This is a genomic window from Cytobacillus sp. SAFR-174 (assembly GCF_051964675.1).
In the GTDB taxonomy this organism is placed as follows: domain Bacteria; phylum Bacillota; class Bacilli; order Bacillales; family Cytobacillaceae; genus Cytobacillus.
Map to the genome: position 1 here is coordinate 1 of NZ_JBQCMZ010000019.1, position 57,671 is coordinate 57,671.

The window sequence follows — 57,671 nt, forward strand, 5'->3', positions numbered from 1 at the left end:
CCCCATTCAATATAGGAATCATCTTCTAGCTGCTTAACCTCTTTTTTTATATTGTCCTTGAAATAGGTGCCAGTTTATTCTGCTCTTTCTTATTTTTTATCTTCACTCTGCTGAACAGCTTCAATGTATGCTTTTTTTGAATTTTCAATATGTATTTTGGTCAAGTATTCGGCCATTTCCATTTCTTTATTGACAATGGCTTCCATGATTTTTAAATGCTCCTCCATAGACTGCTTTGCCCTGCCGGGATTTTTATGCCCGATTTTGGCAAACGCGCGAATGTAATCGGATAATCCGCTGAGCATCTCGTAAAGCTTAACATTTTTTGCGGAGCTATATAGGAGATGATTAAGCTCCCTATGTAATTCAGCAGCATCCTCTTCAGGATTGTTCAGAAATTCCTTTACCTTATTTATGCTGCCTTTGAACTTGCTTTCCATTTCATCATCCAGCTTTTGGACGGCCAATTTTGCTGCCAGTACTTCAAGTGATGATAAAATAGTAAACACTTCGATAATTTCCTTTTCGGATATATCGGCAACGATAACGCCTTTTCTTGGGACTGTCTTTACAAACCCTTGTGATTCCAGGCGGAACAGCGCTTCGCGAATAGGTGTCCTGCTGATATTTAACCGCTCAGCGAGTTCCCGTTCAACCAGCCGGTCTCCCGCTTTAAATTCCCCGTCCAAAATAAGATCCTTAATATGCAGATAAACCCTCTCACGTATCGAGATCAGATTATCTTCCGTCCAGTTATTAACCATTCCTTTCCCTCTTTCTCTCTTTAGTATCCTTACTGCCCATTATAACTTACCTGTCAGAGTAACAGCAATTTTTTGGCTGATTTACAAGGAGTTCTACTTATAAAATGTTTACGGCACATTCAATTTTTCAATCTCTCCTCTGGAAGTCCGATCATTAGCGGCTACACGCGAAATAATTTCCGCTATGATTTCAGCCAGTTTTAAAACCATATATAATCTCGTGCTATTTAAGGAATGTACAGGTGTTAATGGATCCAGTGTATTTACAATTGCCTTCAAATGATAATCACCCACACTTGGCAAAACCCGATTCACTGCATTTCCCGGAATAAACGATCCTTCTCTTATTAAAATATAACCGATTTGCCGTTCGTCCCCGAGGCAGGCGTCTATGCCAAATATAAAAGGATCATGATGCGTTTCCTTGATTTCTTTAAGAACCTTTTTGATATTTAATGCATGAACAGGCTCCTTTAGAGTCCCATATACCGGATACGGAATGTTCTTTTCTTTGAGGATCTTTCCTGTAAGTGGCCCAAGAGAGTCTCCAGTTGAGCGGTCCGACCCGATGCACAAAATAACGATTTCTCTGGAAGTACTGTGAAAAATCTGTTCCAACTTCAATACCATCTTTTCAATTTCCGCCTCTTCCGTTGTTTCTTTAATGGAAATATAGCTTGCTGCATCAACGATTTTATTGGTCTTTTTACTTGATGAAAATGGCCACAAATTTGTCCCTCCTTTCCGGCATATTTTTTTATATTTTAACCCTCTTTATTTTTATTGATAATCATTCTTAGTGCAAACCAGGAAAACAGCAGTTGAAAGTTTATTTATACACTATATATTTACTACCCTGACCTTCGGCGGCATATCCGCGGAATTTTAATTTTGTTCCTTCAATCATACATGAAGTACAAGCTGATATTCATCTCAAATATGCTTAAAAATAACTATTTCGACTTTCGAAAAAGATGTTATAATACTATTTATAAAATTTTTACAGAAATGAAGGCGAGTTCGTTTGAAAAAGAGATTATGGCTTATTTATGGAATGCTGACTTTGGCTACTGCAACATGGGGCAGTGCATTTATTGCCGGCAAGTTTGCTGTTCAAAGCTTTGAACCTGCAACTGTTGCTTTTTTGAGGTTTTTGGGAGCTGCTATCCTGCTTTATCCGCTCATGTGGATTATGGAGAAAGATCGGAAACGACCAAATTTAAGGGATCATGGACTGTTTGCTCTCTTGGGCCTGACAGGAATTGCGCTGTATAATATTTGTTTCTTTCTGGCCACAAAGCACGCACCCGTGATTAAAAGCTCATTATTTATTGCATCAAACCCAGTTCTTATCGTCCTTTTATCAGGACTATTCCTTAAAGAAAAAATAACCAAAAACCATATCATTGGAATGGCCGTTGCTTTGACAGGTGTAGTGTTTATTATTACAGATGGCCATTTGCTCACTCTTTTCCAATATGGCTTTGAACCGATTGATTTCGTATTGCTTGGCGCTGTCGTAAGCTGGGCCATTTATAGCGTTGTGGGGAAAGTGGTACTGAAAAAATTCAGCTCAGTGGAATCGACCACATATGCAGTTGCCTATGGGACCTTATTTCTTTTGCCATTTGCTTCTGCTGAAACAACGTGGATGGATCTTCAGCAAGCCAGATTGACGACTTGGGCTGCTATCGCTCATATGAGTATCTTTGTTACCGTGGTTTCGTTTGTCATGTATTATAACGGAATTAAAGAGGTCGGAGCGGCCAAGGCTTCCATTTTTATAAATGTGATGCCTGTGTCTGCTGTTATAATGGCTACAGTCTTTTTGGGTGAAACATTTACCCTTGCGCATGGAATAGGTGCAGCCTTTGTTCTTACGGGTGTATATATAGGAACAAATGCGAAAATGTTCCAAAGAAAAATGAATAAACGAACCATTAAGAATAAGACTGCATAGAACCTATGCAGTCTTAGATTTGGGGTTTTATTCTACTCATGATCATAATAGCTTTTTTGTTTTTGTATAAATGAACGGGCGAGTTCAATTGCTTTTTGAGCCTCGCCTTTTTCTGAGTAAAAGTGGAAAAGCTTTTTCTCATAATGGTCGATTAAAATGCCGTAGCCGATTTTTTTAAAATAAGGCAATGCTGTTCCCTCAATAAATTGATAGTATAGCTTTTCTTCTCTTTTTAATAAATGAAGATGGAGCTGAAAATTAATCCAGGTATATGAATCTGTATCTTTGGCTCTCTCCATTCCTTCTTCAGCCAATTTTATTAACGCATTACGGGACTGAAGTTTTCCTTTATAGCAGGTATGTATATATCCATCCAGAGCAGTTAAATAGTGAGGGGCGTTTTCGGCGGTAAGCTTTAGTGCTTTTTCATAGAGACCGGCAGATTCCCGATATTTTTTCCTGCGAAAATATTCAAATGCCAGATTATGATAAAGCTTGGATTTTCGATCACCAGAATTACATGCATCACAAAGCTTAATTAACTGCTCATATTTTTCCTTTGTTTCGTTAAAGTCATGAAGCTCCTTCGCATTCAGCTGAACAATAAGCAGCATTTCCGTATCGATAACGCGAAGAATATTTAAGGTTCTTTGAAAATAGTGAAGCGCCTTTTTTCCATAATAATAGGCTGTAATATTTGAATGGATGGAATGATGAGCAATCGCTAAATGGTAATAGTATTCATCGTAGCTATACTGATCTCTGTCAATGGAAGCTAAACTGCTGATACAGTCACGGTATTGACCTGTTAGAAAGTAATAAATGCCCTGAATATGCTTCAGCAAATTAGCATCATGAGGTGACAAGGCAGCTGAAGCTTTTTTAAGATCTGAGATTAATTCCGATGCCGAAATCAAATCACTCACAGATAAATAGTATCTGGCTGACAGAAGGCGATATAAAGTCTGAAAGTCAGGCATATGAATCAGTTTTTCAGCCTGGAGTTCTTTTTTTATATGCTCAGATTCCTGCAACCGCTGCATGATCATACTCTCATGCCATTCATCCAGCCTTTTGGCAAGCTGATGATATCGAGTTATTTCCTCCTCGGGATCAATGCCCAGCCTCCTGGCCAGGAGATGTGTAATTTCTCCGGAGTATTCGGTAATTCCCCGTTCGATTTTACTTAAATGAGTAACGGAACAGATTCCTTCCCCCAGCTGGCCCTGTGTCAGTCCTGCTTTCTCCCGGTAAAACTTAATAATTTTCCCAATGATCATGCTGCACCTCAGTATAAAGTTTCTATTATTATAGTGAAATTGCCAGGCATTTTCTATAGGATAATAGAAACAAGCAGGAGAACTTGTCTCCTGCCTGCTGTTTTATGATTATTTTTCTTTCGGCTCCAATCCAATCATCTTTAAGAAATCAGCAAGCCCTTTCTTTCCAATCCTGTCTTTCGGCTGATTTCCTTTTCCTGCTAATGTGCCTTTCGTTAAGAAATTCTTTTCAATCCATCTGACATCTGTTTCATCGACCACCCCATCCTGATTAATATCGAGATGGGGATTCTCAGGGTCTTTTTTGCCATAATGTTCAACAGCTTCTTTCAGGTCACGTATATCGATTACCTGATCCTGGGTAACATCCCCTGCAAGATTATCTTCAGGGTTAATTCTTACATATAGACCGTGATACTTTCCATCTTTCTCGATGCCGGCAGAAACATTTTGAAATTCTGTCAAGTGGCCAGGAACCTCTACATAAACCGTATAGGCCTCTTTTGCTGGCACAATGACATCAAACAGCCCCCTGCTATCCATAGTTCCTTCGTAAATTTTTCCATCTGCCGCTTTGGCAAAAACCTTTGTTTTAAGCTTGGTAAAATCGTATTTGCTGTCAACCCAGCCTCCGGAATTTAAGAAAGCTTCCGGTGCTATATTGCCTGAAATACGTGAGTGAGTTGATACAAGTTCAAAATGGTTTAAGCTGTAAGCCGGAATAGTTATGGCTTCTGACTGACCTTGCTTATGATAAGAAAGTTCCTTTAAGCCAAAGGATGCAAATCTTGCGTAGCTGGTGTCGTCCACCATTTTAAAAGTAACATCAAGGAATGGCATGTCTCCGCTGATCCCTTCAAAGTCTTCTTTTAAAAGGGCTGCTCCTACTTTTACACCAGAACCCGTGACAACTGATTCATCTATTTTTATTTCTATGCCATTTTGATCTGCAAACTTCTTAAGCACAGGATTTGCTTTAACCTCCTGCAGCTCAAAATAGTCAAGAAGCGGCTGAATTTCATAAGAACCTGAAATAAAGTTCTCCACATTATTTAAATCAAGTGTCATGGTTATTTCGTCATTCAGCTTCACCCTGCTTTTATTAAATCGACTGGCTGCATGTTCAGTGCCTTCCTTCATAAACACATACCGGGGAGATTTAAACATATTGGCTGCTGTTGCCATATCCCATGGAAATAGCCTTAACTGGTAATGAGTCGTTGCATATTCTTCCGGAAGCACACCGAACTTCGTAGCGCCATCGTCATCCAGCGGCAGGAATCCGCTGATAAATGGTATTTCACTTTCATAATAAGCAGCCTTATTGGTTTTTTGGGTATAATCCATTCCTTTTGATTGCAACAGGTCAACTGTTTTGTCGGTCACCTTTCCATGAACCCAGAATGCATGGTGGCCATCTTCAGTTGTTAACATGCTATCATTTATTTCAATCACTCCCGGTTCAATGTCGAGATCCACTTCCGGCGGTGTATTGTCTACAATGCCTACACTCTCATGATGATAGGTCTTTCCCTCTGCATCCCGGCTGATTAAATCAAGGACATATTCACCTTCCGGCAGCTTTTGCATGTAATCAGCAATCGGCTGTTTCTTATTCCCTGTGAATGGATAAACAAGTCCTCTGTGGCCAAAGTATATGAGATATTCTTTATCAGGCATGGCCGCACTGGCATCATAGCTTCCTACAATTCCAACAGCTTTGTCTGTTTTTGCATTTTTTACAATTAAATCGAATGTCTCCATTGGGCTTTTAAATTTAAAGACAAAGTGCGTACCAGGCGAATAGTATTGGTGCATTGGTGTGTCAGTCGTAATAGACGGCTGGAGCGGTTCTGCAAAATCGATGCCTTTATCCGTCACCCGGATCGCAAATGGAATTTGATAGCCTTCTTTTGGATTATCCTGATTCACCACATGGATATATCCTTCATAACGCCCGATTTCAGCTGTTTTCGGGATTGTAATCGCTGCCTTTAATTGTTCCGTTTTTCCCGCTCCTATTGTAACCGATTCTGGTACGTTAACTTTAATATTATTTTTTACCCCATCCTGCACACCGTTCCGAGCTGAATGATATTCAACTTTTATGTCATAGGATTGGTCCTGGCTGCCTTTGTTTATCACTTGTAGTGTACGGCTATCATTTATATCAGCACTGTCCCTATAGTGGTTTCCATAGCTGATGGAACCCGTGATTTCATCAGCCTCCACGTACTCACCGTTTTCAATATGCTCTGTTTTATCGAGCACTTTAATTGAAACGTTCGAGTGAACGGCCTGATAGGCATCCACACGGCCGGCGCCAATTTCATACACGGAGTAATCCTTCTTTAAATCATCCGACGTATTCATTAGTGCTGTTTTTACATCGAATGGATCAAGATTCGGATTATCCTGAAGCATGAGTGCCGCCACGCCAGCAATATGAGGAGTGGCCATGGACGTACCATTCAGGCGTGCATACGCAGATGTGTAATCCTGGCCATCTTCTGGATGGTTCATAAACTCCGGATAGGTGGAGAAAATGGAAACACCTGGTGCCACGAGGTCAGGCTTTATATCGTAGTTGCTATTCACAGGGCCTCTTGAACTGAAATCGGCAAGAGTGTCTCCTTCCGTCTTAACCTCTAACAACTGGTCAAATGCTAAGGAAGCTTCCGGGATGCCTTTTAAATACTCACCATCCGCCTTTGAAAGCTGGAATGTCGGAATATACTTGGTGCTCTCACCTACGAAGGCTGGAATTTCGCCCTCCGTATTATTAAAAATAATAACAGCTGCTGCACCGGCATTTTTGGCATTTTTCACTTTTTCCTCAAATGTCAGCTCTCCGCGTTCAATGAGGGCAATTTTCCCTGCAAGATCTTCCCCAGTGAAGTCTTGCGGAGTGCCCAGGCCAGTAAACAAAATTGGATAAGATTTCCCTTCTAGTGTTTTTAAATCATCCGTGAAGTTTTTGGCTAATAATTTCATAGATTCGAAAACCTTCCCAGCTGCACTAGCTTTAAAGACTGGAATGGAAATGGAGGCATCACTTGCTCCTACCGTAATTCCGAATGCACTCGTACCAGGTGCACCAAGCGTTTTTTCATTTGGTCCCGCATTTCCTGCTGCTACAACGGAAACGACTCCGGAAAGCATAGCGTTATTAATTGCAACCGAAGTAGGATATAAAGGATCGTTTACGCTCGCTCCAAGTGATAGATTGATTACATCCATGCCATCTTCTACTGCTTTATCAATACCGGCCAGCACCCCGTCTGTGGTGCCGGATCCATATGGTCCCAGAACCCGGTAGGCATACAGATCAACATCAGGTGCTACTCCCCTGACAGCATAGTCGACTGCATTTTCTTTTTGGGCAGCAATGGTACCTGATACATGCGTACCGTGAGAAGTATAGTAGGCGGCCCCTCTGTAATCATATTCAGGCTGAGTGGATGTTTCCCAATCATTGAAAGTTGCTTCCATTGGATCAGCATCATTATTGATAAAGTCCCAGCCTTTGACAGTGCCTGGTTCAACGGTTTTAGGGTCTTGTCCATTTTCTGTACGGTACCCTTTGTAAGAACCTGTTAAGTCAGGGTGTGTATAATCAATCCCTGTATCCAGTACTCCGACCTTGATGCCCTTCCCGGTAATCCCCTCGTCATGAAGCTTATTTACTCCGATTTGCGGAATGCTGTCTGCCATCTTCGGCTTCACTTTGGATTCCTTTACTGAAGGGAGATCCAGCTGGACTTGGGCATTGCTCCAGATTCTTTTTACAGCACCTGATTGCAGGAGTTCTTCAACAGCTATACCCGGCAGTGTCATGGAAACACCATTGAAAGCATTCTTGTATTCGCGTTTTACTTCAATTTTACTTGCGTCATACAGTAAACTGCCTTTCTTAGATTTCAGCTTGCTAACATGGGTTTTGAATTCATTGTGGGATTTGTCAACTTTTTCTTTAGCTGCTTGAAGAGAAGTTTTTTTACCTTTTAAAGCTTCTTTCTTTAGCTCTACCTTTGCAGGAGACTGGTTAAATTCAACAATGACTTCGACCAGCTCTGGAGTGGATGTATTTACTTCAGGAGAAATAACAAATCCAGGTCCTACCTCTAGCTGTTCTAAAGCATCCCTTTGTTCTTTAGAGAGGCTGCTTAAAATTTTTTCCGCTTCGTCCACCTTGATTTCCGGCTTCTGAGCAAGCACATTAAATGGTATGGAAGCAGTGAATAATAAACTTGCAGCCAGTGCACCTTTCAATAAATTATTGCGTGACTTCATTTTTTTCCTCCTGCTCTTTAATTAGTAGAAAAGTAAGAATACTTACTATTTTCATCTTAAAGGGTGAGAGATGTGGCAGTAAATTGGGGTAATAAAAGAGGGACATTACTACTGATTTTTTTATATTCAACTGGAAATTATCTCAAAAATAGGATAATGAGCCTCTTGATAGACAGGAGAAGAAGATAAATCAGGGAGAATGGGAAATTTATTACCCCAAATTGAGCGATAGGGAGATTCTTTTGTGGGAAACTATTAATTTATAGCATTAAGACGAAGTTTCTTTTCCATTCTTCTCTTTCTGTCGTCATGTGTTGATTCATGGCGACCATTTCCCTCGCATCCTTGCCGTTTTCGTCTTCATAAATACTCCATGGCAACCACTTCCTTTCACCATTGCACTATTCAAGGAATCTTGCAATTAATCATTTTACGAAATAACACAAAATAGGACACTCCCTCTTTAGAAGTGTCCAATCTGCATAGCTATTATTTCGAAGCCACACTGCCCTGGAAAACACGTTTTAACGCATCTGCCGCCTGCTCAATGGACTTTCTTCCCTGCTCCAGTACACCCGGCATCCAGAAGAATCCATGGATCATGCCGTCATATCGTTTGGCTTCAACCGGGACTCCGGCTTCTTTCAGGCGTTCCGCATATGCTTCACCCTCATCGCGCAGCGGGTCAAATTCTCCCGTTAACACCAATGCAGGCGGCAGTCCGCTTAAGTCTTTTGCCTGCAGCGGAGACGCATATGGATTTTTTCCATCCTCCTCATTCCGCAAATAATGATTCCAGAACCACTCCATGCTGTCTTTCGTTAACAGGTAGCCGTCTGCATTTTCAGTATAGGATTCTGTTGCATAAGAATGGATAGTTACCGGATAGATCAGCATCTGATAGGCAATCGAGATTTCGCGCTTGTCTCTAGCCATGAGAGCCACAACGGCTGCAAGGTTTCCGCCGGCACTGTCGCCGCCAACGGCAATGCGGTTTGGATCCACTCCTATGGATGCTGCATTTTCAGCTACCCACTTGGCTGCGGCGTACGAATCTTCCGCAGCAGCAGGAAATTTATGCTCTGGTGCAAGTCTGTAATCCACCGAAACGACCACGCAATTCGCCAAATTCGTTAATAATCTGCAAGGAACATCAACTGTCTCCAGGTCACCAATTACCCAGCCGCCGCCATGATAGTATACTAGCGCAGGAAATGGACCTTCTCCTTTAGGAGTATATATTCGGACAGGGATTTCTCCCCCAGGTCCCGCAATTTTTTTATTTTCAATCTTCCCTACTTCCTCCGGCTCTCCAGCCAGAGCGCTGAAATCTGTGGTAAGGCGGGCTTCCTCCGGTGATAGCTGACTCATCGGCGGAGCTCCTGCTGACTCCATCTGTTCCAATAAAAATTTTGCCTGCGGATCTAATGCCATAGTTATTTTCCCCCTATTAATATATTTATTGACAGGGCAGAATTAATTTCCGCCCAATCTATACCCATTAATTAACAGCAGTTTTTTCAGGTGCTGTCAGGATAAAACCTTCGTAGCCTTTTTCGGCAACTTCATCACAAATCTTCCGGTAGGTTCCTACACCGCCAAGATAGATTTGAAAGCCGCGGGCTTTTCCTTCAATATTGGCACCCATGTACCAGGAATCTGTTTTGGTAAACAAAGTCTGATCGGCAATTTCACGGCAGTGCTTGCTCCATGTATTTTCCGACTCTTCTTTGACTTCAATGACAGCCTGATTTTGTTCCCGCATATAGCTGATGCAATCAAATACCCACTCCACATGCTGCTCAATTGAAACCATCATATTGCTTAATACGGACGGACTCTCAGGTCCAGTCAGCATGAACATATTCGGGAATCCTGCTGTGCCGAGGCCAAGATAGGTTCGGGTTTGTGAGCCGCCTGCCCATTTTTCTTTCAGGGAGACGCCGTTTTTCCCGCGAATATCCATCTTAAACAGCGGTCCAGTCATCGCATCAAATCCTGTGGCAAACACAATCATGTCAAGCTCATATTCTTCATCCTCAGTCTTAACACCTGTTTCGGTAATCTCCTGAATCGGTGCCTTTTTTACATCCACCAGCGATACGTTATCCCGGTTATATGTCTCAAAATAATCTGTATCTATGATGGTGCGTTTAGTAGCATAATAGAACCTCGGAAGAAGTTTTTCCGCAACTGCAGGATTTTTGACTGTTTCGCGGATTTTTGAGCGAATGAATTCAGCCACAATCTCATTCGCTTCAGGTGAGATGGACAAGTCATTATATGCGTAAGATAACTTAAGAAGTCCTCCTTCTTTCCAGGCTTCCTCGAAAACTTTTTGCCTTTCTTCAGGAGTTTCGTCAAAAACGGAAACATTTCTTGGCTCCTCCGGTATGCCGGTTATGGAATGGCGCATTTTTTCTCTGATATCCCCATAATTTTTCCGTATATTATTCAGATGTTCAGGATCATTCGGCGTATTCCTGGCCGGGCTGCTGTATTGCGGTGTTCGCTGGAATACCGTCAAATGCCCGGCTTCTTTTGCAATAACAGGAATTGCCTGGATGCCGCTGGACCCTGTGCCAATGATGCCTACCCGTTTCCCTGTGAAATCCACTCCTTCATGCGGCCAGTGCCCCGTATGATGCCATTCGCCTTTAAAGTTTTCCAGACCTTTAAATTTAGGTACATTGGACGCTGACAAGCACCCTACAGCTGTAATAAAATATTGTGCAGAAACCTTTTCACCATTATTTAATTGTACGTCCCACCTATTTTTCTGTTCATCAAATTGTGCGGACTGCACCCTTGTATTGAATTGCACATCACGCCGCAGATCAAATTTATCTGCTACATAGTTTATGTAGCTTAATATTTCAGGCTGTTCGGCGTATTTTGCCGACCAGCTCCATTCTTTCAATAGTTCCTCAGAAAAAGTGTAATTATAATAGATGCTTTCAACATCGCACCTTGCGCCTGGATACCGATTCCAATACCATGTCCCGCCGACATTATCGCCTGCTTCAAATACCCGGGTGGTAAAACCGGCCTCCCGCAAACGATGCAGCATATACAATCCAGAAAAACCAGCCCCTACGACAACAGCATCAAAATCCGTGAGAGAGTTCGATTTTTGAAATGATGACATACTTTCTTCCTCCTCATGATATCAATTTGATTGAAAGCGATTACATTTTCCTTTTGAAAAAAATCCTCCTCTCCAGTACTTATAATTTTTTACTATAACTAAAGCTTACTATCATTCATTTGTATTGAATATTCATAATTTTCTATATATAATATCCCTATAAGGAAGGTGTTAATATGGCAATAGAATCTACCATTTTGGATAATATCCAGAATTTAGAAGATGTAGAGAGTCATGAGGAGAAACTGTATAAAATTCTAGAGGTTTATATGAACAATTTTCCTGTTAAAAACGCCTTTTTATTCCGGTATTCTCCTCTAGGGTTTATTGGAGAAGGAATCATCGCTATTACATGCCACGGTTTAATCCATATCAGAGACATCAGGGATGATATTCGGTCATTGCCGCTCATATACTCCGCCCTCTATGAAAGAAAAGCTAAATATTGTTCGGGGATCGAATACCTCAAGCAAATAAACATCAAATACATAACTACTTCCAATGTCAACTCCTTCCTTGCTACCCCCATTTGCTTTGGTGCAGTCCCTATCGGCTATATTTGCACAAACGAATTTGACGAACAGGGAATAATTTCTGATCAGCAGCTTTCTTCTTATACACAATTTGGTCAGCATATAGGAAAAACTCTTGAAAAAACGGAAGGAAAAGAAGATGCCCGGCTATTAAGCAGAAGAGAAATGGAGGTCATGAAGAGGATTTCCTGGGGAGAAAGCATAAAGGAAATGGCCGATTCCATGGTTATCAGTGAAGTCACCATCAACCAGTATATTAAAACAGCTATCAGGAAACTCGGAGCTCAAAACCGCACACAGGCAATTGCGGAGATGTTTCGGAGAGGGATGATTTCATAATTTACACATGTTCCTTCGCAACACCAATAAGGCCCCTTCCTTAATGAGAGGAGCCTCTTTTGGCTGTTTATTTCTCCATCATTAATTTCAAAATCAGCTCATCCGTATGACGGGTGCCTTCATTTCCTAATTGACAGAAACTCTCGATACTTTTTTCAACATCATCATGAATAAATCCATCGGTTGATTTGATTTCCTGATTGTTGAGTGCAAGAAGGGCAGACTGCACAGCCACATTGGAACAGGTAGATACTTTCATGGCACAGCCTGCTTTTGCTCCGTCGCAGATCATTCCGGAAACATTCCCGATTGTGTTCTGAATGGCTGCCTTAATTTGCCCAAGCTGTCCATCCAGCAAATATACGATGGCAGCACTTGCCCCCATTCCTGCTGCTGTCACACCGCATAAAGCAGAAAGCCGGCCAAATTTGGATTTAATATGAATGGTTATCAGATGACTTAGTGCCACTGCCCGAATCATTTTTTCATTTGTAACCTTAAGTTTTTCAGCAGCTGCAACAACTGGAAGAGTGACTGCAATTCCCTGGTTGCCGCTTCCGGTGTTTGCCATAACAGGCAGTGTGGAGCCTGCCATTCTCGCATCTGACCCAGCTGCAGCCAAAGACATTGCAGCAGTGGCAATATCATCCGACAAAATCCCCATTTCCACATTCCTTTTTAGCGTTTTCCCTACCTTTAGGCCGTATTCACCTGATAGGCCTTCCATTCCAATGATCCGATTGAGCTCAATACTCTTTTTTACAAGTGATAAGGAACTGATTTCCGCATTAAGCACCCATTCATATATTTCGTCAATTGTGAGTGCAATTAATTCATCTTCTTCAGATTGGATTCCTATATTTTCACATCCGCCCTCGTAGATAACTTCTCCATCAACCTCAATTAAAGTAATATTGCTGTGGTTATCAGAGATTACGACTTTGGAAGTGTGGATATCAGTTTTTAATACAGTTTCGATATAAAGCCTTTTCGGTGTCTCCGCCTGCAGGGAAGTTACTTTTCCTTCTTCAATAAGTTTAAGAGCCAACAGCTCATCTTCAGGCCCTACTCCCTCTAATACTTCCAGCTTCCTTGCAGGGTCCCCTGCCACAGCGCCAATTGCCGCTGCGAAATCAAGACCATAAGAACCCATGCCCGGAATTCCGACTGATTTAGCATTTTTGATGATGTTTCCGCTCGCTTTTAAGCATAGCTCTTTTATTTCCCCTTTAGCATGGCTCTTTGCAGTTGCTGCAGCGAGTGCAATCGCAACAGGTTCCGTACATCCAAGGGCAACCACTAATTCTTTTTCCAGAATTCTTAAGATTTTATGCTTCTCCATTTTTCATACCCCTAATTGTTTAAAGTAAAAGAATAAACTTTAACTATTATAATCCAAATAGTGATAAATTAAGAGAAGCAATATTTCCTCCCACCATGAAACTCTTCGTATTCATTAAACCAGGAACAGCTCTGTCTGTTTAATCTTTGCTGAATAATGAACACAGATTCTTCAATGTATATAATCTACCCGTCACAATAAACAGGCTGTTATAGTTTCTTTGTACAAATTCATCAATAATGGTTAGTCCTTTTACAAACCGGTCCACCAAATAATTTGTGTACTTTGGATCACAGACGAAACGATTGATCCTGATCAGCTCATCTGCGAGTATATGAAAATTAAAGTCTTCAGCAATCAGTTTGATTTGTTTTAATTTGCCGGTATCCATATAGAAGATATTTTTTTCGAGGTTTTTATTCAGGAATGCCAGAAAGTCATTAATATTTTCAGCGAGCAAAGTTGCTTTTTGCATTTCATGTTTCACAATCATACCCTCCTTTTTTCTGTTTAAGAAGAATTTATGAAAGAGAGCAGGATCTTACTACAGCAAAAGACCAGGAATCAGAAGTTCCCGGACTTTTACGATTACTTTATTTTAAACCATTGTTCAGCATTACAGTTCAGTCTATCGTTTCTCCAGCATGTCCTTAAGCGGATCCAGGCAGCTCTTTTTCTCTTTGACCCAAACCTCACAGCCCTCAAATGGATTGGCTGTGCCCAAATAAAGATTGCCATTTTCAGAGACAAACAGATTCCGGCATCCATAATTTTCCGGATTATTAAGTCCGTTGATCGTTACCGGAAACCAGTGAATGCCATCTGGGGACTTCCACAGGCTAAACCCAAATGTCAAGCGGGTTGTCGGAGAAATTAAGGCAAAAAACAGGTCAGATATGCATTCGATCGGCAGACAACTCAACAGCGGACTTTCACCCCATAGGCTTTTCAGGACTTCCGGCAAAAGCGGCGGAACAAGGTCTGTCCAGTCCCAGGTGCCCAGATAAAGCCAGCCATTATATTCTTTCAGCTGCCAGCAGTAGCCATTCGCAATATTGCCAAAACCGGATGGAAGACCGCTAATAGCAGTGCCCCTCGTACCGGTTTCAGGGTTCGAAGGTTCAACAGGCTTGCTTCCAATAACCAGTTCCCATTGATCATTCTGATCGATTCGGATTAAATCAAAGCCCTTGGGAGTTACAAGCCGATCATTCGGATCAAGGCTGAAGATGCCAAAATAGACAGCTGTCCCAAGGTATAAATAGCCCTTATAGATTTCGAGGCTTAACGGCACCTCATTCCTCGCATCGCCTGCTCCTTTGTCAACAACCTTTACCCACCTGTCTGCCCCAGGATTTTCATCCTCGGATCGCCATAATTGGAATCCTTCCGGAAGGGCTGTCCCAATATACAATCTATTATTGAAGCTCGACATAATAATTCCATTACCCTGTGGATTTTTTTCCGGATCCCCTGACAGATCAATTTGCTCCCATCCATTTTGTTCGGGATCTTCGCTCACATAGAGCAAGGTATTTGAAACCTGAAGCTCGTTTCCTGGAAGCGCGGCCAAGTATAGTTTATTGTTATGAACCACCATGGTTCTCGTCGACCCGCCCTGCAATAAGCTTGGAAGGGCACGCCACCCTTCTTCATCTGTATATTTCAAAACAAGCAGGTTTGGGCTAAAAGTAGCACATCCGGCATATAAAGCCTCTTCGCCAGAAGGTGATTTATAGGTAATCATAAATCGGAAGCCAACAATTCCAAGAGAAGGTTCTTTAAAAACCTGCTCCCATTCCCCGCTGCCATCCTTTTTATAACGCCAGATTTCACCGCTAAAGTCAGGATTCTTTGGAGTCAATTCCTCAGGCACTTCGATATCGCCAAAAATAGCTCCGCTCGAAAGGACCGAGAAGACTATATTACGGCCTGTCCCAACATAAAGATACTCTCCAAACTCGGCAACAGACCATGCGTAATTGTTCTGCATGGCATTGTCTTTACTGGTACAATCAAATCCGTTAACCGGGGTAATCTTCTTAAAGCCAGATACATTTAACCCCATTGTTTCTGCACCTCTTTTCGCTTTTTAATAGAATATGCGAAAATTTGAAAAACGCAGGGGCTTATGATATAGACAAGGGCGGATTTGCCGGGAAATAGAGGAATGCCCTAATAAGATTTTTTTTCCTCTATTGTCAGGAGACTTTATGGGAAAAATCTTAATGGAACAGGGAAGTACATCCAGTTACGATTATTTTATTCTTCTTTTTATAAATGTAATGAAAGACAGCAGGAAGGGCAAAAGAATCGCCAGCGGCAAATGGATGAATAACGGCACAAACTTCAGTCCTATCTCCAGATGCTGTGAAAGATTTTCTGCATATGCGTATGACAGCAGAAGAATGATCACTAGGATAGATACCGTCACAACCGATGGTTTAACCTTTGCCATGCTGGATTTTGCAAGATTCATTCCAGCGAAGGTAAAAATGGCAATTTTAAAATAACCGCCGAAGATAATGATAATTACCGCAAAGATGTCCAGCCGTTTAATGAAATCAAAAAGTGTTACCCGCTCAATGGCTTCTATCACAGGAAAAGTAAAGTTCTTCGCTAATTCCAGGTGAAGTACTCCAATGGTTAGGAATGAAAAAAGAGATAATAATAGCGTGAAAAAGATAATAATAAAGCTTCCCTTTTTGGATACCGCTGATCTGTGCTCACGTTTCAAATAAGGGAAAATCATAAGGAAAGCGATGAGCTCTCCGTACGGAAAGGTGACCATCGTTGGCACAATACTGGCTATTTTCTTTACATCAACCTCAAAGATAGGATCAATGTATTCCCAGTGAAAAATTCCGCTAATGAGAATCCAGAATGGAATCAGGAATAGAAACAGCACGGTTACACTGCCTATAATGACGGCAGAGCGCATAAAGGCCTCCAGCCCCTTTATGTAGGTATAGGCAACAACGAGGAAAATGGATAGTTTTACAATCAGCGGTTTCATGGTATAAAGCAGCGTACTATTGATGAACATGGTAAAATCCGTTAAAACGCGGGATGCGAGGTAAGCAAAGTAAAGGACATACACGAGTGAAACTGCCGATCCAAGGAATTTCCCAAGATTCCTTTTCAAAATCATGGAAAGGTTCATATAATCGTTATGTTGCCACAGATAAACATACATTTGAAAAATAAGGAGCCCGATAGTCCCTGCTGTAAGAATGACAATCCAGGCGGCCTTTTCAGCCGATAGATTTAAACCAAAAATAACGGAACTTCCAATCAGGAATAGCAGCATAGCGAACATTGATTCAATGATTCCAATGATTGGTTTGTTCTCCATGTTATCCGCCTCCCTTCTTGTAATGACCGATATTTTGTACTTTTATATTCGTTTTAAGCTCAATTTCCGCATTTTTAATAGGTGCTGGCCAATCCGGTTTCAGCTTCTTCCATGTCTCCGGATTTTTCTCCCTCATAAATAGCCCTAACCCCAGAGGGTCCATCTCATTTTCCTGTACTAGGGCAAGAAGGTCCTGCACATGATTTTGGATTGTTTTTTCAATCTCTTTTTCAAGCAGCTCGATATCATCGGGATCTTCTAAATTTACATTACATTTCATCTGGCTAATATCACCCGAAAGCCTTAAGTTATAATGAAAGATATACCTATCTTCATATGTTTCTACCCTTCTTTCTCTGGCCAGATTTCCAAAAACGCGGAAGGTGAATAGGTTGTTTTCATCTTTTGGGCAGCTTGCTTCAATTGAAAAACCGGATTCGCCTCCCTGCAGAATGGTTATGATGGCAGCATCCCGATAATCAAGGAACACTGATAACTTATCTTCTTTAAAAAGGGCAAGCCCGCCATAAGCAATATGACCAGGGCTGGTCGTTTCAAAGTTCCCTCTTTCCTTCCCGCTTTTGAGATCCCCTTCTACTTTAATAAAAGGCATTGCGATATCCTTTCCCTCCTTGATTTCATCAACCTTGATCTCCGTCGCGGTCACAGGAATATCTCTGCCCAGCTTTTGGAGGATGTTTTCAATTTCAAAAGCTGAAAAACCTTCAATTGGAGAGTAGATCTTCAGCAGTTCACTTGCACTGACATCCCGGGCAATGACCAGATTTGCATCTGATGGAATCTGTGCAGAATGCAGAATATAGTCATAAACGTCCTTGGCCTTCCCGTCACGGGCGATTGCTTCACCCAAGAGAATGACTTCTATCTGTTTTAAATAATTATAACGGGAAATATTTACAGAAATTCTTTCTAAAGCTGTATCAATTGTTTTACCCGTTGCTTTATAAACTACATAGGGGGAGTTGGGAACCTGTGATTTACCTGCAACGGCAGCAGGATTGATCAATTGCAGGGATACCTCATACCCGTCCTCTGCATGGTCGACCCCCATAGCAAATGAAAAAGAAAGTTCATTCAACTCATGTTTATCCAATGGGGCAAGGAATACCGCCGCCACCGATAATAACATAAAGAGCATATAAAGATATTTCACTGTGATCACTCATTTACGGATATTTTTAAGAAGATCGTCCTTATCATATTTTTTGGGAGCATTGATAATCTTTTTTAATGAAACTCGAATAAAAGTATCTTTTAAATCGGCTTTTTTCACCGGTGTGATGGGTGATAAATATGGCACTCCAAAGCTATTTAAGGATGTAAGATGATTGATTAAAACAATGGTTCCAAGATAATGCCGTACAATCCAAACGTACTGGCCAAGAACACCAGGATATAACGAATCCCCTTGATTGCATTTCCAAAAGGATGAACAGGAATAGCAAAATTCAAAACATAGGTAGCTGAAATAACGACGAGTGTCGATAGCTGGACAATTCCTGCTTCTGCTGCTGACTGCCCTAAAATAATCGTACCAATAATCGAGAATGCCAGCATGATGCCTGTCGGCAAACGTATGGAGCTCTCCAGAAGCACTTCAAAAATCACCATCAGGAGAATGACTTCAATGACTAAAGGCAGAGGAACAATTTGCCTCTGTGCTGCCAGGCTGACGAGCAATTCACTGGGGATCAGCTCCTGATGAAATAATACAAATGCAATATAAAAAGGAATGAGAAAGATTGAAGCAACAAAAGAAATGATTCGAACCAGCCTGGTAAAATCGAATATGGAAGTTTCATAATAGTCCTCCGGCGAATGGAAAAATTGGATGAACAGGGCAGGCACAATCAGTGCATCCGGAGATCCGTCACATATAATCACCATTTTGCCTTCCAATAAATGGCCGGCCACAACATCTGGCCGCTCCGTTGTGAGAACCCGCGGGAATGGCGTAATCTGATCATCTGAGATGCTTTCCTGAATATAGGAAGAATCCAGTATAGATTTTAGTCTGATTGATTTTAGTTTGCTTTTGACATTTTTCAGGAGGTCCCGATCTGCTTTATCAGCTAAATATAGAAGATTTACGCCTGTATTGGTCTCCTCTCCAATCGTCTGATCCTCAATTGTCAATTGGTCATTCTTAATGAACCGTTTGATCAGTGAAATATTATTATTGGCAAGTTCGGTAAATCCGATCTGCGGTCCCTTTAATACCCGCTGGGACTGCGGCGGTGAAAGCGCTCGATCTTTCCAATCAGCCGTGTCTGCTGCCAGGCATGAATCAGCGCCGGAGATAAATATAAGCGTATTTCCTTTAGACAGTTCGTTTACTGCTTCATTCAAGTCCGAGATGATCTTAATCTTGGTAATTTCGATTGTGTTTTCCATTTGCTGTATAGGATTTTTGGATAATTCCTTAAGTTTTAGAATTGGCCCTAGTATATGCTCCTGGATTATTTTCTTATCCGCGATCGTATCGAGATAGAGCAGACAGCCCGAAGTATCCGAAGAGAAAAAAAACGAACGAATAATAAGTTCTTTATTATGATGAAACGCATCTTGAATGTACGATAAATTTTCGTTCATAACCTTGGACATACCAATTTTATCCTTCTTCATAAAAACACCTAAATCAATTTTTTTCTTACTAACCCCTTAGGAGGAATTATTATACAGGGGTAAATCGACTCCAGAAGAAGTGCAGAACCAAAAAAACAGCCCCATTTATAAAAATGGGGCAGCTGAATGAATGTGCTATTGTTTTTACTCGATAACTTTCCCTGTTTGATGCAGTTTATTTCAGCAATCCTTCCTTCTCAAGATACTCCCTTGCTGTTTCTTCAGGACTCACACCATCTACATTTACTTTGTAGTTCATTTCACGCATTTCATCATCACTTATCTTTCCATCCAGCTTGTTTAAAGCTTTAACCAGCTCCGGATGGTTTTCTGCGGTTTCTTCTCTCAACAGCGGAGCGCCCTGATATGGCGGAAACAGGTGTTTGTCATCCTCCAGGACAGTGAGGTTGTATCTGGCAATTTCGCTATCTGTTGAATAAGCATCCACCAGGTTGATTTCACCTTTTTCGATTGCTCCATAGCGCAGTTTAGGCTCCATGGTTAAAACAGTTGGAAATTCTACACCATATAGCTTCTGGATGCCACGATAGCCATCTTCCCGATCCGAGAATTCAAGGGTGAAGCCGGCTTTTATGTTTTGCTCGACTGATTGCAGATCTGAAATGGATTGCAGTTCATACTCTTCAGCCAGTTTCTCAGGCACTGCCAAAGCATACGTATTATTGTAAGCCATCGGTTCTAGCAGCTCCATGCTGAATTGTTCCTTCATTCCTTTTCTCGCCTGCTCATATACCTGACCGGAGTCTGTGCTTACCGCTGTCTCTTTTAAAAATTCCGCAATGGCTGTACCGGTAAACTCAGGATACACGTCAATACTGCCAGACTTCAGAGCATTGAAGACGAAGGATGTTTTTCCTAACCCTGGTTTTAACTCGACATTAAGGCCGGTTTCATTTTCAATCAGCAATTTGTACATATTGATCAGGATTTCCGGTTCTGAACCAAGTTTCCCGCCGATGACAATCTTCTCCTCCGATTGATTTGCCAATAAAGGAATGACCATAACTAATATCATCGCACCAATGAATACTCCAAGTGCTGTGACCGATTTTTTAAATGACATATGCTCAAACCGGCGCAGCATCATATCAAAAAGGATTGCCAATATGGCTGCAGGGATGGCCCCAAGAATAATCAGGGGCGTGTTGTTCCGGTCAATTCCCAGGAGAATCAATTCTCCTAAACCGCCTGCTCCAATTAAGGCTGCAAGAGTAGCTGTTCCGACTATTAAAACCATCGCCGTACGGATTCCGGCCATAATCACCGGCATGGCAAGAGGAAGCTCCACCTTCATGAGCCTTTTGCGCCTGTTCATCCCCATTGCCCTTGCCGCTTCGAGAATAGAATCGTCTACTTCCTTTATTCCTGTATATGTATTTCTCAAGATGGGCAGAAGTGCATATACGACTAATGCGATAATGGCGGGCACTTTTCCAATCCCGAATAAGGGGATCAATAAACCAAGCAGTGCTAGTGAAGGTATGGTCTGCAATACGGCTGTTGCGCCAATGATTCCTTCTGCAATTTTTTGCTTTTTAGTCAGATATATTCCAAGCGGAATGGCAATCAGGACTGCAAAAAATAAAGCAATGAGCGAAATCTGGATATGTTCAATCAGCACACTTGCTAATTGACCTTTTCTTTCACTGAAAACAGAGCTCAAGGTATTCATGACTTCACCTCTCTTCGCATGCTGCCTGCCAATTTACGGATAACAGTCTGCCTGTCGACCAGTCCAATGAATTCCCCGTCCTCTTCCACAGCAATTTCGTTATGAGCAGCCAATAAGCTAAGCGTTTCTTCGAGGGAAGCCGAGGCTGGAAGGACTGCCATGCTCTCTTCGGGTTCTGAAATCGGCAGAAGGATTTCATGAAGACTAAACCCCTCTATATACGGCCCCTGACCTTCCCCTACGAACTGCCTGACAAATTCGTTTTCCGGATGCGCAAGCAGTTCTTCAGGTGTGCCAATTTGGACGACTTCCCCGTCCTTCATGACACAAATGCGGTCGCCGAGTTTTAAAGCTTCCTTCATATCGTGTGTAACAAACACAATGGTTTTCTTTATTTTTTTCTGAAGGCTGATCAGGTCATCCTGAAGTTTTTCCCTGCTAATGGGATCCAGTGCACTAAAAGGCTCATCCATCAAGATGATGGGCGGATTGGCTGCCAGTGCTCTTGTTACGCCCACTCTTTGCTGCTGCCCTCCTGAAAGTTCATGCGGCTTTCGGATCCGGTATATGTCAGGCTCCAATCCAACCATTTCCAATAACTCATCAATTCGTTCTTTAATTTTCACCTGCTCCCAATTCTTCAGCTCCGGTACGATCGCGATATTTTCCCCAATCGTCATATGAGGAAAAAGGGCAATCTGCTGAAGGACATAGCCAATATCCCATCGGAGCTCATGAATATCATAGTCACTGATCCGTTTGCCATTTATGAAAATCGTTCCTGATGTCAAAGGAATCAGCCTATTAATCATCTTCAGAACGGTGGTTTTTCCGGAACCGCTTGGACCAATAATCACGAAGAACTCGCCTTCTTTTATATGTAAATTGATTGAATCTACAGCTTTGGTACCATCCCGATACTGTTTCGACACATTGTCAAACTGAATCATTGCTCCACCCCATTAATTTGTTTACATCTGAATTATTCCCTTAACAAATTTCTGAAAAACGGTCCTGCCCGCGTTTTCTTTTTTGCTGTTATACTATCATACAGATAGACAGGAAACATTTCCAATCCTAAGAATCCAAAGAAAAGACAGCCTCCTGCATTGGAGGCTGCCAGTGTTTAAGCGGGATAACTTTTCAGGTTCTTAAAGAGGTCCGGAAAGTCTTTTCTGATTGCTTCGCGGATATCCCCGAATGCAAGATGGCGAATGGGATAGGTTTTTACTTTCTTTAAGGTGGAATGCGGGTTTCCTATAAAAATATTAACGGTCTCTTCTAAAAATCTTTCCTGTTGAAACATATAATTGTTTCGATTTTCAAAGACTTTGTTTTCTGTTTGCTCATAAATAACGTAATAGTTTTCGATGATTTCACCACGGAACATTTCCTGCGTCTCAATTACCTCGTATACTTTCATCGGTATCAGTCTCCCTTTTAAATAAATTCAACATGACGAAAGTGATAAATTCAATCCCATTGGCAAAATCTGCAGCTTCATATTTTGGATACTATGTTGGATCTCACTTGAACATGCCTGCACATACTAAATTCCTTCTATTGGCTTATTATTTGGCTCTGTATAATTTCGATTCGTGCTGCACCTGTTTCCTGTGCTGCTTTTACTACTGCTTCCCTTACTGCAGGGACAACCCGGCTGTCGAGCGGCCCAGGGATGACATAATCAGGTGTCAGGTCTGTAGCATCGATTAATCCGGCAATCGCTTCGACAGCTGCCATTTTCATTTCTTCATTTATTTCAGTAGCCCTGACGTCCAGGGCCCCTCGGAAAATCCCAGGGAATGCGAGGACATTATTCACCTGATTCGGCAAATCGGATCTTCCTGTTCCAACGACTTTAGCTCCTGCCGCTTTCGCTTCATCCGGCATGATCTCAGGAACTGGATTAGCCATGGCAAAAATAATGGAATTCGGACTCATCGTCTCGACCATTTCCTTTGTTAAGGCACCGGCAGAGGAAACCCCGATGAACACATCGGCGCCAATGATAACATCCTCAAGCGGTCCTTTACGTTTTCCTGGATTGGTGATTTTCGCAACAGACTCTTTGACAGGGTTCATTCTCTCTTGCCTTCCTTCATAAATAGCTCCCTTTGTGTCACACATAATGATATCTTTTGCTCCCATATTAAGGAGCAGCTTGATAATCGCAATTCCTGCCGCACCCGCCCCACTGATTACGATTTTAATTTCATCCATTTTTTTGCCGGCAAGCTTCAGGGCGTTGATTAACCCGGCTGCTGTTACGATTGCTGTTCCATGCTGGTCATCATGAAAAACGGGAATATTCATTTCCTGCTTCAGCCGTTCTTCAATGTAAAAGCAATTAGGTGCCGCGATATCTTCGAGGTTGATGCCCCCAAAGGAAGGCTGCAGCAGCCTGACTGTTTTAATGATTTCTTCGGGATCCTTCGTATCAAGGCAAATCGGAACAGCATCAATCCCTGCAAAAGCTTTAAATAGTGCAGCCTTCCCCTCCATAACAGGCATAGAGGCTTCAGGGCCAATATCGCCAAGTCCCAGCACAGAAGTGCCGTCAGAAACCACAGCGATTAAGTTTCCTTTTATTGTATAATCATAGACCTTCTCAGGCTGGTCATGGATTCTTCGGCATGGCTCGGCAACTCCCGGGGAATAGGCTAAGCTTAAATCCTTCATGCTGTTCAGCGGCATTTTTACATCGACCGTTAACTTACCCTTAAACTTCTCATGAAGCAGTAAAGATTCCTTCTGCAAATCCATTCTACCCATCTCCTCTTTATGAATATTGTTAATTTTCAGTATTTGTTGTAGATTATTATATAATGATTGGCATCCATAAATGAAATACATATAATCTATAATCCTTATGCCTTTTGGTTATATGAGAGGAGTGCAGTAATTGGATATCCGGCATTTAGAGTATTTTGCGGAAGTAGCACAGCACTTAAGCTTCACAAAAGCATCCCAGACCCTGCATGTCACCCAGCCTTCCATCAGCAAAGCCATCAAGAATCTCGAAGGCGAACTGGGAGTGCCGCTATTTTACAGGTCATCGAAGCAGCTTGAATTAACGGATGCAGGAAAAGCGGTGTTAATTAATGCGAAAAAAGTGCTGGACGCATTTCAGAACCTGACATTGGAGTTAACAGATTTAATGGAGCTGAAGGGCGGTGAAATCAAAATTGGCATACCTCCCATAGTCGGTGCAGCCTTCTTTTCGAAGCTTATCAGCCAATATAAAGAAAAGTTTCCATTGATTGAAATTAAATTAACAGAAGTCGGCACGAAGAAAATAAAAAAGGGGGTGGAAGATGGCACATTGGATATTGGACTAATTTGCACGGTTCCGGCCCATGGAAGCGGTTTTGAAATAATCAATGTCCTGAGCGATCCCTTAATGCTCATTATCCACCGGGAACATAGGCTTGCTACGAAAAAAGAAGTGCATTTTTCAGAATTAGCCAAAGAGCCATTCATCCTCTACCGGAAAGATTTCACCCTATATGATCTGATTATTGAGGAATGCGTAAACAGCGGCTTTCAGCCTAATATTGTCTGTGAAAGCTCGCAAAAGGATTTCCTGCTGGGAATGGTTGAAGGAAAACTGGGTATCACCATGCTGCCAAGCAAAATCTGTCAAAATATAAACTGCAATGACCTTGTGGTTCTGCCAATCTCTGAATCTGCAGTTAATTTAGAGCTCGGAATGATTTGGAAAAAGGATAAGTACTTATCGTTTGCGGTCAGGGAGTTTATCGCCGGTGCTGAGACTTATCTGGAGGAAGGGCTGTGAAATGGCCGCCCCAATTTTAAAAGTGCGACGGCTTTTCACCTTCTGTATTATTGTTTACAAGCCTTAACAAATGCATCAAATATAGCTTTTGAAGGGTTATCATTCTTTTCTGTCATGCATTCAGGGTGCCACTGTACCCCTAATACAAAGCGATGCTTTTTACTCTCAAAAGCCTCAATAACTCCATCATTGGCCTCTGCACACACCTCAAAATTCCCAGGCATTTTGCGGACAGCCTGATGATGATAGCTATTTACTTTAAAGCTTTGCATTCCAGTAACTTTGTGGAGGAGAGAATCTCTTTTTACATTCACAAAGTGTGTCGCATGCCAGCGGGGTGCTTTTTGGCCATGCTGCAGCAAAGGTACGCCCATTTGGGAAAAGATGTCCTGATACATATCACCCCCAAGAGCGATACTGAGGATTTGGCAGCCCCTGCATATGGCTAAGATTGGTTTATTTCGAGCAAGCATTTTTTGAATCATGCTGATTTCGAATGCATCTCTTTCCGGACAAATACTGCCCAGCTTTTGATGGGGTTCTTCACCAAATAGTGTTGGGTCGATGTCCCCACCGCCAGTAAGCAGCAGCCCGTCAAGCGTTTCAGCTAATCTTTCAATTTCGTCATCATCCAGAAGATTTGGAACAACAACTGGCACGGCACCGGCATTTATCAATGAATGGATATTATCCATTGATACAGAAAGGTTATGATCATCTAAATTTGACGTAACTCCAATAATTGGTTTCATATTCGGCACCTCAGGTTTTATAGTTTAGAAGATTATTCTATAGAACCGTGAAGAAGTCCTATCTGCTATAAAAAAAAGAACAGAATAAAAAAAACTGTCCAAAAGTCAGTATTTCTGACTTTTGGACAGTCCATGTTTTTTATTAATATGGATCCGTTTCATGGCTTTTCTCAACCGCTTCTTTTGATGCCTGGTTTTCAGCGATTGAACCTTGGCCATATTTAGACCTTCCAGCGTCACGGCCTGGAATTTGTTCTTCCCCGCTCATCGCCTGGATCTCTTTCATGACTTTCCCGGTTTCTTCCTTGACACGGCGGCCATAATCTTCATCTGCTTTTGTGAAATGCTCAAACATAGCATCCTGAATCCGTTTGTCGCATACCGCTAAAGCTTCAGACAGGTTTTTGATCAGTTCATCCCGCTCCCAGTCATCAAAGCTCCTGTAAGTATGGCCGGCCTGGCCGTAATTATTTGGCCGATCAATCGGTGCGCTCATGGCTGCCGCATTATAAGTTGGCCGATGCGGAATGCGCCCTTCTTCCGGTGCTTCCTTAAAGCCGCCCTTCATTGAAGGCTCATAATTGATATGCGGATTATCTCCTGCCTCTTTCGGGTCGCGAATATCCATTTGGCCGCGCTGCTGATTCGTACGTACAGGCGATTTCGGCGCGTTGACCGGCAATTTTAGATAGTTCGCTCCAACGCGATAACGCTGTGTATCGGAATATGAGAAAGTCCGGCCCTGCAGCATCTTATCATCGGAAAAATCCATTCCATCAACAAGTACTCCCGTTCCAAAAGCCGCCTGTTCAATTTCTGCATGGTAATCCACTGGATTGCGATCAAGCACCATGCGGCCAACAGGAAGCCAAGGAAACTGATCCTCCGGCCAAAGCTTGGTATCATCAAGGGGATCAAAATCCAATTCTGGATGGTAATCATCCTCCATAATCTGTACAAAAAGCTCCCATTCCGGATAATCTCCCCGTTTAATCGCCTCAAATAAATCCTGTGTAGCATGTCCGACATTTTTAGCCTGAATCTCGCTTGCCTCTTCCTGTGTCAGATTGCGGATCCCCTGCTTTGGCTCCCAGTGATATTTCACAAGTACAGCTTCCCCTTTTTCATTCACCCATTTATAGGTATTGACACCCGATCCCTGCATGTGACGATATGTAGCGGGTATTCCCCATGGGGAAAATACAAAAGTAATCATATGTGTAGCTTCGGGTGTGCGAGATACAAAGTCAAACATCCGCTCGGGATTTGGCACATTTGAAACAGGGTCAGGCTTGAAGGCGTGAATCATGTCAGGGAATTTCATCGCATCACGGATAAAGAAGATCTTCAGGTTATTGCCGACCAAATCCCAGTTTCCATCCTCAGTATACATTTTTACGGCAAAGCCTCTAGGATCACGTGCTGTTTCGGGTGAATCCTTCGCACCTGCCACAGTTGAAAAGCGGACCATTAGTGGCGTCCTCTTCCCTGCACCAGAGAAGACCTTGGCACGTGTATACTTCTCAACCGGCTCATCGCCCACTTTTCCGTATGTTTCAAAGTAACCGAATGCTCCTGCTCCTCTTGCGTGCACCACACGCTCCGGAACCTCTTCCCTGTCAAAATGGGAGATCTTCTCAATGAAATGATAATTTTCCAAAGTAGCAGGTCCACGATTGCCTATCGTGCGAATGTTTTGGTTATCCGTAACAGGATGCCCCTGCCGGGTTGTCAGTGTCTCACGACTAACATTCTGCTCAATTTCTGTATTCATATCTTTGTTATCTGCCACAATCAAACCTCCTAGCAACGAATGACCATATTTTTCCTCTGATTCAAAAATTTATACTTGAGTTTACCTTAAATGTTAAGTATTGGATCTGTTACCATATTAGATTGCCTGGTTATCATACCCATCAAAAATGGAAATGAAACCTTATTGAGTAAATGTACTTAATTAATTTAGTCGGAATAATGTTCATATCTTTGTAAAAAATATTCTTGTCCAGGGGAGGTGTAGACATGCCGAATCTTAATGATAACAAGTTCAAAAAAATTCAATCTGAGAGCCAAAAGCAGGGTAAAACATACGAAGAGTATGCTGCTGAACTGGAAGCGAACAAAATGAAAGCTCAAAAGAGAAAATAAATGACAGTGAGGCAGGAATCGATCCTGCCTTTTTAGTACCCGCTGCTAAGCAGGAATTGCCGCTGTATGTACCATTTCTGTTCCCAACACAATCTAACATGTAAAGGATATATTTAATAATTTGTCCGCATCCCGGTCATAGTTTGTTAACATTTACGCATTAGAATGTAAATGTACCGAAACATCATAAAGCCCTTTTTCTTTACCCCTTCAGGTCCGGCCCTTTTTAAGCGGCCGGATTTTTTATGTCTATCTTTTTACCGCTTGACACTAAAAGTTCCGTTACCTGCCTAAAAAAAGCCCCTCTCAAATGAGAAGAGCTTTCCATTCATCCTTTGCCAGCCTGAAATCCCGGATATTGTGTCATGCCTCCATCAGCATACAAGGTCATTCCGGTGACATAGCTGGCTTCAGTGGATGCCAGCCATACTGCACAAGCTGCTATTTCTTCCGGCTTGCCGATATAGCCCATGGGAATGAGCTCAACGACACCTTTTTTCAATTCAGGGTCTGAGAATTTTTCCGCATTAATGGGTGTATCAATAGCACCAGGGGCAATGCAGTTCACCCGGATACCGTGCGGGGCAAATTCTAGCGCAAGGGTCTCGGTCATCAATTTGACTCCGCCTTTGCTTGCTGCATAATGAACAAAATGAGGCCATGGAATTTCCTGATGAACAGATGACATATTTATGATCGATCCTTTTATTTTGTTTTCCAGCATGTAGTCAATCGCTTCACGGCAGCCGATAAATTGTCCCGTCAGATTTGTAGATATAACTTTGTTCCAATCCTCCAGGGTGAGTTCTTCTGATGGGACTTCATTTTCGATCCCCGCATTATTAATCATGACATCGAGAGATCCGAACGTTTTAATGGCATGGGCGATCATTCTTTTAACATCCTCTTCCTTTGTAACATCCCCCTGGATGGCAGAGGCGCTGCCGCCAGCTTTCTCAATCGTTTCTATAATTCCCTGCACTTCCTGTTCCTCATTAAAATAATTAATGACTACCTTCGCTTTTTCAGCACCGAACCGTTCTGCCATTGACTTTCCCAGCCCGGACGCTGCGCCGGTAATAACGACAACTTTCCCTTCAAGACTTGGATACATAAGATCACTCCCCTATTTTTTCGTAAAACCCAGCAATACTCCCCCAGCGATAATAAACAAACAGCCAAGGAGAACCATAAACACCTGTTTTTTGCTTTTACGCTCATTTAAAAAGAAAAGCCCGCCAATGGTTGAAATTACTATTCCGGTCTGAGAAAGGGAAAAGCTGGTGGCCACGCCGATCTTCGGGAGGGAAAGCAGCAATCCCAGATTCCCGGTGCTCCAAATCAGCCCCGTAATGATATTACGGATTGCATATTTGTTATATGGCTTGCGGCGGAGGGTTATGAGGAATGCTCCTGTTACCATTCCAATCGCCTGCGGCAGTATGGCAGACCAGCCGTCAATTTCAAACCAGCGGATTAGTACAACATACCCGACAAAGCCTGCGGTCGATAAAAGGAGTACAAGCAGGCCTTTCTTGAGGCTTTTTCCCTGTTCCTTGTCATCCCCCTGTTTCAAAGAAGTCAGAATTGCACCAACAATGATGCAGACCAGAGAGGTGACTCCGATGATAATGCTCATCGTTGTTTCCCATTCTTTAAAAATGAATACTCCAAAAAAAGTTGTTCCAATAAGCTGCAGACCTGTGGACATTGGGGCTGTCTTTGCAACACCCAAATAGCGGACTGCCCCAAACTGATTTTTCTGCCCGATCGACCAGAACAAACCAGAAATAAAGCCGACTGACCAAACAATATTGGAAAGATCCGGTCTCTTAAAAAGATAGACAGCGATGGCAAATAATAGGGCTCCTATTGTCGTGCCAAGCGTCTGGCTGTCCTCGTCCCCGCCAAGCTTGTTGCTGACAAATACAATACTGCCCCATGAAACCGCTGCAATGAGGGCTAATAGAATTCCTGTCATGGTGTGTACCTCATCTTTCGATTTTATGTACATTTTTAGATTGCAGTTATATAAGGACTCTTATTCCACAAGCCAAAAAAGTATTGAATTATTTTTTATTATTCCTCTTATTTAAACCGCTAAAACCATAATTAACAGCAACCTATCTATTTAATAGTCGTTTAACAGATATTTCAATATAATAATTTATCGCACAATTTATAATATTTGTGTTAAACTAACAAATATCACTGTCGGATAACAGTGATAAGCCATTATTCTCTTTTATATAATAATCACTTCGGAGGGAATCGAATGAAAAACGCAATCAGCAAGTGGAACCAAATAAGCCTGGTAAAAAGAATTCTTCTGGGCATCATCGCAGGTATCGCCCTCGCTTTGACTATTCCGAAAGCAGCAGGATGGGTGTCTATCTTCGGTACTTTATTTGTAGGTGCATTAAAAGCTGTGGCACCGGTACTGGTTTTTTTCCTGGTCATGCATGCCATTTCCAAACATAGAAGCGGACAGCAGACAAATATGAAGTCCATTATAGCTCTTTATGGTTTAAGCACCTTTTTAGCCGGACTTGTCGCAGTAGTAGCAAGCTTTATTTTTCCTGTTACCCTTTCACTTGCACCGGGAGCAGAGGATGTAACACCTCCAGGAGGGATAGCTGAAGTTCTTACAACCCTGCTGACCAATGTTGTGGACAACCCGGTCAATGCACTGATCAATGGCAATTATATCGGCATTCTGACTTGGGCAATCCTGCTTGGCATTGCCTTAAGAAAAGCAGCTGACACTACAAAAAACATGCTCGCAAATTTCTCAGATGCCATCTCGACTCTGGTTAAATGGGTAATTAGTTTCGCCCCAATAGGAATTATGGGCCTTGTGTTTGATGCCATTGTCAGCAATGGTATATCAGCATTGATGGATTACGGCAAGTTACTGTTCATCCTCCTGGGCTGCATGTTCTTTATCGCTCTGGTTGTAAATCCGATTATCGTATTTTTAAATATTCGCAGAAATCCATATCCGCTTGTTTTTAGATGCTTACGAGAAAGCGGAATTACAGCGTTCTTCACACGCAGCTCAGCAGCTAATATTCCTGTAAATATGAGCTTATGCGAAAAACTTGGACTGGATGAAGATACGTATTCCGTATCCATCCCATTAGGCGCAACGGTTAATATGGCTGGTGCAGCTGTTACAATTTCTGTTCTGACTCTTTCAGCCGTTCACACATTAGGTATTCAAGTGGATTTTGGAACAGCTCTAATCCTTAGCGTGTTAGCAGCAGTTTCTGCCGCAGGTGCTTCAGGTGTTGCAGGCGGATCCCTTCTTCTCATTCCTTTAGCAGCCAGCTTATTCGGAATTCCGGATGACGTAGCTATGCAGGTTGTCGGGGTAGGATTCATTATTGGCGTATTACAGGATTCATGTGAAACAGCCCTTAACTCTTCCTCAGATGTTCTATTTACTGCTACAGCTGAATATGCCAAAAAGCGCAAGGAAGGCAAAGTTGCAAAACTTAGTGCATAAATAAATAAAGGAGTCACTCTTAAGGTGACTCCTCCACTGAAGCCCAGTCGTTTAAGATGGGCTTTTTTTTATGTATTCTGCCACTAGATGCTATTAGTCTTTACCATTCACTTCGCGTTTGCATCAGGCTGGTGAATTCCGAAAATATTGCCTTCCGTATCCTTGAAGTATCCCTGCCAAGCCATACCTGGAAGAGCATACTTCGGCAATGCTACAGTGCCGCCATTCTCAAGGATTCTGCCTTCCGCGGCATCGTAATCTTCCACACCAATTGTGCAGGAATATCCGTTTATCGCTTGATTAGCTCCTAGAGGCGGTCCCTGGCGCTGCATCAGAGCACCATTAATGCCCGGCTCTTCATCATTTCCAGTCACTGCTCCATAATAAGGCATTCCGGCATATTCACTCCAATCCTGAAATGACCATCCAAATACCTCTCCATAAAATTTTTTAGCCCGCTCCATATCATCTGCATGGACTTCAAAATGAATTAATCTTCCCATAGTCTCCTCCTTGTAACGAAATCGCTTACACACATTTAATTATAATACTTATGGCAGTGATTTAAACGAATGTTTGAATTAATTTTATTAATCTATAATATGACATATAGATGCATCTTTAAGAAAAATATTATTACGATTTTTCGAAGATTAGTTTACTATCCTCATTTGCACAAAAAGCACCCTCACCCTGGAACACTCATTTAGGGTCGGGTGCTTTTACTTTTTCTTAAACTATCATCTTAATAAATTCCCACTGCATCAAATCCAGCAGCAGTTGCCGTTTGTTCGGGGCTGCCTTCCCCGTATAGGTCAATGGCAGATTGGACAATAGCCTGGCGTGCATCACTGAAATCAGAATTAGAGATCAAATAAACAGTTAATGCACGGTAATAAATTTTCCCAAGCTTCTCCCTGCCAATTTCCTGCCCGATCAGGTAGGCGGCATGGCTGGTAATAGAGGAGTTCACATGAACACCACCATTGTCGACATTTAGAGGCATGTCGTAAAATTCATCCATATGAGCCGGATAGACACCGCTGCCATATGCCGCTCTTTGCGGATTACTTACGACAACACTATTTGGGTCGCTTAAGCTGCGCAATCTCGTAACACCATCGGCTTTAGCAGCTGGTGCCATAATGTCCTCGCCCATTTCCCAGTCGTCATCGTCAACCAGAACCCCAAAGACATCAGCGAAGGATTCGTTCAAGGCTCCGGATTGATTCCGGTATGCAAGGTTGGCAGTATGAGAGATTACACCATGTGTCATTTCATGGGCGGCAACATCAAGTCCTGCCGATAATGAAATGAAAAACTCGCCATCCGCATCGCCATAAGCCATATAACGGCCGTTCCAGAATGCATTGTTATAATCTGTTCCCATGTGAACATATGAATTGATTGCCATTCCTTCTCCATCAAGAGAATTGCGGTCATGCTCATTCAGGAAATACTCATATACCCTTTCCGAATTATAATGCGCATCTACTGCAGCACGGTCATAATCCCCTATAAATGCAGCCGAATTCCCGACATACAGGGCATCATTATTTGAATCCCAATCATTTTTAGAATCAAAAGTAAAAATTCCGTCCAAATTCTCATGAGAGTAATCTGCTAACGCAAACTTTGTCCCGGATGCACCTTCTTTCGTTCGGGTAATATGAAGCTCCCTAAGATCTCCATTTACGCCTTTTCCGAATCCTTTCTGGGTTTTATTTTCTTCAACATGCAGGATTCCATTGTACTGATCAATGACTTCACCCGATTTGGCATCTACAAACACAAACCAGTTTCCAGGTTCATCTCCCATGAAGTTTACATTTACTTTATAGGCTGTATGATTTTCCCCTTCAAACGGATAGATAACAAGTTCAGAAGTTGGCTCATATGTAAGATCTTTTGGAGCACTGACAGCGGATAAAGCTGTTTTTACTGCAGCATCACGTTTTAAAGACACCGACGTGTCCACTGCTTCATCGGCAATTGCCTGATTTACTCTTCCGTTCACGGATACTACCTCATTATTTTTATTATAATGAACAATTACTTCGGACCCTTCTACTTTCACACCATTGACCGCATGATTAAACCTGACGTGGGTCATGCCAAGCTCATCTTTTTGTACATTTTTCACTTCCAGGTTTTTATCAGGACTTTTAATACCTGTTTGATCCTGATGCTTTTTTAAATAATTTAATGCATTCTCCGGAGTACTGGAAGAGAATTTTTCTGCAAATCTCTCTTTTACAAATAAAGGAACACTTGCTTTCTCATTCCACTCCTTGGAAGCATGTACAGGCTGAACCTTCTCTGAATCTGCCGGCTGGGCAAAAACATTTACAGGAATGGAACCTGCAAGTAACGCGGATGACAGCAATACAGGTGCAAGCAGCTTTTTTTTCATTATTTTGACCTCCTATTATTTAGATACTCTAAATTATAGAATAGGAGACTGTTGATCGAATGAATAATACGAATTATTTTTATATTGAATAAAATGTCGAATTGATAGTTAAAAATTACCAAATCTCTTTCCTTATACTAAATTATAATTAATATACAGGCCGAATCTATCATTTTGTAGTTAACGAAGCTTTTTTGTCTATTCTGTGTACGCTACAATATTGTCACACAACAATAAAGAAAGATTTTATTGCGCAATTATATATACCCCATATAGTATATTGATATAAACAATATTAAATACAGCAGCATTAAAGGTGCTGCATGAACTTGTGAAGGAGTGAACACTTATCCATTTTAATGGGAATAAATCAATTTAAGCATATTTAAAAATAGTCAGGAGGAATATGTCATGTCAAAAAAAATTGTCATTGTAGGCGGAGTTGCCGGCGGTGCTACTGCTGCTGCACGATTAAGAAGATTAGATGAAAAGTCAACGATCGTCCTGTTTGAACGGGGTGAACATATCTCGTTCGCCAATTGCGGCCTTCCCTATTATATCGGTGAAACCATTAAAGACCGGAATAAGCTTCTATTGCAAACGCCAGAGGGTATGAGCAAAAAATTCAATCTGGATGTCCGCAATCTTTCAGAAGTTATCGGAATAAGCCGTGAACAAAAAAAAGTGGAAGTCAAAAACCTCCGAACCGGTGAAATATATGAGGAATCATATGACACTCTTCTTTTATCACCAGGAGCAAAACCAATCGTGCCGCCTATTGAAGGACTATCAGATGCGCTAAATGTTTTCACACTCAGGAATATTCCGGATACAGATAAAATAAAGGCATTTGTTGACGAGCGGCATCCGGAAAGGGCTGTTGTGATTGGAGGAGGATTTATCGGGCTTGAAATGGCAGAGAATTTGGCAGAGCGCGGAATTCACGTATCGGTGGTGGAATTAGGCAAGCAGGTGATGGCCCCTATCGATTATGAAATGGCCTCTATTGTTCATTCGCACCTCATTGACAAAGGAGTCGATTTGATATTAGAGGATGGAGTCAAGGCGTTTAATCAGAATGGGAAAACCATCGAACTGGCAAGCGGGACAGAGCTTTGCACCGACTTGGCGATTTTATCCATAGGGGTAATACCTGAAAATAAGCTGGCCCTCTTGGCAGGGCTGGATGTGGGACAGCGCGGGGGAATTCTGGTAAACGAGTATCTGCAAACGGAAGATCCAGATATTTACGCCATTGGCGATGCCATTGAAGTGAGGGATTTTATCAATGGAAATGCAGCAATGATACCTTTAGCAGGCCCGGCTAACCGCCAGGGAAGAATTGCAGCTAATAATATTTACGGGAAGCAGGAAAAGTATAAAGGGACACTCGGTACATCCATTGCCAAAGTATTTGATTTAACCGTCGCATCCACAGGTATCAATGAAAAACAGCTGGCACAGCTGGGCATTAACTATCAGGCTGTGCATATTCATCCAAGCTCCCATGCAGGGTATTACCCTGGAGCCGCTCCAATCAGTTTAAAGCTGCTCTTTAGTCCCGATACAGGAAAAATCTATGGTGCACAGGCAGTTGGAGAAGATGGAGCAGACAAACGAATTGATGTAATTTCCACAGCCATAAAAGGGAATTTGACTGTGTTTGATTTGACCGAAATTGAGCTTTCCTATGCTCCGCCATTTTCATCTGCAAAGGATCCTGTCAATATGGCAGGGTATGTGGCAGAAAACATCATGAATGGCGACACGGTGACCGTCCAGTGGAATGAAATAGATGAAATCGTTGAAAATGGCGGTCTCCTGATCGACGTCCGGGACCCAATCGAAAGGGAAATGGGCTATATTCCAGGTTCTATTAACATTCCGCTGAGTGAAATTCGTGAACGCCTGAGGGAAATCCCTAAGGACAAAACGGTTTATGTTTCATGCCAGGTTGGGTTAAGAGGCTATTTAGCTTCCCGTATTCTCAAAGAAAATGGTTTTGTTGTAAAAAATCTGGATGGGGGCTGGAAAACATATTCAGCTGTTCATCACCAGAAAAAGAGAACCATCAATCCAGATCACAAGGAGCACATTCATCCATCTATCTGCATTGATGCATCCGGGTTAACCTGTCCCGGGCCTATTATGGAGGTTCATAAAAATATAAAGTCCCTCCAGCCAGGTGAATATCTTCAGATCACCACAACTGATTGCAATTTTATGAAAGATATTGCTTCATGGTGTGAAAAAAATGGGCATATGCTGGTTCAAACTGAGCGCAGCGGCAAACAATATCAAACTACTATCCAAAAAGGATAAGTGTTTTTCAGGATCTTATGCATGAGAAAAAGGAGAATATCAAACTCCTTTTTCTCATGCTTAGGTTTCTATAGTACAAAATAGGCATTCTGCCTTATAATATGAGATGGCATTATTAAATGGAGGTGAATGATCCAATGGGAAACATACATAATACATTTGGGTTAAACAAATTCAAAACGATGAAGGAAACATCTAAGGGTGTTGAATTTAAACATATTGGAAACGGCGAAGTCATTTATCTGCTTCCGAATAAAGAAATTACGATTGTGTTAAATCCAAAAACCGTTGAAGGCAATAAGAAGCTGGAGGAAAAATCCACTGGTCTGCGTCATAGTACAGTCCTGCGGGAATTCCCTAAACGGGAACATACTGGAAATGAACCAATTTCCTTTGGATATGCATATAAATTTTTATCTGAAGATGAATTAGATGCATTTCTTGATGAGTTAAATACACTTAGTTTCTAAAAAAGGTTCCTTCCCCTAATTACTAAAGTAACCTGGGGCGGGAAGCATTATTTCTTTTTCTGCCTAAACAAATCAATCGATTTATATCCTTGTGATAAAATATCGACCATTTGCGCTTCCCGTTTCTCACGGGTTTTCTCCTGCTTAACAGAAAAAATGTAGCGAGCCCAATCTTTTTGGTAACCCGGTGTCTAATCCTGAAAAAATTTCAATTCATCTGGATAGTCCGCTAAGAGTTTTTCAACATCTTGTACATTATCCTGATAATCAGCCACACATTGACTAGGAGACGATGACTTTTTCTCTTTTTTCTTTTCACGCTTCAATCCAACAACCGTAAAGACATCATCCATACTTACCATTCTCGAGAATTTCACTTCGCTATTTTCCACATACCCGTCTTCTTCCACTTTCATTGCCGGAAAAATATCATCCCTATGAACGTATGTATCATAACGTTTATTCCCTTTTTTAGGAAAAGCGAAAAATAAATATCCTTTTTCAAGCAGGAGTTCTTCATTAATTACTTTTCGAGTATAAATCACCATTTCATCAATTGTTTCTACAAAGATGAAGATTGAATCATGTTCACCTGATAAAGTAGTTTTGCATTCATTAAATACATCATAGTCAATTGGCTGGTTGAGGACAGCCAAATTATTATATTTGTTAAGCTTTAATTTATCAATGATTGACATAACATGCTGCTCCTTTATACTTTCTCTTTTTGATTTATGGATTAAACTATTCTTAAACCGATACAATTTTGTCTAACTACATTCTTTAGTTACATAATATTAATCACACAAGTCTATCACTTGTTTGCTTGCTATTTTGCTCACAAAAGTGTTAAGAAACTAAAAGCTAAAATAAACGGAAGTCTCTTTGACTTCCGTTTATTTTATAATTGAGTTTATATAATCGAGTGTTTCTTCTTTTCCTATCGGATTATGACCTTGTTTTTCATCTGCGTATAGTTGAATATGGAGCCTGTCGGCAAACACCTTCTCAGACATCCCCTTCAAATCTGTCATAAACGGAATCAGGTGGTTCATCATATCCTTTTCGGATGATATATTTTGTAAGTAATAGATCTTCGGTACGTAATTTACTTTTTTATAAAGTTCAATGACAATGATTCGGTCTTTATATCTCTTTTTTACTTCTTCTATTGTAAGGTTTGGATAGGATACATCCAACATCTGTTTTACTAGGTGCGGGTAAAAGTTGGTGACAATTGTCTGGGGGTTGTTAACGATTACAGTAGTACCTTTTATAAGCCCGGCTAACATTAAAGACATAAAACCTCCGGCAGAACTTCCATAAAAGTAAACATTATTCTTCTTATAATTTAGCTTTAAGATCATTTTATTCAAGAGTACTGACACATCCTTCAAGTAATGCCTGTCAGCTGTACCATTTCCCCATCCAATTGTCAGTTTATCCCACAAGTATAAAGTAGGATCATTGTAATAGATAAGCGATTCCTTAAAATCATCGATCCACGCATGACGCTGAAAGACTGGCGGCTTCATTCTGGTTGGATCAAATGAACCAGAACCTAAGATAAGCAATTTTTCAGAATTTCTTATTCTTATTAAAAATTCAAAGAGAACCCCATGCCAGTCTACAATTAATATATATGGAGCACCTTTTTTAAAACTAAAGTTGTTAAGTTGGTCATATTTAATTTTATATCTTTTATAAGAGTTTAACATTTTAACTCTACCCTTCTTGTCATATTCGACCTTTTTATCATTTATATGACTAGAATTCCTTGAATGATTGTATGCTTGTCTCTGTACTTACAAGGTTTGGGTAAACCATTAAATAATGTTATTTGAAAGATATGAAGGCATGCGAATTATTCTCTCGATCAGTGTAGTGAATGATCTTTAATGGAGACAGAATATTCTAATCCCCATATGACTTACCCGCCAAATGATAAAGTTCAAAAACCGCAGATGTGTCTGAAACAGACAGGCTTTTTCTGTGGTTTCAGCAATAGGTTAAAAATTGGACTAACATTACCGAAGGTACTCCAATTTATCTTTACTTTTCATTTAAGTTCTATAGATTGGCCTCTGCGACTCTCCCCAGCCTGCAAACCCCCTCTGTTATTTCTTTCTCATCAGCAAAGCTGAAAGAAAGGCGAAGACATTCTGTTCCAGCTGCCTGATTTATGAAAAAGTACTTGCCAGGAATAAAAGATACCCCCTCTGCAAGGGCATGTGTCAGCAGTTGCGATGTATCAGCACCAGGGAATTTCACCCAAACAAAGTACCCGCCTTCAGGCACATACCATGAAGCTGCTTCAGGAATGTACTGTTCCAGTGCAGAGATCATAGCCGCGCATTTCGACCTGTATGACTCTCTCAAGTTTACTAGTTTTTCATTAAAATCTGTGTTTGCTAAATAAACAGCCATGGCAGCTTGAGCAAACGGATGGTTCAGATCTTTTTTAAACCAGGCGCATGCATGGATGATTTCACTTGTTCCGGCTATCCATCCTATACGCATGCCCGGAGCCACTATCTTTGATAGCGAACCGACATGCAGAACTCGGGAGTTTTGATCCATTGCTTTTAGAGCCGGAAGACTTTTATTAAAAAATAATTCCCCATAAGCATCATCCTCTACTATTAGGAAATTAAATTTGTCCGCAAGCTCCAATACATGCTGCCTGCGCTCTTCTGTCATTGTTGTTCCTGTTGGGTTTTGAAAGGTCGGGATCGTATAAAGAAAACGCGGAAGGGCAAGCCCTTTTTGATTCCTTTCCTCCAGGATCTCTTCCAACGCCTCTGTTTGAAGTCCGTCCTTGTCTACAGGAATACTAATTATCTGTTTGGTGTAATTTTGGAAAATCTCTAAAGCCTCCATATAGGTGGGGGACTCTATTGCAATAATTGTCTCCTCATCAAGGAGAATGCGGGCAATCAAATCGATTGCCTGACAGGCACCCGAAGTTATCAAAAGCTCACTTTCCGTTACAGATATCCCCCGCTCTTTCAATCTTTCTAAAATCTGCTCCTTTAATTTTGCTGTTTTTGGACTGCCTATATAATGGAGCGGTAAATCATGTTCTTCATCTAATAGACAATTAACAGCTGCCTTTACCTCTTCATCCGGCACAAGGTCAGGTGCCGGGTAGCCGCAATGCAGGCGTATACAATCATCCGGTATCTCCGGAATCCACTCCCCTGGGGGAGTATTCTGAAGCGCCTTTTTGATTTTATCAGTAAAAAAAGAATCATCATTCACTTCGATCTACACCCTTCCAGCACTATTATTATTAAGTATAATTGTTCCAAAAACCTAGAAAAGCAAGTTTTCTTCGAAATGTCTTTTTACTTTTCCCCAATCTTCCTTTATAACACTATATAGGACAGTATGGCGAATGGTCCCTTCTTTTCGTATCATATGATTTCGAAGGACGCCCTCTTTTACCGCACCGGTACGTTCGATCGCTTTTTGTGAACGGAAGTTTTCATGTCCGGTTTTAATTTGTACGCGATTCACGGACAGTTCTTCAAAACAGTATGTTAATAATAAATATTTACAGTTTGAATTAATATTCGTGCGCCAATAAAGAGGGTTTATCCATGTTGAGCCGATTTCGAGCCGTTTATGCAGGATTGAGATATCGAGAAACCAAGTAGCACCGATGATATTCCCTGTTTTTTGATGGACAATGACAAAAGCAAAGTCGGTGCCCTGCTCACGTTTTTGTAACGCATCGTTGACGTATTGAATTACCCGGCTTTTATCAGTTAAATCAACAGACATATGCTCCCATATACGATGATCCTGTGCCGCTTCATAAATTCCCTCTGCATGCTCAAGTTCCATCGGAATTAATTGAACAATATCATTCTCTAATCTTTGCATGCCAACACTCTCCTTGAAACAATTAAACCTCTTTTCATTGATTCCGACAAATATGCAGCAACTATCATCATGAGATTCTCCATCTCCACTAATATATAAATACAATTATCACACTGCTGTTTTTACAGCCAGTATCAGCCCGGTAGCCCAATCCAATTCTGTTATGTCCAGGTCAGGTCTGTCCTGCAGAGTTTTTAGAAGTTTTGTGGCTTTGATCCGGAATTCTTCAGGCAATTTCTGCTGCGGAAACACATCGTGAATCACATAAAAACCGCCGATATTTAAATGATCCAGAGTTTTGTCCAGAAGCTCGAATTTCCCCGGCCATGTGTCAGCAAAAATAAAATCGAATCCTTCGGACAGGCTATTGATAAATGCTGCGCCGTCCTCACAGCAAAATGTAATTCTGCTGTCATTACCGAGGTACTTTCTTGCAATCGATTGCACTGTCGAATCAATGTCAACAGTCGTAAGCTTACTGCTTTCATCCATCCCATCCATGATCCATGAAGCAGACGCTCCCGTGCCTGTTCCCAGCTCCAAGAAGCTTCCCCCTGGTTTTGAGGCAGCCAGCCCCTTTAGTAAAAACCCTGTTTTTCGATCACATGACTGCCCGAAGCCGAGCACATCTGATTCCTGTAATATCCTTGAATATGCTTCCGGCACCTGTATAACGCCGTTTTCCATTTTACCATTCCTCCTCTTTCTTCGTTCTAATCTAACCAAGCTCAAACTATAAAAGAGCATCAAAAAAAGGCCTCTCAGTATAAGAGGCCTTTACTATTAAAAACGACCTCTTATCTCACAGAGCTTAAACTCTGTTGGAATTAGCACCTTCCTGACATAATCAGGGGTTGCTGAGGCTTCGCAGGGCCAGTCCCTCCACCTCTCGTGATAAGAATTGTGAATACTTATTGATTTTCACCCAAGTATTGCATAGTTTCAGTAAAATGGCAATACTTTCATTCTTTTAAATCTAATGAACTGCTTCCTCTCCCTGATAAATCCTAAATGCCGGAACAATCGTATCCGACACAATTTCTTTCCCCTTTTCACGGATGAAGTCCAATTTATAGTACGCTTCGAATCTCTGGCTGATTTCTGTTTTCACCAATTCAGGCGGAGTGACGACGATGAATTGGAACTTCAGCTTATCGGCTACAGCGAAAATAGGATCGAGCACATGGGCAGAAGCAGCTTGGCCGAAGGGATTATCACAGACTAGCGGAACCCAGCTTTGATCGGTTTCACTCTTGACCGAAAGAAGCATCATCATCATGACCATGCGGGCAGAAAGCTTTTGACCGCCGCTGCCATCTGATTTCGTCCTTGAACCCTGGTTGATCGTCTGCCAGGTCGAATAATGCTCACGCTGCGGTTTACCGTACATGAAGGCATTGTCTGTACGCATGTTATAAACCAGGAGCTCCGGATAGCGATTTCTGAGGGAAACAAATAAAATTTGCTCATCACTGATAAGCTGTTTGATTTCCTGTTCCAGCATCGGATTATTATCATCAATCATCTCAAATCGCTTTGTAATTTTATTAATGGCTGAAACGAAATGCTGCTTCAGTAAAGGTTCAACATCTTCCGCTTTTTTAGGCAGGATATCTTCTTTAAGCTGGACGAGCGGGAAAGAACCCCTTTCATTCTTAAGCTTCATTTTCGAAATCATCGAGCGAATTGACTCTGAAATGCTCATTACCTTCATGCTTGCCCGGCTTGCCCAGAAGTTTTGCGCCTTTTCCGCCCGTTCTTTGTCGCGCTCCAGCTGCTCCAGGCCGCTCTGAGAAAAGCGCTTCATGTTCTGGACGACACTTTGAATATGCGCATAATGCCTTGTATCCATATGATCGAGCGTAGTTAAGACTTCATTCTTAAAGCGAATTTCCCAATCCTTGCCTTCAATAGAAAGCTTTAAATTTCTTAGTGATTGTTCAATCTTCGCATGCTTCTCTTGCCCTTCATCCTGAATAGCCTGATGTTTTTCACTCCAGGATAGGATGCTTTGCTTTCCATGACTCTTTATTTTTTCTATATCCTCATCCGAAAAAGCTGCCGCTTCCTCTTTAAGAATGACGGATAAATGCAATTGATCTTTTTCAAACTCAGTTATACTTTGTTCTGTCTCTTTTTTGCGCTCTTCCGTCTTCTTTATTTCTGCATTTGTCTGTTTGGTCTGATCAGTAATTTCAACCGTCTTCACTTCCAGATCAAGCTCTTCCCATTCTTCAGGCTGCTGGTCATGCTTGGCCACTTTTTTAGAGGTTTTTTTACGCTGATCCATTCCATGCTTTAAGGAAGTTTCCGCAATGGTTACGGTCTTTTCCTGCTCACGCTCTTCTTTCTCTGCTGCCTTTGTTTCCTTTGCAGCTGTCTGAACCATATTTTCCAAAATACTTATTGGTTCATCCGGTACAGAAGCATCCTTCCACTCTTCATTAAGGGCATGAAGTTTTTTCTCCAGCTTCCTTTGCTGCTTCTGTTCCGCATCTCTTGTCGCTTGAATCGCGAGCAGTTCACTGGCTTGTTCTTCTTTTGATTTTTTCAGCTGTTTAAGCTCTCCAATGCTGCCAATGATTTCTTCTAAAATATAGGGTGATAATCGCGGAACCTCTTCAGAAGCTTCTGCTTTCTCAGCGGCTGGAAAAGCTGCACCTTCAATAAAGAAGCCGATCTTCTTAATGTTTTGTTCGGCTGACAGCTTCCATTCCAGATAGGTCTGGCTCCACTTTTCCTGAAGGTCAGCGATGGTCTGAAGCTCATTTCCCAGCTCATTCTGCAGCTTTTCGAAAGCTTCCTTTTGTTTCTCTTTTTCCTGCTTTACCCGTTTATTTTCCTGATGCATCGACTTTTCTCGGTTAAATTCCGCTAAGGATTCCGCATCTTTAGATAGCTTTTCAATCTTTTTCTTCGTCTTTTCCAGCTGTTCTCTAAGTCCCAGCTGCAGTTCTTTTTCTTTTTCCTCCTGCACGATGATAGCCTGCAATTCCGTTTTCCTCGAAAGCAGGGCTTCCTTTTCCTGAAGAAGTTCTTTTTCGATATCACCGGCAAGGTCATGGGAAAGGAATCGGTCGATTTCTTTTATAATGCGGCGCAGCGCTGTTTCTGTTTTTTCCAACTCTGCAAGCGTATCTTTCTGATCTTCTATTTGTTTCGCAATCTGAATCTTCCAGTTTGTGAACTGATTTTTATCCGCCAGCAGCTCCTTCTCCGTCCCGGTGATCATCACAAAGGCATTCTGCTGATTTTCGCCCGCCATTTCTTCCCGCATAAAAATCGGGACCGGACTTTTATACATCCTTCCGCTAAGGACCTGCTTATTGATTTTTTCCCATTGCGGCCTGCTGACTACTAAGCCGTACGGCAGAAGAGGATGAGAAAGCATGTGGCTCGTCATTTCATCCGGCTTTAAGGATTGGAGAAATTGGGATCCGTAAAATACGTCAATCCCCGTCTTTTCATCAATCCATTCCTTCAGTTCCTGCACATCATTATTGGCAATCCAGAAATGCTCATCATTCAAGGCATAATCCAGCTGCGTTTCCCAGAGTGCTTTCTTTAATTCTTCCCCTTGCTCGCGATTTTGAACGAGGAGCTCTTCCACTTCCAGGGCATATTTTGATAAAAGGGCATTCGTGAATGGTGCTGTTACACCTTGCAGAAAACCTTGCAGATGATCGAACAGCTTTGTTTCTTTTTGCTGCTGCTCTTCACTGTTCTTTTTTAGCTCTTCACACTTTTCTTCTGAAAACTGAATGGATTGTGCGAGTGTACCATGGGAAGAAGCAAGCTGGTTCTGCTTTTCATTTGAACTATGCTCTTTTGCCTGTATATCTTTGAGTGCCGCTTCTTTGGTTTCTATCTGTTTATTCAGATTTTCAATAAAACCCGTTAAATCATAGGTAATGCGGTCACCGAATTCCTCGATAAGCTGTTCTTCTTTTGATTCAAATTCATGAATTTTGGTATAAAGAAAATCAATTTCTGTACGAAGCTGAGCAATCTCCTGGGTCTTTTGTTTGTCCTGCTTTGACAGGTCGTTTGCTTTTTTCTTTAAAAACCTTTGATATCCGGAATATTGCTGTACGGCTTCCCTAATGGCAGCGGAGGATTTCTCCCATTGCTGTGCCGCTTCTTTTTTGATTTCATCCATTCTTTGATTCACTTGCTCCAGGCCGCTGTTCTGCTCGAGCTTCGCAATTTGCTGGGAAAGCGCGCGAATGCTTTGTTCTCCTTCATGCCATTCTTTTAGTAACAGCTGAAAAGCCAGCTCTTCTTTTCGCTCCTGCTTTTCCTTCACTGATTCCTGCAGAACAATATGCTTCTTCTGCTCTTCCGCTAATTTCTTCTCCCAATCCAGCACTTCCCGGTGAGCTTTTGCATACTCAAGATTATCTTTCTGAAAACGCAGATCCACTTGCCTGCCTGTTAATTTTTCGATTTCCTTTTCCAGTTCAATGAGTGTTTCTTCTTCTGTTTTCTTCAAATGCTCCAAAGCGCCAAGCAGCTGTCTTCCGGCCTTAATACTGTCCTCTACAATTTCCTTATGCCCGATACCCTTTGCAAGGCTCTCTTCAAAAGGAAGAATATCTTCCAGGAACTCTTTATGTGCCTGCTCTCTTTTCAGTAAAACAGGGAGGTCCTTCGCGATGCTTGCCTGACTCTTAAAAATCTCCACCAGATCGTTCTTCTGATGCTCCGTCCGGTGCAGAACCTGACTGACTGTAGGAATGATCCGCTTTTGGAACAGGGAATGATCATCTTCAGCGCCTTCAAAGAATTTTCCGACGCCGCCTTCATCCTTATTAATGTCCTTCATAATATCCCAATCTTTTCGGTTAATCCCATATGTATCCAAAATTCGGTAGTGTTTCTTTGTATCCCGGTAAACATCGTATCCATTCCATTTTAAGTAATCCTTAAGGCCTTCTGTTTCAGCCAGTTCTCCATCTTCATAGAGCGGAATATGTTCAAGGGATGCTTCTTCTTTTCGTTCAAACTCCCTTGTATAAAAGGTAATATTGGGGACAATTTTCGCTTCCTGTTCAAGTGGTTTGCTTTCTCCGCTCTCTTCATTCATTGAAATACGCTGTTCTGCTGAAAACATTCCGCCCGTCACCAAATGCCTGTGGTCAGCCCCGTCGAGCTCCCACTGTATGAGAACATGAAAGGTATAGGGAATAAACTGCTCTTTATTATTAAAAAAGAATTGCTGATAAAAGCGATTATTCTGCTTTCCCCATGCGGTACCAGGCTTAAGGATCTGAAATATGGTCTGCAGGAAAACACCTTTCCCGCCTCCATTCATCATCGAAATGAGGCCATTTGTGGAGGTTTCCTCATTATGAAAGTTAAAGGTTGTGTCCCTATACTGCTTTTGCATGCCATCATATTTCAGGCCGGCAATTCTAATTCGATGTATTTTCGGCATGCTGATCCTCCTCTGTTTTCATTAATTCCTTGAACATCTCATAACGGTCATAGTCATGATACAGGTATTCAATCCGTTCAAATAACTCCTGCTTTGGAATCGCCTTCGGTATATCCTCCCGATCCAGAATGACGATGAGTCCTTCTGTTTCCAAAAGACGCATGGCACTTGCAACCAAACCAATCCGCGTTCTGCGATTGGCTTTCCTCGCTCCATAATCATCTGTGTCGACCTCCATGTATTTCCATGTCGTCACAACGTCTCTCATATCAATTTTTTCTTCTTCTCCGAAATCCGGCTTTGCTTTAAGCAGGCTATCCCAATTCATAATGACATCATTCACTTGCCGTTCCAATGTATAAAAGCTGATCCCATCGCGCTTCGTGCGGATCTTGGCCGCCTGATTGCGGTCGATGCTCGCAAGGAATGCCATAATGACCACGCTCATCAGGTGAAAATGTTTTTTGGTTTCAATCTGTTTATGCCTGTCCTTCATATGTGTAAAATTCGTCGCAAAAACAGAGCCAGTCGGCTGTACAACGAGCTGAATCCGTTTCGGAGATTCAATGATAAAGGTCCCGGATTCGTCTGCCATTAAAAGCACCGTCTGTCTTACATCAGGATCGAAATACGCCTGGAAGTGCTCGCTGTTTTCATCGATGACCTTGTCTTTTAATAGCGTGAAATAAACTGCTGATGCAGTCTTAATGCTTTCTGCACTCATCATTTCTCCTCCTGAACACAAATTTTAAACGGAGTGATTTTCATTTGATACCAGAGGAAAGGTTCCGCCCGATGATCAAACTCTGTATAAAGTTTCAATCCTTCAAACACCTGGAATTGCGGATACTCCTGCATAAGCTTATAAAGAAGAATTTCCCTCTCATCGCTCAGAGCCTCTTCCTTCCGGTGCAGCACCTGAACCTTCAGAGGCTTTTTATCAAACATCATCCATAAATCAATCGTTTCCGATTCTTCAAACCATAAATCCTGTACATCAAGCGGCAATGTCGTTAAATCAGCCAGGGAAAACTCTCCGTATGTCTGCAAATATTGAAACACATAGCTCCAGGCCTTGATAACAGAATCCCAGTTCGTTACGCGCTGATGGGTAATGCTTTCGTCTTCCGTTTCTTCCTCCATCGTCTCTGTCAGCTGCTTTTCATCAAATTCCTGTTCGCCCCAGATCCAATCCAAGGGCAAGATAAATTCATTCTTTGGAGAAAATAAAGGACCCAGTACCTTCTCAACATGATCGAAGGAAGATGCCCCCTCCTTCATAAACCAGTTTTCATAAATATGCTCCCGAAACGAAACCAGGCTCGTTTCCCAAAACAGTGAAGGGTTTTCCGCTTTTAATTTCATTTCATAGGAGATATTCTGAATCACAAGCTTGGCAAAACGGTCATGTAATTGCCTTGTATGGCCGATTTTTTCCTGCAGGAGGATCAATTCTCTTTGAATGTGATCATCTTCCTCGTTTCTTCGTTTTGTCTTCTCAATCATACTGCTGATGGTACGGAAGTGATTTTTTTCTTCTTCAAATTGCTTTTCAATTTCCGCACGATTATCAGCCCTTTGCATTTCTTCTTCCATCAATAAGATTTTGGGATTATTGATCATTTCTTTTTGAAAGGAAAATTCTCTTGCCATTAAGCGGTTGACCCGTGAAATGAGGTGATCGAGGTTTCGGGTAGCTTTGCGGAAATTACCGTTTTTAATCAGCTGCATACTGTAGAGCTGTTCAATGGTGATCGAGAACTCCTCCGCCATTTCCCTGCTCATGAAAATCATTTCCTGTGAGACATCTGTGAGCTTATAGACGATAGATCCGCCCATCTCCAGGTTTGTATATAATTCATCCATTGTCACATAGCGGAATACCTGCGTCTCCCATGATTGTCTGATTTCATCGTAATAAAGGGCTTCAAACGGTCTGCTGTATTCTTCTTTTCCCTGATATAGAAGTCCGCTTGTAATTCGTTCAATCTGCTTCTCATCAGCCAAAAGCTTCATTTGTTTAATCGAATCTTCCACCATATATTTGATATCCGATTTTCTCCGATGATCATCATCATTCAATTCCCGATAAAAAATGGTGAGGAGCACCTGCATCAGAATCGTCTGGATATGAGGCTTCAGCTCTCCAACTTCCATTCCTCTTCCAAGCTCAAACAGCGGGTTTAAACGCTGCATCCGCTGGGCGAATCCTTCCCATGACTCGTTCACATCCATCTCCTCCAAGTTTCAATTGTTAAGACTTCCTGAGGAATGCGTTTATTTTCCTGCCATAATTGCATTAAGAGTTCCTGCTCTTCTTCCGTAAACCACCGAAAGAACGCATCACGGTATTTTAGATTTTGAGGCTGTCCTGATTTCTGGTCATTTCTTTGATCCAGACATTCAAGCATTTTACGGTAAATCTTCAATGCAGGCTGAATGCAGCATTCCGGATATTTCTCAATCAGCCTTGTCATGATCCCGCAGCCAGCTGCATCAAGATCTCCTGCATAATAGAATAGATACGATTTAGCCGGGAAAATTTTATAGAAGAACGAAAAGCTCCGTTCAATTTTCGTGCCTTCCCCATAAATGATCAGTTCCGGCTCGTAATCGAGCAGATCGCTTTCCAATAATTGAATGCTAGTATGAAAGAATGATAGATTCTCGACAATCAGCACTCGCTGAATATCTTTACTTTCTTTCCCCTGCTTCATCCAAAACACAAAAGGCTCCCCGTATCTAACCACTTTCAGCTGCTCTTCAGATACACCAATTCGTGCTAAAAAACCTTTTCCATCAGGAAAACTGATCACATCCTGCAGGAATTTTTCATGGCCGAACAGCTCCAGGCTTCTTTCCTCAAGTGAAACGGTTTCCCGTTCGCCGCTGGATTGGAGAAAAGCATATACATTCTTGACGCGGCTCCATTCCTCTTTCGTCTGCCATTCAGGGTGCCGTTCATAAAACGAAAAATCGAAACGATCACTTAACTTCATCATCTCGAGACGATCCCATTGGCCGGTGTGAGGTTTCACGTTCACCCAGAAATATAAAGGCAGAGACGGTGTTTTCCCGTTGTATTGATGATTATGTATTGGTGTCAGCTGCCCTTCGTCCTGCAATGATTGAAGGGCTTCATAAAATAGCGAATAACCGTCCATTTCATAATAATCATCCAGCAATTTGCGCAGCTGAAATTCCAAATCATTTATGTTTAACTTCTTCTTTTGCTTCGGGTGCTGAATATCTTCAATAAAGCTTCTCACCCTTGTTTCGATGATGTTGATTTTGTTCACCTTCTTAAACTTCATGAGTAATCGGGATAGAGTTTTCCCATTAGATTGGTCAATTTTATTATAAACTAGTTGCGGAAGGGATGGTAATTGGATTTATTAATGTCTGGTTCTAAAAAGGTGCATGCCCTCTGTTAACGTATAAAGTTAACAGAGGGCATGCACCTTGGTTAGCTAACGACATGAAAGACATTTCTGGTGAATTCTCAATAGGCAGCTTTTGCCTAATAATCTCGACAATTAAATTCATAACCTATTCCTCTCAGATTGTGTGCTTTAATACAAGAACTGCATTCTCTGTAATATCTCTAACATGTATTTTAATTCATTAACTTCTATCCATAATTGGTAAGTTTTCATTGACAAGCTACATGTGAAAACCCAGATTTGGAACAGGAATAAATCATCTGGTGACAGGACTGCCTTATTAATTAGCTACATGCACCCCTGGTTTAAACAAGTTCGTTAACCCAGTATCAATAAATAGCTCCTGCCCACTGATTCCCTGTGCCAGTGTACTGGCTAGAAAGAGACAACTGAAAGCTATTTCTTCGGTTTGAATAAACCTTTTTTGCGGAACATGTCCCAAAATAAGCTCCTCCGCCTCTTCAAAAGAAATATCATGAATCCCGGCAATCCCTTGAACAAGCTTCTCCTTCATTGCTGTGTCAGCCCATCCGGGACATAAAGCATTAACGGTTATACCATCTTTGGCCAATTCCAGCGCCCACACCTTTGTCAAATTAGAAACAGCTGCCTTCGTAGAGGAATAAAGACTGTAAGTCTCCAATCCAACTTTTGCAGTCATAGAAGAAAGATTAATGACCCGCCCTCTCCCTGATACCTTCAATTTCCTTAAAAGATTTTTTGTCACCAGCATTGTGCCCCGGACATTAATATCATAGATCCGATTCCAACCTTCCACACAAATATTCTCAAGCTTTGATTTACTAATAATGCCTGCATTGTTGATCAGAACATCGACCGTTCCCCACGTGTTGCCCACCGCTTTTAAGATTGCACTTTCTTCAATAACATCCACTTCGAGATACTGAAAACTAGAAGGGTATTCTGCCAGCAATTGCTTTACTGCATCCGTTTGTTGAATATCCCAATTACTCACGTTCGCTCCTTTTTGTAAAAATGCCTGACAAATAGCTAACCCAATTCCGCTGCTTCCGCCCGTAACAACAACGTTTCGCTCTTTAACATCCAATTCAAACATAGCCGTCATCTCCCAACTGCCACGGGGACGCTCTTCCGACCTAGGCCCAGGAAACCGTCCCCATTGTCTTCATTGTTCTACAAAAAAATCCTGTAGAGCCGTCTCCCTGGTTTAACCCTTCACTGCCCCTGCAGTCAGCCCTTTAATAAAGTATCTAGTAACAAAGGAAAATAGGATGACCATTGGAACAATAATCATCGCTGCACCCGCGAGCAATTCTCCGCGCTGAAGGGATGTCGATTCTTTAATTCCCGCTAACCCGATAGGAATCGTTTTATTCACTTCCGAAGAAACCACCATAAGCCCAAACGTATAGTCCGTAAAGGATACAATGAACGAAAAGACCCCTACACTGATGACCCCAGGAATAAGCAAAGGCAAAATCACACGATACAATGCCTGAAATCGGCTTGCTCCATCCATCCAGGCACTTTCCTCCAGCTCAAATGGGATCGTCTTGAAAAAGCTATTAAGCATCCATACTCCAAACGGCAACGTCATCGCGATATGGGAAATCGTTAACCCAAACAACGAATCCTCAATACCAAAGGAAATAAACATCCCTAAAAGTGGAATCGCTAATAACATCGGCGGCAGCATGTAGCCGATTAACATACCGTTTAACAGAAAATTTTTTCCGCGAAACTGAAAACGAGTCAGCACATAGGCTATGAGACTTGAAAAAATAACCGTAACTACCGTCGTAGCAGCTGCTACAATGAAACTATTCTTGTAATACAATGGGAAATTTGTCTCATTCCAAATATTAATGAAGAAGGTTAAATCAAATGATGTAGGCAATAAAGAGGTGCTATCTTCAAAAAAACCTTTTACCCCGCGTAATGGTGAGATCGTAATCCAATAGATTGGAAAAAACGAATAGACAAATACAAAAGCCGCCAGGATATAGATTGTGGCCTGAGACCGTATACTTCTTTTCATAGGCTGCCATCTCCTTTAATAGAGATTCCTTGACTTGGAGAGGACACTTGCTCCTTGTTCCCCGCCGCTTTGCTCTTTTTCATACGCTTTTTCTCTGGTGAATAGTTAGTAATCTTTAAGTACACATACATAATCACCATCATGAAAACAGCGGAAGAGACTGCCACCGTTGCTCCATAGCCCACTTCATTAAGCTTGAATGTATTTAAATAAATATAGATTGGCAAAGTTTCTGTTTTTTCAAGCGGACCGCCGCCCGTCAACAGCCACACCAAGTCAAACTTATTAAACATCCAAAGTCCGCGAAGAAGAACAATCGTAATTAACAAGTCTTTCATCATAGGAATCGTAATTCTCCAAAATTGCTGCCAGCTGTTGGCCCCGTCCAGTGTCGCACTCTCATACAAATCATGCGATATCGTCTGTAAGCCTGATAGGAAAACAAGAGTGACAAAGGGAGTCCATGTCCATACAGATAAAAGGATGGAAGTGAGCATAGCAAGATCTATAGATAGGAAATTAATATTACTTAACCCCACGGATGCCAATATTTTGTTGATAATCCCAAAGTTCGTATCAAGAATCCATTCCCAGCCCATAGTGACGACAATGACTGGAATGATATAAGGGACAACAGAAACCCCTCTGACAAAATCCCTTCCCTTAAATTGCTGATTAAGGATTAAGGCAATTAAAATACCAATAATTATTTGCAAAAATATCGAACCAAGTGCATAGACTAATGTTTGCCATAGATCTCTCCAAAACCTTGTATCCTGCAAGAGATTCAGATAATTCTCCAAACCAACAAACGTTGGAATTCCTACAAAGCTGGAGGCTTCGTAAAGACTATAGCTAATGGCAAAACCCGTAGGGATAATAATCACGAAAGTGAATATTAGTAGGCCGGGTATCAAAAAAAGGAGTACCAGGGGAATATCTCGTTTTGAAAGCTTCCTTTCGATCTTAATCGCCTCCTATTCATAGAGGAGTCAGGCAGATTTAGAGAATCTGCCTGACTTAAACTCTATTTCTCTCCAACTAACTTTCTAATCTCATCTGCAATTTCTTCTACAGCCTTTTCAGGGTCCTCGTTATTTAACGTGACTTTTTGGAATAACTTTGGAATTAAGAATGCTTCAAATACTTTACCTGGACGTGCATCCGTTTCAGGTCCATCTGAATCGATGGAGTGCAGTTCCGCATTTTTCAAAATATCATATTGCGGCTCCACGCCTGTTTCCCAATACTTTGTAATAATTGGATCGGAACGCCATTCTTCACTGTTATAAATAGACTCTTGAGCCGGGAAGTAATGAACTCCATCGGTGTGCAAGAAATCATTCAGCTTTTCTTTATAGAACCATTCCACAAAATTCTTCGTTTCATCTGTATGATCCGTCTTCAAGACTGCCATGGAATCATAGCCTAGTGAAGCAGCTACACCGTTACCATTCTTCATCGGGATCCCAAACACTTCAAATTTATCTGCTAAGTTTGGATTTTTCGTTTCCAAAATATCAACCAATCTTCCGGAGTAAAAAGTCATGCCTACCTGCTCAGAAATAAAGGCTTCTGTCATTTCGGCATAGGAAGCGCTTGTCGCCTCTGCCGGCATGTACGGGTGAAGTTCCTTCAATAGGTTAAGAGATTCAACCACCCTTGGCTTCATTTCATCTGAATCAAGAATGACCTTCCAATTGTCATCAAAAATTCGGACGTTATTGGCCCACAATAAGCTGCTTGTAATCCAATTTGTCGCCCCATCGGAGGATAATGGCATAATCAAACCGTATTTATTATTCTCTTTATCCGTTAATGCTTTCGCAACGTTAACAAATTCGTCCCATGTTTTTGGAACGGTTAATCCCTTTTCCTGTAACCAGTCTGTTCGAACGTATCCATATGCTAAGTTATAATCATATGGAATCCAGTACGTTTTCCCTTTAATCGGGAATAAGATATGCCCGTTGTAGAAGTCTTCCTTACCGCCAAGGTTTTCAATGATATCGTCCACTTCAGCTAACTTTCCTTGTTCCTCTAGGATTGATATATGTCCAATGAAACCGGTCAAAAACGCGCTATATTGGGCTGAAGTTCCGTAGCTTGCATTTATTTTTGTAAAAATATCCGCTAATGGAACTGCTTCCACTTCCACTTTGACGCCAAATTCCTCCCCGTACTCTTCCCCTGCTTTTTGCAGAACTTCCATTGTTTCTGGTCCTGTTTCTACGGAAGCAATCCGAATGATGGTGTTGCCTTCCTTCCCTGTTTCCGTTTTTGTTTCCGTTGGCTTCGCCGAGCTGCCTAAACACCCTGAAAGGATCCCCGCTACTAAACTACTTACTAAGAACAAAAGAAACCATTTTTTCCTCATCAATTTTCCACTCCCTTTATATAGAATGCCTGTGTAAAGGCGAATTCCTAATATTACAACCTCTCTCCCGAAATATCTAGGAACTAAATTGTGAGAGTCTGTGTGACAATTTATAGGTCTGTGAATGTAATTCTTGGTAAATGGAAAATAACTCCTCATACCCTCCTATATTTTTCTCGTTAGGCACCAGGCTATATATCACACTTTCAGTAGCCTGAGCGGCTTCTTTTAAATCAGCAAACCAGCCAATTCCTGTGGCGGCAACCAAGGCAGCTCCAAAGGAAGCATCACTGCTGGACGGAACCTCTAATTCCACGTTTAAGATATCAGCAATAATCTGCACCCATTCCCTACCTTTACTTCCTCCCCCAATAATCCGTAATTTTTTCAAGTGTTTATTAGGAAATTGCAAACTGCAATCCTTCAGAGAAAAACCAACTCCTTCCAAGACAGCTCTTGCAAAATGGCTTCTGGAATGGCGGGCTGTACAGCCAAAAAAGCTTCCTCTTAAGTATGGATCCCAATGCGGAGATCGCTCGCCATTTAAATAAGGGTGAAAAATTAACCCCTCAGACCCCGGCTTGATTAATTCAACTTGTTTCATAATCTCAGGATAAATCGATGGAGCCTTCATGATTTCCTCAAACTCTTGAAAAAAGCTTTCTTTAAACCAACGGAACGAAGCGGCAGCAAAATTGGTCGCGCTATTTTGGTAGAATAAGTTATCGACAAGATGATGATAAGTAGTTAGTTTTTCATTCTTGTTAACCGTATCAGTAACCAGACAAAAGTTTCCGGCTGTTGCCAGCTTGACAACACCATCACCATCCTTGATGGTGCCGCATCCATAAACTTCAGCAGCGGTATCCGCCGTGCCGACAATGATTCTTGTCTGTTCCGAAAGCCCAAGCAATTTAGCGATATTAGGCGAAATGGTTCCACATTCATCAATAGGCGATAAAACCGATGGGAATGCGCTTTCATTTAAGTCAACTAGTGAAAGTAAAAATTCTGACCATTCCTGTTTTTCAATATCATATAAAAGCGTGCCTTCAGCCTCGATATAATCTGTGGCCATCTGGCTGGAAAAACGGAAACGGACATAATCCTTCATAAAGAGGATTTTATCGATCTTTCCATACTGTTCGGGCTCATGCTGTTTCAGCCATAAAAGATGGCTGAGCGTCCAGGTCGGATTTGGTGCATTATAAGTAAGTTCAAATATTTTCTTTCCATATAGCTCTCTCAGTTGTCGGGACTGTTCCCCGGAACGCTGGTCATTCCACATAATGGCCGGACGGATTACCTGACGATCCTTATCAAGTAAAACCGCCACATGATGTGGGGCAGTAAAGCTAAGCGCCTTAATATTCTTCCTTCTATACGGGCCTAATTTCTCCGTTGCTTTGGATATCGCCTCAAAGGCCGCCTTGATCCACGTTTCAGGTTCCTGTTCCACCCACTTAGGATGGGGATAAAGAGAGGGATATGGGACATAAGCTTCTGAAAAAATGGTTCCATCAGACTTAAGACAGGTGACCTTACATCCGCCTGAGCCATGGTCAATTCCTAAAACGTATTGTTCACTCATACCTTCCCATCCTCATCTGAAATTGAAATGAGAATCTTAATAACATTCTCGCCGTTGTCAATCGCTTCAAACCCTTGCTGAATTGCAACATCTAGCGGGACTACCTTGCTAATGAGGCTGCTCAGATCCAGCCCCCCGGACGAAAGCAATTCAATGGCTTGATCATAATCTTCTTTCATATAGACCCTTGTTCCGACAAGCTGCAATTCTTTTGCGATAATGCGATACACATCAAAATCGGCATTCTTCTTAGGAAGACCGGTTATCACAACGATTCCCTTTGTGCGGGCGGCTTCAATACAAGCAACCATCCCATTGTTGGTACCTGTTGCTTCGATGGAAACATCCACACCCCGGCCATGGGTTATTTCATTAATTTGTTCAAAGAAATTCTCTTTTGTTGGGTTCAACACCTCAAACCCCAATTGATTGGCAACCTGAATTCGATACGGACTTATTTCTGAGATGAGTACTTTTGCCCCTCTCTGTTGAGCGGTCAGTGCGGTAATAATTCCAATTGGACCGCCGCCAACCACTAATACCGTTTGGCCGGCTGCTATTTTTCCTTTTTCCACGGCATGGACACACACCGCAAGCGGTTCGATTAAGGCTCCGTCCTGCATCGAAATGGTATCTCCCAGCCGGTAAACCTTGGACTCCGGAACTTTAATATATTCGGCAAATGCCCCATCGCTGTCAATGCCAATTAGGTTAAAAGCAATCGTGCAAAGGTTATAATCTCCTCTTTGGCAGCTGTCGCATTCGCTGCAGGAGGTAATCGGCTCAACCGTTACTCTGTCCCCTTTTTGAAAGCTGGAAGAAGCTCCAGCTTCGTAAACAGTTCCAGAAAATTCATGGCCTAAAATGACAGAAGGCTTTGTCCGTTTAGTCATCCCGCCGTGATAGGCAAGCATATCGGTCCCGCAAATCCCTGCATAGTTTACTTTAATCAATACTTCCCCCGGCCCGATTTCAGGTATGTTTCGTTCTTTAACGGCTAATTCATTAGGGCCAACATAGCATAAGGCTTTCATAACTCCACTCCTTCTACTAAACTATTAATCAACTAGTTTACCAAATGCCAAACCCTAACTTCCCTGGGTTCATGATCCCTTTAGGGTCGATGCCTTTTTTAATATTTAATAAAACATCAAACATATCGCCATAAAGCTCCGGCATGAGATATCCAAGCTTAAAGCCTATTCCATGATGCTCATTTAATAGTGCTCCATTTTCTAGATTGACCCGTGAACAATCCGCCCAAATTTGGTTATGCAACCGGAATAATTCCCTAGAGTCTTCTGGAGGCTTGGCAATATAGAATCGGTCATAAATCATCGTTCCCCATGGATACCAATGAGAAAAATGAGCCATATATTCTGCGTTGTATTCCTTATACTTTTCTTCCACCAGCTGTTTTTTCTCATCGTAAAGCTTGTGGATTTTGTCATAGGTCGTGATGGTTTCTACTGTTCCATATAAAAGCGGATATGACGGCTGAAGCGGTGGGCGGTAGAAATCATAACGGGTATTCCACCAGTATAATCCCGGCTCTTCCCCTAAATCAGTCCCTCCATTTTCGAGGCAGATTTCCAACACCTTTTTCATCTGTTCATTAGCGATGCCTTTAAATCCATCCACCATGAGTACCATATTGACACCGTCTGCATCCATTCCGGTTCCCTTTAACGATTTTTTTGTGGAGCCTGGATCATACAGCCGGATGACGGCAGGGTTTAATCGGTTAATCATGATTTGCCGTCCTGCTTCAATTCCATCGTGGATTTCATTGAATTTAATCATTCGGAATAATCGTGCTTCCGGTAATGGATCCAAGCGGATGCGTATCTTCGTAATCACCCCAAGTGTCCCTTCTGAACCAACAAATAGCTGCAGCAAGCCCGGCCCGGAGGCATGATTGGGAACAGGCAGGGTTTCAACTACTTTTCCATCTGGCAGGACAACTTCCACAGACAGAACCATGTCCTCCGCTTTACCATATTTAGTGGACATGACCCCAGAACCTCGTGCGGCAAGATACCCTCCTAATGTAGCCATATCCACAGAGGATGGGTAATGGGCAAGCATGAATCCATGTTTATTAAGTTTATTTTCCAGGACACGTCCATTGATTCCCGGCTGCGCCGTTA

Annotated in this window: 43 protein-coding genes, 2 pseudogenes and 1 riboswitch (1 of these 46 running past the window's edge); of the genes and pseudogenes, 7 read left to right on the forward strand and 38 right to left on the reverse strand. The window is 41.9% G+C overall.

Translation table 11 applies throughout. The features are described 5' to 3' along the window. Positions 1 to 89 precede the first annotated feature (89 nt). Positions 90 to 764 (reverse strand): GntR family transcriptional regulator, encoded by a 675-nt coding sequence (locus tag ACTHRG_RS17715; protein ID WP_076256086.1) that lies wholly within the window; start codon positions 762 to 764, stop codon positions 90 to 92. A 108-nt stretch (positions 765 to 872) separates the two neighbouring features. Then, the gene (gene yyaC, locus ACTHRG_RS17720; protein ID WP_076256084.1) at positions 873 to 1,493 is read right to left on the reverse strand and encodes a spore protease YyaC; all 621 of its coding nucleotides are present in this window, start codon (positions 1,491 to 1,493) and stop codon (positions 873 to 875) included. 325 nt (positions 1,494 to 1,818) lie between these two features. Here yyaC and ACTHRG_RS17725 point away from each other — a divergent pair, with 325 nt between their 5' ends. Beyond that, positions 1,819 to 2,724 carry a DMT family transporter gene (locus tag ACTHRG_RS17725; protein WP_076256231.1) on the forward strand — a complete coding sequence of 302 codons (906 nt, stop codon included), beginning with the start codon at positions 1,819 to 1,821 and terminating at the stop codon, positions 2,722 to 2,724. Between the two features lie 32 nt (positions 2,725 to 2,756). On the opposite strand, the gene ACTHRG_RS17730 is transcribed toward ACTHRG_RS17725, so the two are convergent. The 4 genes from ACTHRG_RS17730 to ACTHRG_RS17745 form a co-directional block, all read right to left on the reverse strand. Beyond that, positions 2,757 to 4,004: a helix-turn-helix domain-containing protein gene (locus ACTHRG_RS17730; RefSeq protein WP_076256081.1), complete on the reverse strand. Its 1,248-nt coding sequence runs from the start codon at positions 4,002 to 4,004 to the stop codon at positions 2,757 to 2,759. A gap of 108 nt (positions 4,005 to 4,112) precedes the next feature. Continuing rightward, the gene (locus tag ACTHRG_RS17735; RefSeq protein WP_440231691.1) at positions 4,113 to 8,297 is read right to left on the reverse strand and encodes a S8 family serine peptidase; all 4,185 of its coding nucleotides are present in this window, start codon (positions 8,295 to 8,297) and stop codon (positions 4,113 to 4,115) included. Between the two features lie 489 nt (positions 8,298 to 8,786). Next, positions 8,787 to 9,731, reverse strand: a complete 945-nt coding sequence (locus ACTHRG_RS17740; protein ID WP_076256077.1) for an alpha/beta hydrolase — start codon at positions 9,729 to 9,731, stop codon at positions 8,787 to 8,789. A 67-nt stretch (positions 9,732 to 9,798) separates the two neighbouring features. Then, positions 9,799 to 11,445, reverse strand: a complete 1,647-nt coding sequence (locus ACTHRG_RS17745; protein ID WP_076256074.1) for a flavin-containing monooxygenase — start codon at positions 11,443 to 11,445, stop codon at positions 9,799 to 9,801. A 176-nt stretch (positions 11,446 to 11,621) separates the two neighbouring features. Between ACTHRG_RS17745 and ACTHRG_RS17750 the strand changes: the two genes are divergently transcribed. Continuing rightward, positions 11,622 to 12,317: a response regulator transcription factor gene (locus ACTHRG_RS17750; protein ID WP_076256072.1), complete on the forward strand. Its 696-nt coding sequence runs from the start codon at positions 11,622 to 11,624 to the stop codon at positions 12,315 to 12,317. A 67-nt stretch (positions 12,318 to 12,384) separates the two neighbouring features. On the opposite strand, the gene ACTHRG_RS17755 is transcribed toward ACTHRG_RS17750, so the two are convergent. From ACTHRG_RS17755 to ACTHRG_RS17800, 10 genes and pseudogenes are all read right to left on the reverse strand, one after another. Next, positions 12,385 to 13,659, reverse strand: a complete 1,275-nt coding sequence (locus ACTHRG_RS17755; protein ID WP_076256070.1) for an L-cysteine desulfidase family protein — start codon at positions 13,657 to 13,659, stop codon at positions 12,385 to 12,387. Between the two features lie 139 nt (positions 13,660 to 13,798). After that, complete coding sequence (locus tag ACTHRG_RS17760; protein WP_440231692.1) at positions 13,799 to 14,146, reverse strand: hypothetical protein; 348 nt, start codon at positions 14,144 to 14,146, stop codon at positions 13,799 to 13,801. 141 nt (positions 14,147 to 14,287) lie between these two features. Further along, on the reverse strand, positions 14,288 to 15,727 hold the full coding sequence (locus tag ACTHRG_RS17765) for a hypothetical protein (RefSeq protein ID WP_076256065.1): 1,440 nt from the start codon (positions 15,725 to 15,727) through the stop codon (positions 14,288 to 14,290). Positions 15,728 to 15,916: 189 nt separating this feature from the next. After that, positions 15,917 to 17,014, reverse strand: a complete 1,098-nt coding sequence (locus ACTHRG_RS17770; RefSeq protein ID WP_440231693.1) for a GerAB/ArcD/ProY family transporter — start codon at positions 17,012 to 17,014, stop codon at positions 15,917 to 15,919. 1 nt (position 17,015) lies between these two features. Beyond that, positions 17,016 to 18,188 (reverse strand): Ger(x)C family spore germination protein, encoded by a 1,173-nt coding sequence (locus tag ACTHRG_RS17775; protein ID WP_440231695.1) that lies wholly within the window; start codon positions 18,186 to 18,188, stop codon positions 17,016 to 17,018. A 9-nt stretch (positions 18,189 to 18,197) separates the two neighbouring features. Then, positions 18,198 to 19,660, reverse strand: a pseudogene (locus ACTHRG_RS17780) (spore germination protein). Positions 19,661 to 19,835: 175 nt separating this feature from the next. Further along, positions 19,836 to 21,353, reverse strand: coding sequence for an osmoprotectant update ABC transporter permease/substrate-binding subunit OpuFB (gene opuFB / locus ACTHRG_RS17785; RefSeq protein WP_440231696.1), 1,518 nt, complete (start codon positions 21,351 to 21,353; stop codon positions 19,836 to 19,838). Next, positions 21,350 to 22,303, reverse strand: coding sequence for an ABC transporter ATP-binding protein (locus ACTHRG_RS17790; protein WP_440231697.1), 954 nt, complete (start codon positions 22,301 to 22,303; stop codon positions 21,350 to 21,352). Before ACTHRG_RS17790 ends, opuFB begins: the two co-directional genes overlap by 4 nt. A gap of 176 nt (positions 22,304 to 22,479) precedes the next feature. Beyond that, the gene (locus ACTHRG_RS17795; RefSeq protein WP_048008869.1) at positions 22,480 to 22,776 is read right to left on the reverse strand and encodes a hypothetical protein; all 297 of its coding nucleotides are present in this window, start codon (positions 22,774 to 22,776) and stop codon (positions 22,480 to 22,482) included. Between the two features lie 137 nt (positions 22,777 to 22,913). Next, a complete protein-coding gene (locus ACTHRG_RS17800) occupies positions 22,914 to 24,119 on the reverse strand; it encodes an NAD(P)-dependent malic enzyme (RefSeq protein WP_440231698.1) in 1,206 nt (401 codons plus the stop codon). A 139-nt stretch (positions 24,120 to 24,258) separates the two neighbouring features. Between ACTHRG_RS17800 and ACTHRG_RS17805 the strand changes: the two genes are divergently transcribed. Continuing rightward, a complete protein-coding gene (locus ACTHRG_RS17805) occupies positions 24,259 to 25,152 on the forward strand; it encodes a LysR family transcriptional regulator (protein WP_076256049.1) in 894 nt (297 codons plus the stop codon). 47 nt (positions 25,153 to 25,199) lie between these two features. Here the strand turns inward: ACTHRG_RS17805 and ACTHRG_RS17810 are convergent, their stop codons facing one another. Continuing rightward, on the reverse strand, positions 25,200 to 25,904 hold the full coding sequence (locus ACTHRG_RS17810; protein ID WP_440231699.1) for a gamma-glutamyl-gamma-aminobutyrate hydrolase family protein: 705 nt from the start codon (positions 25,902 to 25,904) through the stop codon (positions 25,200 to 25,202). 142 nt (positions 25,905 to 26,046) lie between these two features. Then, entirely contained in the window at positions 26,047 to 27,696 is a 1,650-nt protein-coding gene (locus ACTHRG_RS17815) for a catalase (protein WP_440231700.1), read from the reverse strand. A gap of 230 nt (positions 27,697 to 27,926) precedes the next feature. On the opposite strand from ACTHRG_RS17815, the gene ACTHRG_RS17820 reads away from it, so the two are divergent. Then, positions 27,927 to 28,052, forward strand: a complete 126-nt coding sequence (locus tag ACTHRG_RS17820) for a hypothetical protein (RefSeq protein ID WP_258549827.1) — start codon at positions 27,927 to 27,929, stop codon at positions 28,050 to 28,052. Between the two features lie 328 nt (positions 28,053 to 28,380). Here ACTHRG_RS17820 and ACTHRG_RS17825 read toward each other — a convergent pair whose 3' ends face one another. Both ACTHRG_RS17825 and ACTHRG_RS17830 read right to left on the reverse strand, forming a co-directional pair. After that, on the reverse strand, positions 28,381 to 29,166 hold the full coding sequence (locus tag ACTHRG_RS17825; RefSeq protein WP_076256043.1) for a glucose-1-dehydrogenase: 786 nt from the start codon (positions 29,164 to 29,166) through the stop codon (positions 28,381 to 28,383). Positions 29,167 to 29,178: 12 nt separating this feature from the next. Further along, positions 29,179 to 30,033: a GRP family sugar transporter gene (locus tag ACTHRG_RS17830; protein ID WP_440231701.1), complete on the reverse strand. Its 855-nt coding sequence runs from the start codon at positions 30,031 to 30,033 to the stop codon at positions 29,179 to 29,181. A 294-nt stretch (positions 30,034 to 30,327) separates the two neighbouring features. Here ACTHRG_RS17830 and sstT point away from each other — a divergent pair, with 294 nt between their 5' ends. Further along, on the forward strand, positions 30,328 to 31,560 hold the full coding sequence (gene sstT / locus ACTHRG_RS17835) for a serine/threonine transporter SstT (protein ID WP_076256038.1): 1,233 nt from the start codon (positions 30,328 to 30,330) through the stop codon (positions 31,558 to 31,560). Positions 31,561 to 31,667: 107 nt separating this feature from the next. On the opposite strand, the gene ACTHRG_RS17840 is transcribed toward sstT, so the two are convergent. After that, positions 31,668 to 32,063, reverse strand: a complete 396-nt coding sequence (locus tag ACTHRG_RS17840; protein ID WP_440231702.1) for a VOC family protein — start codon at positions 32,061 to 32,063, stop codon at positions 31,668 to 31,670. Positions 32,064 to 32,305: 242 nt separating this feature from the next. Beyond that, entirely contained in the window at positions 32,306 to 33,973 is a 1,668-nt protein-coding gene (locus ACTHRG_RS17845; RefSeq protein WP_440231703.1) for a M4 family metallopeptidase, read from the reverse strand. 411 nt (positions 33,974 to 34,384) lie between these two features. Between ACTHRG_RS17845 and ACTHRG_RS17850 the strand changes: the two genes are divergently transcribed. Then, positions 34,385 to 36,295, forward strand: coding sequence for a CoA-disulfide reductase (locus tag ACTHRG_RS17850; RefSeq protein ID WP_440231704.1), 1,911 nt, complete (start codon positions 34,385 to 34,387; stop codon positions 36,293 to 36,295). Positions 36,296 to 36,432: 137 nt separating this feature from the next. Beyond that, a complete protein-coding gene (locus ACTHRG_RS17855) occupies positions 36,433 to 36,765 on the forward strand; it encodes a hypothetical protein (protein WP_440231705.1) in 333 nt (110 codons plus the stop codon). Positions 36,766 to 36,812: 47 nt separating this feature from the next. On the opposite strand, the pseudogene ACTHRG_RS17860 reads toward ACTHRG_RS17855, so the two are convergent. From ACTHRG_RS17860 to ACTHRG_RS17935, 16 genes and pseudogenes are all read right to left on the reverse strand, one after another. Next, positions 36,813 to 37,463, reverse strand: a pseudogene (locus ACTHRG_RS17860) (YdeI/OmpD-associated family protein). Positions 37,464 to 37,661: 198 nt separating this feature from the next. After that, positions 37,662 to 38,483 carry a glycosyl transferase family 2 gene (locus ACTHRG_RS17865; RefSeq protein ID WP_440231706.1) on the reverse strand — a complete coding sequence of 274 codons (822 nt, stop codon included), beginning with the start codon at positions 38,481 to 38,483 and terminating at the stop codon, positions 37,662 to 37,664. 352 nt (positions 38,484 to 38,835) lie between these two features. Next, the gene (locus tag ACTHRG_RS17870) at positions 38,836 to 40,026 is read right to left on the reverse strand and encodes a PLP-dependent aminotransferase family protein (RefSeq protein ID WP_440231707.1); all 1,191 of its coding nucleotides are present in this window, start codon (positions 40,024 to 40,026) and stop codon (positions 38,836 to 38,838) included. Positions 40,027 to 40,080: 54 nt separating this feature from the next. Next, positions 40,081 to 40,653 (reverse strand): GNAT family N-acetyltransferase, encoded by a 573-nt coding sequence (locus tag ACTHRG_RS17875; RefSeq protein WP_076256016.1) that lies wholly within the window; start codon positions 40,651 to 40,653, stop codon positions 40,081 to 40,083. A 108-nt stretch (positions 40,654 to 40,761) separates the two neighbouring features. Continuing rightward, a complete protein-coding gene (locus tag ACTHRG_RS17880; protein WP_440231708.1) occupies positions 40,762 to 41,340 on the reverse strand; it encodes an O-methyltransferase in 579 nt (192 codons plus the stop codon). A 107-nt stretch (positions 41,341 to 41,447) separates the two neighbouring features. Continuing rightward, positions 41,448 to 41,554: riboswitch (SAM riboswitch) on the reverse strand. A 75-nt stretch (positions 41,555 to 41,629) separates the two neighbouring features. Further along, positions 41,630 to 46,090, reverse strand: a complete 4,461-nt coding sequence (locus tag ACTHRG_RS17885) for a hypothetical protein (RefSeq protein WP_076256012.1) — start codon at positions 46,088 to 46,090, stop codon at positions 41,630 to 41,632. After that, positions 46,068 to 46,814: a DUF6063 family protein gene (locus ACTHRG_RS17890; RefSeq protein WP_076256010.1), complete on the reverse strand. Its 747-nt coding sequence runs from the start codon at positions 46,812 to 46,814 to the stop codon at positions 46,068 to 46,070. Before ACTHRG_RS17890 ends, ACTHRG_RS17885 begins: the two co-directional genes overlap by 23 nt. Continuing rightward, complete coding sequence (locus ACTHRG_RS17895; protein WP_440231710.1) at positions 46,814 to 48,325, reverse strand: hypothetical protein; 1,512 nt, start codon at positions 48,323 to 48,325, stop codon at positions 46,814 to 46,816. Before ACTHRG_RS17895 ends, ACTHRG_RS17890 begins: the two co-directional genes overlap by 1 nt. Continuing rightward, a complete protein-coding gene (locus tag ACTHRG_RS17900; protein ID WP_286147563.1) occupies positions 48,316 to 49,389 on the reverse strand; it encodes a Wadjet anti-phage system protein JetD domain-containing protein in 1,074 nt (357 codons plus the stop codon). Before ACTHRG_RS17900 ends, ACTHRG_RS17895 begins: the two co-directional genes overlap by 10 nt. A gap of 424 nt (positions 49,390 to 49,813) precedes the next feature. Beyond that, the gene (locus ACTHRG_RS17905; protein WP_076256004.1) at positions 49,814 to 50,611 is read right to left on the reverse strand and encodes an SDR family NAD(P)-dependent oxidoreductase; all 798 of its coding nucleotides are present in this window, start codon (positions 50,609 to 50,611) and stop codon (positions 49,814 to 49,816) included. Positions 50,612 to 50,722: 111 nt separating this feature from the next. Then, a complete protein-coding gene (locus ACTHRG_RS17910; RefSeq protein WP_076256002.1) occupies positions 50,723 to 51,553 on the reverse strand; it encodes a carbohydrate ABC transporter permease in 831 nt (276 codons plus the stop codon). Beyond that, a complete protein-coding gene (locus ACTHRG_RS17915) occupies positions 51,550 to 52,269 on the reverse strand; it encodes a carbohydrate ABC transporter permease (protein ID WP_440231711.1) in 720 nt (239 codons plus the stop codon). Before ACTHRG_RS17915 ends, ACTHRG_RS17910 begins: the two co-directional genes overlap by 4 nt. 311 nt (positions 52,270 to 52,580) lie before the next feature. Further along, the gene (locus ACTHRG_RS17920; protein ID WP_076256000.1) at positions 52,581 to 53,930 is read right to left on the reverse strand and encodes an ABC transporter substrate-binding protein; all 1,350 of its coding nucleotides are present in this window, start codon (positions 53,928 to 53,930) and stop codon (positions 52,581 to 52,583) included. Between the two features lie 76 nt (positions 53,931 to 54,006). Next, entirely contained in the window at positions 54,007 to 55,521 is a 1,515-nt protein-coding gene (gene xylB, locus ACTHRG_RS17925; RefSeq protein WP_076255998.1) for a xylulokinase, read from the reverse strand. Next, positions 55,518 to 56,555, reverse strand: coding sequence for a zinc-dependent alcohol dehydrogenase (locus tag ACTHRG_RS17930; RefSeq protein ID WP_076255996.1), 1,038 nt, complete (start codon positions 56,553 to 56,555; stop codon positions 55,518 to 55,520). Before ACTHRG_RS17930 ends, xylB begins: the two co-directional genes overlap by 4 nt. A gap of 37 nt (positions 56,556 to 56,592) precedes the next feature. After that, on the reverse strand, positions 56,593 to 57,671 hold the 3' portion of the coding sequence (locus ACTHRG_RS17935) for an FAD-binding oxidoreductase (protein WP_076255993.1). Its footprint extends 364 nt past the window's final position; 1,079 of the gene's 1,443 nt are visible here — the last part of the coding sequence; its start codon lies beyond the right edge, outside the window — the gene reads right to left on this strand; the stop codon is at positions 56,593 to 56,595.

Bases quoted from the DNA above. Each gene is read 5' to 3' on its own strand.
- ACTHRG_RS17715 (WP_076256086.1), bottom strand. From the start codon at position 764: ATGGTTAATAACTGGACGGAAGATAATCTGATCTCGATACGTGAGAGG.
- ACTHRG_RS17725 (WP_076256231.1), top strand. From the start codon at position 1,819: ATGCTGACTTTGGCTACTGCAACATGGGGCAGTGCATTTATTGCCGGC.
- ACTHRG_RS17730 (WP_076256081.1), bottom strand. From the start codon at position 4,004: ATGATCATTGGGAAAATTATTAAGTTTTACCGGGAGAAAGCAGGACTG.
- ACTHRG_RS17735 (WP_440231691.1), bottom strand. From the start codon at position 8,297: ATGAAGTCACGCAATAATTTATTGAAAGGTGCACTGGCTGCAAGTTTA.
- ACTHRG_RS17740 (WP_076256077.1), bottom strand. From the start codon at position 9,731: ATGGCATTAGATCCGCAGGCAAAATTTTTATTGGAACAGATGGAGTCA.
- ACTHRG_RS17745 (WP_076256074.1), bottom strand. From the start codon at position 11,445: ATGTCATCATTTCAAAAATCGAACTCTCTCACGGATTTTGATGCTGTT.
- ACTHRG_RS17750 (WP_076256072.1), top strand. From the start codon at position 11,622: ATGGCAATAGAATCTACCATTTTGGATAATATCCAGAATTTAGAAGAT.
- ACTHRG_RS17755 (WP_076256070.1), bottom strand. From the start codon at position 13,659: ATGGAGAAGCATAAAATCTTAAGAATTCTGGAAAAAGAATTAGTGGTT.
- ACTHRG_RS17765 (WP_076256065.1), bottom strand. From the start codon at position 15,727: ATGGGGTTAAATGTATCTGGCTTTAAGAAGATTACCCCGGTTAACGGA.
- ACTHRG_RS17770 (WP_440231693.1), bottom strand. From the start codon at position 17,014: ATGGAGAACAAACCAATCATTGGAATCATTGAATCAATGTTCGCTATG.
- opuFB (WP_440231696.1), bottom strand. From the start codon at position 21,353: ATGAATACCTTGAGCTCTGTTTTCAGTGAAAGAAAAGGTCAATTAGCA.
- ACTHRG_RS17790 (WP_440231697.1), bottom strand. From the start codon at position 22,303: ATGATTCAGTTTGACAATGTGTCGAAACAGTATCGGGATGGTACCAAA.
- ACTHRG_RS17795 (WP_048008869.1), bottom strand. From the start codon at position 22,776: ATGAAAGTATACGAGGTAATTGAGACGCAGGAAATGTTCCGTGGTGAA.
- ACTHRG_RS17800 (WP_440231698.1), bottom strand. From the start codon at position 24,119: ATGGATTTGCAGAAGGAATCTTTACTGCTTCATGAGAAGTTTAAGGGT.
- ACTHRG_RS17810 (WP_440231699.1), bottom strand. From the start codon at position 25,904: ATGAAACCAATTATTGGAGTTACGTCAAATTTAGATGATCATAACCTT.
- ACTHRG_RS17820 (WP_258549827.1), top strand. From the start codon at position 27,927: ATGCCGAATCTTAATGATAACAAGTTCAAAAAAATTCAATCTGAGAGC.
- ACTHRG_RS17825 (WP_076256043.1), bottom strand. From the start codon at position 29,166: ATGTATCCAAGTCTTGAAGGGAAAGTTGTCGTTATTACCGGCGCAGCG.
- ACTHRG_RS17830 (WP_440231701.1), bottom strand. From the start codon at position 30,033: ATGACAGGAATTCTATTAGCCCTCATTGCAGCGGTTTCATGGGGCAGT.
- sstT (WP_076256038.1), top strand. From the start codon at position 30,328: ATGAAAAACGCAATCAGCAAGTGGAACCAAATAAGCCTGGTAAAAAGA.
- ACTHRG_RS17840 (WP_440231702.1), bottom strand. From the start codon at position 32,063: ATGGGAAGATTAATTCATTTTGAAGTCCATGCAGATGATATGGAGCGG.
- ACTHRG_RS17845 (WP_440231703.1), bottom strand. From the start codon at position 33,973: ATGAAAAAAAAGCTGCTTGCACCTGTATTGCTGTCATCCGCGTTACTT.
- ACTHRG_RS17850 (WP_440231704.1), top strand. From the start codon at position 34,385: ATGTCAAAAAAAATTGTCATTGTAGGCGGAGTTGCCGGCGGTGCTACT.
- ACTHRG_RS17855 (WP_440231705.1), top strand. From the start codon at position 36,433: ATGGGAAACATACATAATACATTTGGGTTAAACAAATTCAAAACGATG.
- ACTHRG_RS17865 (WP_440231706.1), bottom strand. From the start codon at position 38,483: ATGTTAAACTCTTATAAAAGATATAAAATTAAATATGACCAACTTAAC.
- ACTHRG_RS17875 (WP_076256016.1), bottom strand. From the start codon at position 40,653: ATGCAAAGATTAGAGAATGATATTGTTCAATTAATTCCGATGGAACTT.
- ACTHRG_RS17880 (WP_440231708.1), bottom strand. From the start codon at position 41,340: ATGGAAAACGGCGTTATACAGGTGCCGGAAGCATATTCAAGGATATTA.
- ACTHRG_RS17885 (WP_076256012.1), bottom strand. From the start codon at position 46,090: ATGCCGAAAATACATCGAATTAGAATTGCCGGCCTGAAATATGATGGC.
- ACTHRG_RS17890 (WP_076256010.1), bottom strand. From the start codon at position 46,814: ATGAGTGCAGAAAGCATTAAGACTGCATCAGCAGTTTATTTCACGCTA.
- ACTHRG_RS17895 (WP_440231710.1), bottom strand. From the start codon at position 48,325: ATGGATGTGAACGAGTCATGGGAAGGATTCGCCCAGCGGATGCAGCGT.
- ACTHRG_RS17905 (WP_076256004.1), bottom strand. From the start codon at position 50,611: ATGTTTGAATTGGATGTTAAAGAGCGAAACGTTGTTGTTACGGGCGGA.
- ACTHRG_RS17910 (WP_076256002.1), bottom strand. From the start codon at position 51,553: ATGAAAAGAAGTATACGGTCTCAGGCCACAATCTATATCCTGGCGGCT.
- ACTHRG_RS17920 (WP_076256000.1), bottom strand. From the start codon at position 53,930: ATGAGGAAAAAATGGTTTCTTTTGTTCTTAGTAAGTAGTTTAGTAGCG.
- xylB (WP_076255998.1), bottom strand. From the start codon at position 55,521: ATGAGTGAACAATACGTTTTAGGAATTGACCATGGCTCAGGCGGATGT.
- ACTHRG_RS17930 (WP_076255996.1), bottom strand. From the start codon at position 56,555: ATGAAAGCCTTATGCTATGTTGGCCCTAATGAATTAGCCGTTAAAGAA.